Genomic DNA, 55,084 nt, shown 5'->3' on the forward strand with positions numbered 1-55,084 from the left:
CCGGCGTCGTGCTGGAGAGCCGGTCTCAGGCGGCCTTGGGAGCGGAGGTGTCCTCGGGGAGGCTCTCCTTGGCGATGCCGACCAGCGCCTTGAAGGCGGCCGGCTCGTTGACGGCCAGCTCGGCCAGCATGCGGCGGTCGACCTCCACCTCGGCGGCCTTCAGGCCCTGGATGAAGCGGTTGTAGGTCAGGCCCTCGGCGCGCGCGGCGGCGTTGATGCGCTGGATCCACAGGCGGCGGAAGTCGCCCTTCTTCTTGCGCCGGTGGTCGTAGCTGTAGACCAGCGAGTGGGTGACCTGCTCCTTGGCCTTCCGGTACAGGCGGGAGCGCTGCCCCCGGTAGCCGGACGCGCGGTCCAGGGTGGTCCGACGCTTCTTGTGGGCGTTGACTGCCCGCTTCACACGTGCCACGTGCGTACTCCTTCTGCTCTGGCGCGGCCCTCACCTGGGGGCGGCGCGGCGTGTTCGGGGCCGGTCCCGTGCGGGGACCGGGAGGTCGATGGGTGCGGTGGGCTTGAGCCCTACTTGGCCAGCATCTTCTTGATGACCTTGGCCTGACCGCCGGTGACGATCTGGTCCGAGGCCAGCCGGCGGGTCAGCCGGGAGGACTTGTGCTCCAGGTAGTGGCGGCGGTTGGCCTGCTGGCGCTTGACCTTGCCGGAACCGGTGAGCTTGAAGCGCTTCTTGGCACCGGAGTGGGACTTGTGCTTCGGCATGGGGGCCGTTCTCCTTACGTTTCATCCCGGATCCCGCGTGGGGCACGCGGGGCCGGGAGGGCGTGCACCGCCCCGAGGGGACGGTGCCTGTCTCAGGCAGCGGAAGCCGGATCTGCGAGGGCGACGTCGAGGACGAGGCGCCTTCTCGACCCGGTCCGCAGGGTCATCCAACCCGGGGCGGACCCGGGCGGGGCGGCTACGACCGGGGGCCGGGCTTCGGCGCCCGCGGCTTGGGAGCCGCCTGGGGCTTCGGCGCGGCCTGCGGCTTCGGAGCCGACGCGGGCTTCGCGGCCGCCTGGGGCTTGGGAGCCGCCTGCGGCTTCGGGGCCGACGCGGGCTTCGACTCGGCCTGCGGCTTCGGGGCCGGGGCCTCCTGGGCCTGCGATGCCGAGCCGCCCTGCGCCTGCTGGCGCAGCTGCTCCGGCATGGCCGCGGCCACCGAGTTGGACACCGGCTGCGCGGTGCGGGTGTCCACCCGCTCGCGCTGACGGCGGCTGCCGCCCTGCTGCTTGGCCTGGCGCTGCTGCTCGCGGCGCGCCTCGGCCTTGTTGCGCAGCGGGCCGATGACCATGACCATGTTCCGCCCGTCCTGGCGCGGATTGGACTCGACGCTGCCGACCTCGGCCAGGTCCGTCGCCAGCCGCTCCAGCAGGCGCACTCCCATCTCGGGGCGCTGCTGCTCGCGGCCGCGGAACTGGATCATGGCCTTGACCTTGTCTCCCGCGGTGAGGAAGCGCTTGGCGTGCCCGACCTTGGTCTCGTAGTCGTGGTCGTCGATCTTCAGCCGGAACCGCACTTCCTTCAGGACCGTGTTGGTCTGGTTCTTGCGGGACTCGCGGGCCTTGACGGCGGCCTCGTACTTGTACTTGCCGAAGTCCATCAGCTTGCACACCGGCGGACGGGCGTTCGGCGCCACCTCGACCAGATCAAGATCCGATTCCCGCGCCAGACGCAGTGCGTCCTCTACGCGGACGATCCCGACCTGCTCGCCGCTGGGGCCGACCAGTCGGACTTCCGGTACGCGGATGCGGTCATTGATGCGTGGATCGCTAATGTGGTGCTCCTGTCGGCTCTGCGGGTCTGTTCCCGCACGGTTCGCGGATCGCCCCGACGGGATGCGAAGAAGCCCCCGCGGGACGGTTCCAGCGGGGGCTTCGAGACCCGTGCCCGCACACGACGCGCATCCTCAGGATGCGGACGGCATGATGGCGCACGAGCGCTGACCCGGCGACCGCTGCGGTCGACGCGGGTGGGAGATCGAGATCCCCGCTTGGAAACTCCTGACACTCTACACCATGGCCGCCCCGTTGTCTGCCCTGCGCCGGTCTCGCCCCGAGGCGGCGCGACGGCCCCCGATGTGCGACAGTGGGGGCCATGACTGAGACACCCCGCCCCTCCTCCGCCGCGCAGGATCCCGCCGACGCCCAGCCCGATCCCGGCGTGCACCGCTTCCCCGGCGGCACGGATGCCGCCGCGGCCCCCGAGGCCGCCCCGGAGCCCAGCGCCGAGCAGATCCAGGCCGTGAACGCGCAGATGCGCGACATCGCCGAGGTCCCCGCCGTGGAGGTCATCACCACCACCGCGGTGCACCTGATGAGCGCGGCCGCCGTGAAATGCGGCCTGGCCGAGGGGCCCGACGCCGCGGAGCTGAAGGATCTGGACGAGGCCCGCAAGCTCATCATCGCCCTGGCCGGGCTGGTCACCTCCGCGGCCCCGGAGATCGGCTCCCAGCACGCCGGGCCCCTGCGCGACGGCCTGCGCTCCCTGCAGCTGGCCTTCCGCGAGGCCTCCTTCGCCCCGGACGCCCCGGGCAAGGGCCCCGGAGAGAACCTGACCGGCCCGGTCTTCTAGCCCGCCGGGCGCGGCTCCCGGTCCTCGACCGGGCGCACCCGGATCTCCAGGGAGTCGATCCGCTCGGCGAGCAGCGGGTCCGCGGCCACGGCCGCCCGGAAGGTCTCCGACGCAGCGTCCAGGCCCGCCCGGTCCAGGCCGGGGACCAGCAGCAGCTCGACGCTGAGCTCCGGGCCGGGCCCGCCGCCGGGCAGCAACCGACCCTCGGCGTCGCGGGCCGCCACCCCGGCCCCGGGGGCCATCTGCGCGCCTCGGGCCTGCGGGATCCCCGCGGCCGCGCGCTGCAGGGCGGCCAGCACCTGGGGATCCGAGTAGGACGGCAGCCAGGGCTCGCCCTTGGCCAGGGCCCACACCCCCGGACGCCGCAGGACGAAGACCAGATCGGTGCCCGGATTCAGGACCAGCAGCTGGTTGCCGTCCTCCACCGCGGCCAGCGCCGTGCGCCGGGCCTCGGCGGCCACCGGCCGGGCCTGCGGATGCCAGGAGGTCAGCGCGTCCACGCTGGTGAACACGGGCAGGGCCCGCCGCCCGTCCGGGGCGCTGATGGAGACCAGGGCCATCTCCGACTCCTTGTCCGAGACCAGCCCGTCCTCGGTCACGTGGGCCTGGGACAGCTCGGCGAGAACCGGGGCGAACAGGCGCGTGCCGCGCAGCGCCTCCAGCACCGACTCCTCGGGGATCTCGGCCCGGGCGAAGGCCTCCAGGGCCTCGGCCACGGGGGCGGGGGTCAGACCGTCGTCCTGCGGATACGCGTGGGTGTGGGAGGTCCCCTCCCCCAGGTTGCGGCCCTTCCACGGCTGCCCGCCGGTGTCCGTCTCCCGGCCGGCGCTGCGCAGCTGCGCCTGGATGTGAGCCGGCAATTCCCGCGGGCTCATGCCTCGGGCCGCCCCGCCGCGTCCAGGGCTTCGGCCAGGGTGAAGCGCCCGGCGTACAGGGCCTTGCCGACGATCGCGCCCTCGACCCCGTGCGGGACCATGGCCCGCAGCGCCTCCAGGTCCGCAAGCCCCGAGATGCCGCCGGAGGCGACGACCGGCCGATCCGTGCGCCGGGCGACCTCGGCCAGCAGCTCGGTGTTGGGCCCGCGCAGCGTGCCGTCCTTCGTCACGTCGGTGACGACGTAGCGGGCGCAGCCGTCGGCGTTGAGCCGGTCCAACACCTCCCACAGGTCCCCGCCCTCCTCGGTCCAGCCGCGGGCCGCCAGGGTCGTGCCGCGCACGTCCAGCCCGACGGCGATGCGCTCCCCGTGCTCTGCGATGACCCGGCGCGTCCACTCCGGGTCCTCCAGGGCGGCGGTGCCGAGGTTGATCCGGGCGGGCTCCAGGCTCAGGGCCCGGCGCAGCGAGGCATCATCCCGGATCCCTCCGGACAGCTCGATCTTCAGCCGCACCCGCTCGGCGACCCGGCGCAGCACCTCGGTGTTCTCCCCACGCCCGAAGGCCGCGTCCAGATCAACCAGGTGCACCCATTCGGCACCGGCCTCCTGCCAGGCCAGGGCCGCCTCGACGGGGTCGCCGTAGCCGGTCTCGGTGCCGGCTTCGCCCTGGACCAGGCGCACGGCCTGGCCCCCGGCGACGTCCACGGCGGGCAGCAGCTGCAGGCGGGGGGTGCTCATCGGGATGGTGCTCCTGTTCGTTGCGGATGGTGCGCGCGGGCGCGGGCGGGATGGCCGCGCCCGGCGCTCAGTCGAGGGTGACGACGTAGAGGCCGTAGGCGAAGAAGGCCGCGCCAAGGATCCACAGCACGACCTGGGCGATGAGCGGCAGCTTCTGCCGGCGGAAGGAGATGCCGCCGCCGACGAGGAAGGCCCCGAAGATCATCAGCAGCAGACCGGAGGTCAGGGGACTCATGCGCGCTCGCCCTCCTCGGCGTCGACGGCGGGCGCGGTCTCCTGCGCCCGGGCGGAGTCTGGGAAGTCCTCCTCGGACTCGGGGCCGCGCGGGGCCATCCGGCCGGTGCGCAGCAGGGTGTCCAGCCAGTTGCGCAGCAGCCGCAGCCCGGCGTCCGCGGACTTCTCCGGGTGAAACTGGGTGGCGCTCAGCGGCCCGTTCTCCACGGCGGCGATGAACGGCACCCCCTGCTCGGCCCAGGTGACCTGCGGGGGCCGGATGTGCTGGCTGGTCTGGGTGAACTCCCAGCGCTGCACCGCGTAGGAGTGCACGAAGTAGAACCGCTCCCGCTCGATCCCGGCGAACAGCCGGCTGCCCTCCGGCGGGCGCACGGTGTTCCAGCCCATGTGCGGGACCACGTCTCCGGGCAGCTTCTCCACGGTCCCGGGCCACTCCCCCAGTCCCTCGGTGTGCTCCCCGTGCTCGGTGCCGGCTTCGAAGAAGACCTGCAGCCCCACGCAGATGCCCAGCACGGGCCGGCCGCCGGCCACCCGGCGTCCGATCAGCCGCGGGGCATCCACGGCGCGCAGGCCGTCCATGACGGCGCCGAAGGCCCCGACGCCGGGGACCACGAGGCCGTCGGCCTCCAGCACGTCCTGCGGGCGCCGGGAGAGCACGACGTCGGCCCCGGCGGTCTCCAGGGCGCGCACGGCCGAGCGGACGTTGCCGGCCCCGTAGTCCAGGACGGTGACGGTGGGCTTCACGGGCTGCGATCCAGTGGTGCTCACAGCGCCCCCTTGGTCGAGGGGATGGCCTCCGGGACGCGGGGATCCGGCTCGACGGCCTCGCGCAGGGCCCGCGCCAGGGCCTTGAACTGGGCCTCGGCGATGTGGTGGGGGTCCCGGCCGCGCAGCAGGTCCACGTGCAGGCAGATCCCGGCGTGGTAGGCGATGGCCTCGAGCACGTGGCGGACCATGGAGCCGGTGAAGTGCCCGCCGATCAGGTGGTGGGCGAAGGCCTCGGACTCCCCCTCGTGCACCAGGTAGGGCCGCCCCGAGATGTCCACGACGGCCCGGGCCAGGGCCTCGTCCAGGGGCACGGTGGCCTGGCCGAAGCGGCGGATGCCGCGCTTGTCGCCCAGGGCCTCGCGCAGGGCCTCGCCCAGCACGATCGCGGTGTCCTCGACGGTGTGGTGCACGTCGATCTCGGTGTCTCCGCTGGCCTCGACCTCCAGGTCGATCAGCGAGTGCTTGGACAGGGCGGTGAGCATGTGGTCGTAGAAGGGCACGGTGGTGCTGATCCGGGAGACGCCGGTGCCGTCCAGGTTCAGGCTGAGCCGGACCGTGGACTCACTGGTGGCGCGGGTCAGGGAGGCCGTGCGGCCGCCCGCCCGGGCGGGCTGGGCGTCAGGGGTCTGCATTCGATGCTCCGTAGCGGTGTCGGCGGTGGGTCGGCGCGCCCCGCGGGGCCCGTGAGATCCGGGCGCCCGGGGCGGGGGTGGTCTCAGCGGCGGTCGGGCAGGTGCCGTTCCAGGCTGTCCAGGAAGGCGGTGGTCTCCTCCTCGGTGCCGGCGGTGACCCGCAGGTGCCCGGGGATCCCGACGTCGCGGATCAGCACGCCGTCGCCCAGCAGGTCCTCCCACAGGCCCTGGGCATCGGACAGGCCCCCGAAGAAGACGAAGTTGGAGTCCGAGGCGGCCGGCTCCAGACCCAGCTGCTCCAGACGGGTCACGATCCGGTCCCGCTGTTCGCGGATGCGTCCGACCTGCCCCAGCAGCTGGTCCCGGTGGCGCAGCGCCGTCAGGGCGACGGCCTGGGTCACCGCGGAGAGGTGGTAGGGCAGGCGCACCAGCATGACGGCCTCGACCACGGCCGGATCCGCGGCGAAGTAGCCGACCCGGGCCCCCGCCAGGGCGAAGGCCTTGCTCATGGTGCGGCTGACGACCAGGCGGGGCCTCCCGGGCAGCAGGGACAGCGCGGTGGTGTCCGGATCGCGGGCGAATTCCGCGTAGGCCTCATCCACCACGAGCATCCCGCCCAGCTCCTCGACGGCCTCGTAGGCGGCCAGGATGGTCTCCGGGGAGAGTGCCGTGCCGGTGGGGTTGTTGGGTGAGCACAGGATCGTGACGGTCGGCCGGTGCTGGCGGATCTGGCGCGCGGCATCCTCCGGGGAGAGGGTGAAGTCCGCGGCCCGCCGCCCGGCGATGTACTCGGTGTTGGTGCCGGAGGCCAGGAGCGGGTACATGGAGTAGGTGGGCGCGAAGCTCAGCACGTTGCGGCCGGGCCCGCCGAAGGTCTGCAGCAGCTGCTGGAGGATCTCGTTGGAGCCGTTGGCGGCCCAGACCTGGCGTTCGGTGATGCCGTGGCCGAGGTAGTCCGCCAGCTCGCGGCGCAGCTGCGGGAAGTCCCGGTCCGGGTATCTGTTCAGCGCGGCCGCGGCCTCGGCGGCCGCACTGCCGATCGCCCGGATCAGCTCCTCGGGCAGCGGATGGGTGTTCTCGTTGACGTTCAGGGCGTAGGGCACCTGGATCATCGGGGCGCCGTAGGCCCTGTGGCCGCGCAGGTCATCTCGCAGCGGCAGGGAATCCAGGATGGCGGCTTCCGCATCGGGGCTGGCTGCATCACTCACGGTGCCATCCTAGTGGAGTCCCCGTTCGCGTGAACCCGGAACCCTGCGGTCTCACGGCGCGGCGGTCTCCGGCTGCGGCACCACCAGGCGCTGGCCGGGCCGCACGGCGCTGTCCTGCAGGTCGTTCAGGTCCACGATCCGCTCCACCGCGGCCCGCGGGTCGGACTCCGGATCCGCCTCCTGTGCGAGGCTCCAGAGGGTGTCCCCGGCGGAGACCACCACGACGCGGGTCTGCGCCCCGCTCGGCGCGGCGTCGCCGGCCTGGGCCTGCGGGCTCAGCACCAGCAGCAGGGCCCCGGCCAGCACCGCGACGGCCCCGAGCAGCACCGGCAGGCCGATGAGCAGGAGGCGTCCGCGCCGGGTGAGCCGCAGCGTCGGGCGGGCCGCGCGCTCCGGACGGCGGCGCAGCAGCCGGGTGCGGCGCGCGGCCGGACGGGCGCAGGCGGGGCGGGTGCAGGCGGGTGCGCCTGCCGGATGGGCACCCCGGCGCGGCCCGGTGCGGAACCCGATGCGGAACGGGCGGGGTGCGGTGAGCGCGATGCTCATGGCGGCCTCCTAGCGGTGATTGACGCTCGATCGCCTTCGAAGACGTGTTCGAGTTCGTACATCTGTTCTACCAGTGCGATCGAAGACTGTCGAGGGACTAGAACATGTGTTTGATCCGACACGCGGTCTCGCCTACGCTGATGGGAGCAGTCCACACCCCCGGACTGACAGATCGAACACCTCCAGGAAGGACCCGACGGTGGCCCGAGAGCACGGAGCAGCCCCCCACGGAGCCGAGGCCTCCGCCCGCAAGCCCCTCACCGCGCGCCAGCGCACCATCCTGGAGGCCATCTCCGCCTCGATCAGCGCGCACGGCTACCCGCCGTCGATGCGCGAGATCGGCGACGTCGTCGGGCTGTCCAGCCTCTCCAGCGTCACCCACCAGCTCTCCCGGCTCGAGGCCCTGGGCTACATCCGCCGCGATCCGAAGCGGCCGCGGGCCATCGAGGTGCTGGCCGAACCCCGCCGCACCGACATCCGCCCCTCCGGGCAGGGCCCCGCGCAGGAGGAGCAGTCGGACCCCGCCCCGAGCGCGCAGCCGACGGCCGAGGCCGCAGCCGACGTGGTCCCGCTGTTCCCCACCGCCGCGCCGGAGGCCGAGGAGGAGCAGGGGCAGAACATCAGCGTGCCGCTGGTGGGGCGCATCGCCGCCGGTGTGCCGATCACGGCCGAGCAGCACGTGGAGGACACGATCTCCCTGCCCCGACAGCTGGTGGGCCAGGGCGAGCTGTTCATGCTCGAGGTGCGCGGGGATTCGATGGTCGAGGCCGCGATCTGCGATGGCGACTGGGTCGTGGTGCGCCAGCAGAACACCGCCCAGAACGGGGACATCGTCGCCGCCCTGCTCGATGACGAGGCCACCGTGAAGACCTTCCGACAGCGCGACGGGCACACCTGGCTGCTGCCGCAGAACCGCCAGTACGAGCCGATCCTCGGCGATCACGCCAGCATCATGGGCAAGGTCGTCTCGGTGCTGCGCGCCGTCTGAGTCCGGGCTTTGAGGCCCTCGCCTCAGCCCGCGTGCAGCCGCCGCAGCGCCCCCGTGACCACGGGCAGGCGGTCCGTGGTCCACAGCGGCGGCAGGGCCGCCCGCAGGAACCCGCCGTACCGGGCGGTGGCCAGCCGGGAATCCAGCACAGCCACGACCCCGCGGTCCTCGCGGGAGCGGATCAGGCGCCCGGCCCCCTGGGCCAGCCGGATCGCCGCGTGGTAGGCGGAGACCGCCATGAAGCCGTTGCCCCCGCGCCGGCCCACCGCCCGGGCCCGGGCGGTGGCCAGCGGATCATCCGGGCGCGGGAACGGGATCCGATCGATGAGCACCAGGCGGCAGGAGGGCCCCGGCACGTCCACGCCCTGCCACAGGCTCATGGTTCCGAACAGGCACGTGTCCTCCTCGGCCGTGAACCGCTCGACGAGACCGCGCAGCGAGGACTCCCCCTGCACCAGCACCGGCAGGTCGGAGTGCTCGCGCACGTACTCGGCGGCCTGCTGCGCGCCGCGACGCGAGGAGAACAATCCCAGCGCCCCGCCGCCGGAGGCCTCCACCAGCTGCAGGATCCGCTCCAGCTGCTCCTCCGAGACCCCGCGCCCCGGCTTGGGCAGGTCCCGGGCCACGTAGAGCATCCCCTGCTTCGGGTAGTCGAAGGGCGAGCCGACGTCCAGCCCCTCCCACGCCGGGGCCTTCTCCCCCTGCAGCCCGAGGGAGCCGGCGACCTGATCGAAGGAGTCGCCGATGGCCAGGGTCGCCGAGGTCAGCACCACCGTGCGGTCCTGGAACAGCCCCTCGCGCAGCCGCCCGGCCACGGACAGCGGGGCCACATGCAGCGTGGCCGGGTCCGTGTCCGCGGCGCTGACATAGCCGCGTCCCGGCTCCCAGCCGCCGGCCCGGGAGATCCACACGACCTCGAAGCGCCCGTCCGCGCTGAGCATCCGCTCGGCCAGCTCCAGGACCTCGGTGAGCTTGGCGCGGGCGGTCTGGCGCCCGGCGTCGGAGTCCTTCGCGTCGGCCTTGGTGTCGGACAGCGCGGCCCGGGCGGCGTCGCGCACCTGCTCCATGGCCCGGGCGATCCCCGGCTCCAGCCCCTGCGGCATGAGCTCGGCGGGCCGGCCGGAGCAGGCCTGCTCCAGGGCCTCGGCCGCGGAGCTCAGCGGCTCCGAGGCCGCCTGGGTGTTCGTGCGCACCGCCCGGGCCGCGGAGCGGACCATCAGCGGGGACAGGGCGCCGGTCACCGCGCCGGTCACGCGGTCCACCAGCTCGTGGGCCTCGTCGACCACCACGACGTCGTGCTCGGGCAGCACCCCGATCCCCTCGAAGGCGCTGATCGCCAGCAGCGCGTGGTTGGTGATCACGACGTCGGCCTCCCCCGCCCGCTGCCGGGCCCGCTCGGAGAAGCACTCCTCCACCAGGGGGCAGCGGCGCCCCAGGCACTCCGAGGCCGTGACCGAGACCTGCCGCCAGGCCCGGTCCGAGACGCCCGGGCGCAGGTCATCCCGGTCCCCGGTGTCCGTGGAGTCCGCCCAGGCGCGCAGGCGCACCACCTCCTCGGCCAGCGAGTCCGGGGCGGGACGGGGATGCCCACTGGCGGCCTGCCCCTGGCTGTTGAGGTTGAACAGCGCGTCCGGGTCCTCATCCTCCGGGTAGCCGCCCTCCAGCTTGTGCAGGCACACGTAGTTGCTGCGCCCCTTCAGCAGGGCGACCTCCACCTCGCCCTCGAGGCGATCCTCGAGGGTCTCCAGCAGCCGGGGCACGTCCCGGCCGACGATCTGCGCCTGCAGGGCCAGGGTCGCGGTCGCGACGACGACGGGCTTGTCCGCGCCCAGGGCGTGCTGGATGGCCGGGACCAGGTAGGCCAGGGACTTGCCGGTACCGGTGCCGGCCTGCACCAGCAGGTGCCGCCCCGTCTGCAGGGCCTGGGCCACGTGCGCTGCCATGATCCGCTGCCCGTCGCGGCGCTGCCCGCCGGTGCGCTCGATCGCCGTGTCCAGCAGCGCCAGGGCGTCTTTGGCCCCGGGCAGGGTCTCCGGCTCCGCACCGGTCGGGGCGTGCACGTCCTCGGCGGCCTCCGCGGGTGCCGAGCCTCGCGTGGGGTCCGGGTTGGTGCTGCTCACGGGGCGGTCACGGCGTAGGGCTGCAGCTCCGGGGCGGTCTCCTCCCGCACCAGCACGCTCATCCGGGTCCCGTCCTCCTCGAACGCGGTGGACAGGATCTCCGCGTCCCACTCGTGCAGCCGGGAGACCACCTCCCCGTGGGTGTAGGGCACCAGGATCTCCATGCGCACGCTGGGCCGAGGGATGGTCCGGGAGATCAGCTCCTTCAGCTCCGGGATCCCTTCCCCGGTCTTCGCGGAGACGATCGCATGGTGGGGTTCGCGCAGCCGGATGCGATCCAGAACGAAGGGGTCCGCGGCGTCGGCCTTGTTCAGCACGATGATCTCCGGGACGTCCTGCGCGTCCACCTCGGCCAGGACCTCGCGCACCGCGCGGATCTGGCCCTCCGGGTCCGGGTGGGAGGCGTCCACCACGTGCAGGATCACGTCCGCGTCGGCCACCTCCTCGAGGGTGGAGCGGAAGGCCTCGACCAGCTGGGTGGGCAGGTTGCGCACGAAGCCGACGGTGTCCGAGAGGGTGTAGCCGATGCCGTCCGGGGTCTCGGCCCGGCGCACCGTGGGGTCCAGGGTCGCGAACAGGGCGTTCTCCACCAGCACCCCGGCGTCGGTGAGCCGGTTGAGCAGGGAGGACTTGCCGGCGTTGGTGTACCCGGCGATGGCCACGGAGGGGATGTGGTTGCGACGCCGGTTGGCCCGCTTGGTCTCCCGGGCCGGCTTCATCGCGGCGATCTCCCGACGCAGCTTGGCCATCCGCTGGCGGATGCGGCGCCGGTCCAGCTCGATCTTCGTCTCACCGGGACCGCGCGAACCGATCCCCTCGCCGCCGGCCGCCCGACCGCCGGCCTGGCGGGACATGGACTCGCCCCAGCCGCGCAGGCGCGGCAGCAGGTACTCCAGCTGCGCCAGCTCCACCTGGGCCTTGCCCTCCCGGGACTTGGCGTGCTGGGCGAAGATGTCCAGGATCAGCGCGGTGCGGTCGATGACCTTGACCTTGACGATGTCCTCCAGCCCACGCCGCTGGGACGGGGCCAGCTCCGAGTCGATGACGACGGTGTCCGCGCCCGTCTCGGCCACGATCTCCTTGAGCTCCTGGGCCTTGCCGGAGCCGAGGAACGTGCCGGGGTCCGGCTTCAGCCGCCGCTGCACCAGCCCGTCCAGGACATCGGAGCCGGCGGTCTCCGCCAGGGCCGCGAGCTCGCGCAGGGAGTTCTCGGCGTCCTCCAGGGTGCCCTCGGACCAGATCCCGGCCAGCACCACGCGCTCCAGGCGCAGCTGCCGGTACTCGACCTCGGTGACGTCCTCCAGCTCGGTGGACAGCCCGGCCACGCGCCGCAGGGCGCGGCGCTCCTCGAGGTCCTGCTGCTCGCCGTCGTGCTCGGTGTGCTGGGTGGTCTCCGCCAGCTCCGGGGCACGGCGGTCCAGGATGGAGGCCTGGTGCTCCTCCTCCGGGGAGAAGCGGCCGAGGACCCGGTCCACGGTCGCGCGCAGCTGGGCGTCGCTGGGCTGGCGGGGCTGCTCGGTGCGCTCGTCGGTGTGCTCGGGGGCGGCGTCGTCGGCGGTGCGGGGGTGATGCTGGGGCAAGGGTGCCTTTCCGTGCGGGGGCGCGGCCGGTGCTGACTCCCTCGGATCGGGCGCGCGGACCGCTCAATGCGTCCTGCCAGTCTACCGGGCGGCCCCCGCGCCGCACCCGGGGCGGGCCTGTGCTGTGGACGAACACGCGACGCCGCGCCCCAGCGCCGGGTCCCGGGGAGCCGGCGCCGCGAGCGCGGACGCCGAGGAGGCGGGTGAGGCGGGCCGATACGATGGGGGATCATGGTCGAGCACTACTTCTCCGCGCACGAGGACGAGCCCTTCGTCGAGCAGCCCCTGCGGGTGCGACTGGCCGGGGCCGAGCGGGATCTGGTGAGCGCCCCCGGCATCTTCAGCCCGAAGGCCCTGGACAAGGGCACCGCGGTGCTGCTGGACGAGGTCCCCGCCCTGCCCCGGTCCGGGTCCCGCTTCCTCGACGTCGGCTGCGGGTGGGGGCCGATCGCGCTGAGCATGGGCCTGCAGCGGCCCGACGCCGAGGTGATGGCCGTGGACGTGAACCGGCGCAGCCTGGAGCTGACCCGCCGCAACGCCGCGCGCCTGGGGCTGACCGGCATCCGCCCGGTGATCCCGGAGGAGGTGGATCCGCGGCTGCGCTTCGACGCGATCTGGTCCAACCCGCCGATCCGGGTGGGCAAGCAGGTGCTGCACGAGCTGCTGCTGACCTGGCTGGTGCGCCTGGCCCCGGCCGGGCAGGCGCACCTGGTGGTGCAGAAGAACCTGGGCGCGGACTCCCTGCAGCGCTGGCTGGATCAGACCCTGCGGGAGCGGGAGCCCGGCGCCTTCGCGGTCGACCGGGCCGCCACCGCCAAGGGCTTCCGGATCCTGCGGGTCACCCGCGCCGCCTGATCCCCGCGGCGACCTGCCCGGGTCCCGCGGCTCAGCCCAGGCGCACGGTGCCCACGAGCTCGGCCGGCCCGGAGAGGATCACGTGCTCCAGCTCGTCCGGGCCGAGCACGAAGGTCACGCCCAGCTCCCCGCCGGGCACGCCGACCCGCCACTCATCCGGGGCGTCCTCCCCGCCCCAGAAGCGGGTCGCCGCCGCGGCAGCGCACGCGCCGGTCCCGCAGGACAGGGTCTCGCCCACCCCGCGTTCGCTGACGCGCAGCACCAGCGCTCCCGTGCCGTCGTCCTCCTCCTCGGCGTCCCGGGGCACCACGAATTCGACGTTGGTGCCGGCACTGGGCCGGGGGTCCACGGTCGGTGCGGTGCCCAGGTCCAGCCGGGCCAGCTTGGCCTCATCGGCCAGGGCGACGACGGTGTGCGGGTTGCCCATGGTGATGGACAGGCCCGGGCGGGCGGTGCGCAGGCCGCGGGCCGAGACGGTGCAGTCGGCCCCGTGCTCCCGGGCCTGCTCCCCGTCGATGAAGCCCCAGGGGCCCATGTCCACGGCGAAGCCGCCGGGAACCCGGGCGACGGTCTTGACCCCGCCGCGGGTCCCGATGCGCACGGTCTCCCCCTCCGGCAGCTCGATCAGCCCGGCGTGGATGAGGTGGTGGGCGAACACGCGCACCCCGTTGCCGCACATCTCGGACAGGGAGCCGTCCGCGTTGCGGTAGTCCATGAACCACTCCGGGGCGTCCTCCCCGTTCGCGGCGAGGGCCCGCCCGGCCTCCAGGTGCTGGCTGCGGATCGCGCGGATCAGCCCGTCCGCGCCGATCCCCCGGTGCCGGTCGCACACGGCGGCCACCAGGTCCCCCTCCAGCTCGAGGCTTCCCTCGGGATCGGTGAGCAGGAGGAAGTCGTTGCCGGTGCCGTGGCCCTTGCTCAGGGTCACTCCGGCCAGTTCGCCCCAGCGGGAGGCGTCGGTCTGCGCGGTGGTGCTCTCGGTCGTCACCCGGCCAGTCTATCGGGCGGGTCGGACGACCGAAGGGCCGGCTCAGCGAGGACCGGTCTGGCCGGCGAATCCGGCCGCGCTCCCGGTCCTGCCCGCGCGGTCAGGTCAGCCCTCGGCTCCCCCGTCGTTCGCGGTCTCCGGCGTGCGCCCCTGCTCGATCAGGGTCAGCGCCCGGTCCAGCTGCTGGCGCGGGGAGAGGGTGAATCCGATCCAGGTAACGCGCGGGTCCGCCCGGAACCAGGTGACCTGGCGGCGGGCGAAGCGGCGGGTGGCGATGATCGTCTCCTGCACGGCCTCCTCCTCGGAGGTCTCCCCGTCCACGACGCGCAGGAATTGCGCGTAGCCCAGGGCGTGGGAGGCGGTGCGCCCCTCGCGCAGCCCCCGCTCGGCCAGGTCCCGCACCTCCTGCAGGAGACCGGCCTCGACCATCCGGTGCACCCGCACGGCCAGGCGGTCGTGCAGCAGGTCCCGGGGCCCGTTCAGCCCGATCTGCAGGGCCGGCTCCCGGTGTTCGCGCCGCGGCATGTAGGAGGAGAAGGGGCGCCCGGTCAGCTCGTGGACCTCCAGGGCGCGCACCAGGCGCCGGTCGTCCAGGCCGCGCCGCGCGGAGACCGGGTCCACGGCCTCCAGCCGAGCGGCCAGCGCCCCGCGCCCCTCGGTCTCCAGGAGCTCCTGCCAGCGCTGACGCACCTGCGCATCGGTGGGCGGGAACTCCAGCACGTCCAGGGCCGCGCGCGCATACAGTCCGGACCCGCCGACGAGGATCGGGGTGCGCCCGCGCCCCCGGATCTCGGCGAAGCGCTCGCGGGCCTCGCGCTGGTAGCGGGCCACGGAGGCCTCCTCGCGCACGTCCAGCACGTCTAGGAGGTGATGGGGCACGCCGTCGCGCTCGGCGGGCGTGAGCTTGGCCGTGCCGATGTCCATCCCGCGGTACAGCTGCATCGAGTCCGCGTTGACCACCTCGCCGTCCACCTCGCGGGCCAGGGCGACGCCGAGGTCTGACTTCCCCGTGCCGGTGGGCCCGAGGACGGCGATGATCGGGAGGGTCATCGGCGCGGCGGCAGGGCCGGCATCCCGAGCATCGTGGCGCCCGGGGCGCCACCCGACGGGGCGCCGGTGCCGCAGGAATCGGCCTGGGCGCGATCCCAAGCGTCCCCGGCGCGGGAGCGGCGCACCGCGTAGTCCTCCGCCGGGGAATCGGCGAGCAGGTGGAAGGGTGCGGCGTCGGTGATCCGCACGGTCGCGAAGTCCCCCGGACGCGGGACGGGGGCGCCGTCGGGCACGCTGAAGTGCACGAGCCGCTGATCCGGAGTGCGCCCGGAGAGCCGGTGGGTCTGCTCGGCCTTGCGTCCGGTCTGCGCGGAGACCAGCAGCTCCACCCGCTTCCCGACCTGCTCGGCGTTCAGCTGCGCGCTGATGCGATCCTGCAGGGCCACCAGCCGCTCGTACCGCTCCTGCACGACCTCCTGGGGCACCTGGTTCTGCATCCGACCCGCCGGGGTGCCGGGGCGGATGGAGTACTGGAAGGTGAAGGCCGAGGAGAACCGGGACTCCTCGACCACGCGCAGGGTCTCCTGGAAGTCCTCCTCCGTCTCCCCGGGGAAGCCCACGATGATGTCCGTGGTGATGGCGGCGTGCGGGATGCGCTTGCGCACCTTCTCCAGGATGCCGAGGAACCGCTTGGACCGGTAGGAGCGGCGCATGGCCTTGAGCACCCGGTCGGAGCCGGACTGCAGGGGCATGTGCAGGACGGGCATGACGGTGGGGGTCTCGGCCATCGCGTCGATGACGTCGTCGGTGAAGGCCGCCGGGTGGGGGCTGGTGAAGCGGATGCGCTCCAGGCCCTCGATCTGCCCGCAGGCGCGCAGCAGCTTGGAGAAGGCCTGCCGGTCACCGAAGCCGACGCCGTAGGAGTTCACGTTCTGCCCGAGCAGGGTGACCTCCACGGCGCCGTCGTCCACCAGGGCCTGGACCTCGGCGAGGATGTCCCCGGGCCGGCGGTCCTTCTCCTTGCCGCGCAGGGAGGGCACGATGCAGAAGGTGCAGGTGTTGTTGCAGCCCACGGAGATGGACACCCACCCGGAGTGCACGTTCTCCCGCTTGGTCGGCAGGGTGGAGGGGAAGACCTCCAGGGATTCCAGCAGCTCGGTGGCGGCCTCGCGGTTGTGCCGGGAGCGCTCCAGCAGCCGCGGCAGGGAGCCGATGTTGTGGGTGCCGAACACGACGTCGACCCAGGGGGCCTTCTCCACGATGGTGTTCTGGTCCTTCTGGGCCAAGCACCCGCCGACGGCGATCTGCATGCCCTCGTGGGCGCGCTTGACGGGGGCGAGCTGACCGAGGTGGCCGTAGAGCTTGTTGTCCGCGTTCTCCCGCACCGCGCAGGTGTTGAAGACCACCAGGTCAGGGGTCCCCTCACCCGTGTGCGGGACGTACCCGGAGGCCTCCAGCAGCCCGGAGATCCGCTCGGAGTCGTGAACGTTCATCTGGCAGCCGAAGGTGCGCACCTCGTAGCTGTGGGACCGCCCCGTCCGCTCCTCGATGCCGGGCGGGCAGGGCTGGACGTCGAGGGCCTCGGGCAGGGTCGACGGCAGGGTCTGGGTCTGGGTCGCGCTCGCATTCACTGTGCCAGGGTACAAGACCGCCGCGGGCGCCGGGACGTGCCGGATCAAGTCCACCGGCCCGGGTCAGGCCAGCCCCGGTGGCTCCTCCAGACCCGTCTCCCCGTGCTCGGCCATGACCGTGCGCACGATCTCGAAGGCCGCGCCGGGGGCGTAGCCTCGGCGGGCCAGCATCGCGACCAGCCGACGCAGGGCCTTCTCCCGCTGGGCCGGGTCGTCCAGGTCCCGCTCGGGGCGCAGCCGACGGCGCACCAGCGCGCGGGCGTCCTCGCGCTCCTCCTCCTCGGTGCGCTGGGTCAGGGCCCGCTCGGCGGTCTCCGGGTCTATGCCCTTCTGCGCGAGCTCCCGGCGCAGGGCCGGGCGGGCGAGCTTCCTGCTGGCGGAGCGGCTGCGCACGTACATCGCGGCGTATTCGGCGTCGTCGATCAGACCGAGATCCTCGTAGCGGTCCAGGATGCGGGTGGCCGTCTCCTCGGAGATCTCCTTCTCCGCGAGCTTCTGCGCCAGCTGGGCGCGGGAGCGGGCGGCGGCGGTGAGCTGGCGCAGCAGGATCTCCTTGGCCCGGGCGTATTCCGCCTCCTCCGGGGTGCGCGGGGCCGATCCCTCGGCTGGAGGCCGCCCCGCGTCCCTCCGCCCGTCCCCGGTGTTCGGCCCTGAGGACGGCGTCGAGGAGACCGGGGCTGCTGCGGGAGCGCCCAGGCTGCGTCCGGTGCGCCGACGGCCGACGCCGCGGCCCGTGACGGGTCCGCGACGTCGGCCGTGCGGGCTGGAATCGCTCATCAGAAGTTCTCGGGCAGGGCGTCCAGCGGGTCATCACCCAGCTCGTCGATCCCCGCGCCGACGCCCGCGGGAGCCTCCTGGGACTCCTCGCCCTCCTCGGCGTCGATGATCCCGGCCTTGATCAGCGTCTTGTGCTGGATCTCCTCGGCCAGCTCGGGGTTGTCCTTGAGGAAGCGGCGGGCGTTCTCCTTGCCCTGGCCCAGCTGGTCCCCCTCGTAGGTGAACCAGGCGCCGGACTTCTTGACGATCCCGGACTCCACGGCCATGTCGATGATGCCGCCCTCCACGGAGATGCCCTCCCCGTAGAGGATGTCGAACTCGGCCTGCTTGAACGGCGGGGCCATCTTGTTCTTCACGATCTTGGCCTTGGTCCGCGAGCCGATGGGGTTGGCCCCGTCCTTCAGGGTCTCGATGCGACGGATGTCGATGCGCACCGAGGCGTAGAACTTCAGCGCCTTGCCGCCGGTGGTGGTCTCCGGGGAGCCGAAGAACACGCCGATCTTCTCGCGCAGCTGGTTGATGAAGATCGCGGTGGTGCCGGTCTGGGACAGGCGCCCGGTGATCTTGCGCAGCGCCTGGGACATCAGGCGGGCCTGCAGACCCACGTGGGAGTCGCCCATCTCGCCCTCGATCTCCGCGCGCGGGGTCAGGGCGGCCACGGAGTCCACGACGATGATGTCGATGGAGCCGGAGCCCACGAGCATGTCCATGATCTCCAGGGCCTGCTCGCCGGTGTCCGGCTGGGAGACCAGCAGGGCATCCGTGTCCACGCCGAGCTTCTCCGCGTAGACCGGGTCCAGGGCGTGCTCCGCATCGATGAACGCAGCGATCCCCCCGTTCTTCTGGGCGTTGGCCACCGCGTGCAGGGCGACCGTGGTCTTACCGGAGGACTCCGGGCCGTAGATCTCCACGACGCGCCCGCGCGGCAGGCCGCCGATGCCCAGGGCGACGTCCAGGGACAGGGCGCCGGTGGAGACGGTCTCCGTCTTCACGGCTTCCCGGTCCCCCAGGCGCATGACGGAGCCCTTGCCGTAGTTCTTGTCGATCTGGGCGAGCACGGACTCCAGGGCCTTCTCCCGGTCCGAGCCGGTGGCCCGGGACACCGGGGCGTTGTTGCGTGCTTTGGCAGCCATGGTCTCCTCGATTCTGATCGCCGCGCCGGTTCCGGTGCGACGGTGGTTGGTCCTGCGGTTCGATCCTCACGGTAACGGCCCCGACTGACAGATCGAAGGGGGGCTCGCCCGCTCTGTGGATAACGGGAGCCCGGGTCCGGGTCCCGGTGGGCCGGGGACGCGCCGGGCGGTGACCGCGCCTCCTCTGCAGCCAGTGTAACGCAGTCCGAACAGATCTTCGAACACCCCTTCGAACGCGCTTCGGCGCTCGAACACCGGCCGCCGGCGCCCCGCGAGATGCCGGGCTTCGCCTCAGCGGGGCTCGCCCGGATCCGCCCCGAGCCAGCGGTCCTCGGGCAGGTCGTGCTGGCGGCACACGGCCTGCCAGACGGCCAGGGGCTTCATCCCCGCGGCCAGGGCCTCCTCGGCGGTGCGGTTCCCGGCGGCGTCGAGCACCGTCTGGGCGGCGACGACGCGCGCGTAACCGCGGCCGAACTCCTCCTCCATGGAGCGCCAGAACTCCGAGAGCTTCATCCCTCCTCCTTCCTGAGATCGCGCCCGCGCGGTGCCCGCCGAGCTGGGCCCGCTGTCCGGTGCCCGTCCGCGCGAGAACCCCGCATCCGCACCCCGAAGGTGGGGTGCGGACGCGGGGTCCTCAGGCTGCGGGCCGGGCCGGCGGGCTGCCGCCTCCCGCCGGTGCTCGGCGCGGGCCTCGGCAGGGTGCGGCGGATCAGTGCGCGATTGGACGCGGACGCGGCGCGCCCGGCAGATCCTTGGTGCCGGTGGCCCCGGCGCCGTACTCGCGGCGGAACTCCTCGTCGAACTCGGTGGGCACGGTGTCCGGGATGCGCAGGCCCTCGCCGGCGGCGACCCGGTCGGCCACCTCGCGCAGCATCTGGGACAGGGGGATGTCCAGGGCGCTGCAGATCGAGGCGAGCAGCTCGGACGAGGCCTCCTTCTGGCCGCGCTCGACCTCGCTGAGGTAGCCGAGGGACACGCGGGCGCTGTGGGAGACCTCGCGCAGGGTGCGGTTCTGGCGCTGGCGGACGTCGCGCAGCACCTCGCCAATCTCGTGGCGCAGGACGATCATCTTGGGCTCCTGGTGGGCGGGGGTAGCGGTCTCGGGGCGGCTGACGTCCTTCCAGCGGACGACGCCGTTGACGGACACGGGCTGCTTGGTCATGGTCTTGCCTATCTCCCTACTCGAAGCGAACGACGGTCCGACCGGGTCCTCCGGGTGGTTCCTCGGGGCTCCGCCTGCGGCGGGTGCCCACGCAGTGGCCGGTCCTGCCGGTCCGTCATCACCCACTACAACCGCCTCACCTGTGCGTTCATTCCCCCCGCGCCGGGCAGGGACCTGGGAGTAACCTGGCAGATCGGTGAACAACAGGTCACCGTTCGGTCACCGTCCGCGGCTCAGCTGCTCCACCAGGGTCTCCAGGGCCCGCCGGGCGCTCTCGGTCCGGATGCGCTCACGATCCCCGGTCAGGTGCAGCTCGAGGACCGTCTCGGCCTCCGCCGGGCCCGCGATCCCCAGGTACACCGTGCCGACGGGCTTGCCGTCGTGCGGCTCCGGCCCGGCCGCTCCGGTGGCGGAGATCCCCCAGTCCGCGGCGCAGGCCCGGCGGGCGCCGCGGGCCATCGCCCGGGCGACGTCGGGATCCACCGTGCCGCGCGAGGCGATCAGCTCCGGGTCCACCCCCAGCAGCGCCTCCTTGACCTCGGCGGCGTAGGAGACGACGCCGCCGCGCAGCACCGCGGAGGCCCCCGGCACCTCGGCCAGGCTCGCGCTGATCAGCCCGGCGGTCAGGGATTCGGCCGTGGCCACGCTATGGCCCCGCTCGCGCAGCAGCCGCACGGCCTGCTCCTGGGTGCGGCCCGGCCCGGGCTGGCCCGCGTGCGGGCTCATCGGGCCGCACCCCCGGAGGACAGGGCGCGGCGGCGCAGGCGCGCGGCCTGGACCACGTAGTCCAGCCCCGTCACCACGGTGACCACCAGGGCCGCGCCCATCACGATCCACCCGGGCACCAGCCAGCCGGTGCCCAGGGCGCCCAGCGGAAGGATGAGCAGGACCAGGGCGATGGTCTGCAGCACCGTCTTGAGCTTGCCGCCCTTCGACGCCGGCATGACCCCGTAGCGCAGGACCGCGAAGCGCATCAGGGTGATCCCCCATTCGCGCACGAGGATCACGATCGTGACCCACCACCACAGCTCCCCCAGCAGCGAGAGCACCACGAAGGCCGAGCCCGTCAGCAGCTTGTCCGCGATCGGGTCCGCGATCTTGCCGTAGTCGGTGATCAGGTTGCGGGAGCGGGCCAGGTCCCCGTCCAGCTTGTCCGTGTACATCGCGACGCCGAACACGACGACGGCGGCCCAGCGCATCCCCAGGGCGTCCGCGCCCCACGGGCCGCCGGCCCACAGGAACCAGATGAAGAAGGGAACCAGGAGGATGCGCACGGTCGTCAGCGCATTCGGCAGGTTCCAGTTGGACGGCTTCGGCTCGCCGGTCGGCGCGGTGCTCATCGGTGTCCCTTCCCTCTTCCTGTGCCGCGGGGCCCGGCGGCCCCGCGGCGATCAGCGCCCGGTCAGCTGCCAGGCATCCTCGGAGTCCGCGGACTCGGCGTCGTCCTGCCAGTCCCGGGCGGGTTCCTGCTGCGATTCTCCCACGAGGTCCGCGGGCGCGGACGCGGCAGGGGCGGCCGGGGGCTCCTGGCCCTGGATGCGGGCCAGGGCGGCCGGCAGGTCATCCGGGGCCACGAGCACGTCCCGGGCCTTGGATCCCTCCGAGGGCCCGACGATCTCCCGGGACTCCAGCAGGTCCATCAGCCGCCCGGCCTTCGCGAAGCCCACCCGCAGCTTGCGCTGCAGCATCGAGGTGGAGCCGAACTGGGTGTTGATGACCAGCTCCGCGGCCTGCAGCAGCACGTCCAGGTCGTCCCCGATGTCCTCGTCGATGGTCTTCTTCGGGGCCTCCTGGGTGACGTCGGGCCGGTAGTTGACCGGCATCTGCGTCTTGACGTGGGCGACGACGTCGTGGATCTCGGATTCGGAGACCCACGCGCCCTGCACGCGCATCGGCTTGGAGGCGCCCATCGGCAGGAACAGCGCATCGCCCTGCCCGATCAGCGTCTCAGCACCCGTCTGATCCAGGACCACCCGGGAGTCGGTCGCGGAGGAGGTCGCGAAGGCCATGCGGGAGGGCACGTTGGCCTTGATCAACCCGGTGACCACGTCCACGGAGGGCCGCTGGGTGGCCAGCACCAGGTGGATCCCGGCCGCACGGGCCAGCTGGGTGATGCGCACGATCGCGTCCTCCACGTCCCGCGGGGCGACCATCATCAGGTCCGCCAGCTCATCCACGATGACCAGCAGGTACGGGTAGGGCCGGATGGTGCGCTTGGAGCCGGGCTCGGGCTGCACACGGCCTTCGCGCACCGCGCGGTTGAAGTCGTCGATGTGCTTGAACCCGAAGTGGGAGAGGTCGTCGTAGCGGGCGTCCATCTCCTTGACCACCCACTGCAGGGCCTCGGAGGCCTTCTTCGGGTTGGTGATGATCGGGGTGATCAGGTGCGGCACGCCCTCGTAGGCGGTCAGCTCCACGCGCTTGGGGTCCACCATGATCAGGCGGACCTCGTCCGGGGTCGCACGCATGAGGATCGAGGTGATCATGGAGTTGACGAAGGAGGACTTGCCCGCCCCGGTGGCCCCGGCCACCAGCATGTGCGGCATCTTGGCGAGGTTGGCAACGACGTAGCCGCCCTCCACGTCCTTGCCCACGCCCATGACCATCGGGTGCGGGGAGGCGTGGGCCTTCCCGGAGCGCAGCACATCGCCCAGGGCCACGGTCTCCCGGTCCGTATTGGGGATCTCGATGCCGATCGCGGACTTGCCCGGGATCGGAGAGAGGATGCGCACGTCCGCGCTGGCCACCGCGTAGGCGATGTTCTTGGACAGGCGGGTGACCTGCTCGACCTTCGTGCCCGGGCCCAGCTCGATCTCGTAGCGGGTGACCGTGGGGCCGCGGGAGAAGCCGGTGACCTCCGCGTCGACGCTGAACTGCTCGAGCACGTCGGTCAGGGAGGCCACGACGGCGTCGTTGACCTCGGAGCGCTCCTTGGCCGGGGGTCCCTGCACGAGCAGGGACTGGCGGGGCAGGACGTAATCGGTGGTGGCCAGCGCGGTCTCCCGGGCGGCCCCGCGCTGGGGGTGGGCCCGCGGGATCTGCTCCCCCGCGGCGGCCTCGGTCCCCGCGCCGAGGTCCGCGGGCTCGGCGGGTTCGGCGCGCTCGATGAGCGGGGAGACGTCCTGGGCGGGGTGCTCCGGGTGTTCGGCCGGGGCCTCCGGGGTCGCGGCTCCGGCGGGGGCCGCGGCCGCCCCGGCTGCCGGGGCGGCGTCGCCCGCGGAGGCCGAGACACCCCGGCGGGCCCCGCGCTGCGCGGCGCGGTGCGAGGAGCCTCGGGCCGGGGCGGTGTGGGCCTGATCGTCCTCCAGCACCTGGGTGGCGTCGGGGTCCACGGCCCCGGCGTCCTCGGCGTCGGGGGCGCCCGCGTCCCGATCCCGCAGCACCCGGGTGGCCTCCTCCTGCTCGCCGAAGGGGTCGCGCAGGATCGGCCCGGTCTCGGCGGTCTCGATGGGCTGCTCCTGGGCGGCGCGGGCGCGGTTGAACTTGCCGAGGTCGAACAGCTCGGACTTCTTCCGCTTCCGGCGCGAACCCTGCGGCTGCGTCGAATCGGCCTCCGGGGAGGCTCCGGTCTCCTCCCGGTCCACCACCGCCCGGGTGTAGGGCTCATCCGCCTCGTAGGAGTCCAGGGCCGGGGTCGGGCGGGAGCGGTCCCTGCCCTTCTTCCGGCGGCCCCGGCGCGTGCTCGGGGCGTCCTCGACGTAGGGGCCGTCCAGATAGGAGCGGTCGTGCTCGTCGGCCCCGGGGCGCTCGGGCCGCTCCCCGAGCAGCCGGGTCAGGCCGGCGCGCAGCCGCGGGATGATCTGGCGCACGGGGGTCGCGGTGATGATCAGCAGGGAGATGATCAGCAGCAGCACGTGCAGGGTCCACGCCCCGGGCACGGTGAGCAGCTTGGCCACGGTGCCCCCGGCCAGCAGGCCCACGACGCCGCCGGCCTCGCGGATCGCCAGCAGCCCGTCGTGGGTGGTCGGCGAGCCCGCGGCGAGGTCGAAGACCGCGGAGCCGGAGATCATCATCAGCAGCAGCCCGACGGCGATGCGGTTGTTGGCGCGCATCTCGGTGGGGTGGCGGAAGGCGCGCAGGCTGAATCCGCCCAGCAGGACGGGGGCGAGCAGGGCCATCAGCCCGAAGGTCCCGGCGACCACGGCGTGCCAGGCCCCGGCCGGCCAGGCGATGGCCTGGGAGGAGGCCCCGGCGAGGTTCCACCACTCGACGGCGGCGGTGATCAGGGCCAGCAGCAGCATCAGCAGGGCGCCGCCGTCGCGCCGGTCCTGCGGGTCCAGCTCGGTGCGCAGGGTGCCCATGCGCCGCACGGCCCCGCCGACGAGGTGGGCCAGGCCCAGCCAGGCGGCGCTGAGCGCCCGCACCAGGGGGTTGGGGCGGGGGCCGGTCTGCTGGGGTGCGCGGGAGCCGGAGCGGCCGCGGCCGGTCTTCGTCGCGGAGGTCTTCGCGGAGCGGGAGGATCCCTTGGAGCCGGAGGTCGCGGAGGGGGAAGTTCGAGGCGCCATATCCTCCAAGGGTAGTTCATGCGCGCGGGACCCGGACCCGCGCACCCCCGTCTCAGGGGATGCGCGGGTCCGGGTCCCGCATCACGACCGCGGGTCCGCACCGTTGGGCGCGGGCCCGGGGGCTTCCTACTTGTCCTTGCCGGCCTCCACGACCACCGGGATGATCATGGGCTTGCGGCGCAGCTTCCGGGCGATCCACTGTCCCATGGTCCGGCGCACCACCTGCTGCAGCTGGTGGTTGCTCGGCGCTTTGCCGCCCTCCTTGAGGGCCTCCTCCAGGGCGGAGGAGATCTTGGGGGTGATGGACTTGAACACGGAGTCGTCCTCCGCGACGCCGCGGGCGTGGATGTCCGGGCCGGCCACCACGCGCTTGGACCGGCGGTCCACCACGGTGATGATCGAGACGAAGCCCTCCTCGCCGAGGGTGCGGCGGTCCTTGAGGTCCTGGTCGGTGATCTCGCCGACGGACTTGCCGTCCACGTACACGTAGCCGCACTCCACGGCCCCGACGATCTTGGCCCGGTGGTCCTTCATGTCCACGACGATCCCGGACTCCCCGAGCAGCACGTTCTCCTCCGGCACGCCGGTCTGCACCGCGAGCTTGCCGTTGGCGATCAGGTGGCGGACCTCGCCGTGCACCGGCATGACGTACTCGGGCTCGAGGATGTTGTAGCAGTACAGCAGCTCCCCGGCGGCGGCGTGCCCGGAGACGTGCACCTTGGCGTTGCCCTTGTGGATCACGTTGGCGCCGAGCTTGAGCAGGCCGTTGATGATCCGGAAGACGCTGTTCTCGTTGCCGGGGATCAGCGAGGAGGCCAGGATGATGGTGTCCCCCTCCTCGATCTGCACCCGGTGGTCCCCTGAGGCCATGCGGGACAGGGCCGCCATCGGCTCTCCCTGGGACCCGGTGCACATGAGCACAACCTCGTCGTCGCGGTACCGCTCGACGTCCTTGAGATCGATCAGCGTGTTCTTGGGCACCTGCAGATAGCCCAGCTTCTCCGCGATGGTCATGTTGCGCACCATCGAGCGGCCCACCAGGGCCACCTTGCGCCCGTGCTCGGCGGCGGCGTCGATGACCTGCTGCACGCGGTGCACGTGCGAGGAGAACGAGGCGACGATGATCCGCTTGGGCGCGTCCCGGAAGATCGAGGAGAGCACCCCGCCGATGTTCTTCTCCGTGGGGGTGAAGCCGGGGACCTCGGCGTTGGTGGAATCCGGCAGGAACAGGTCCACGCCCTCCTCGCCCAGGCGGGAGAAGTGGCGCAGGTCCGTGATCCGCCCGTCCAGGGGCAGCTGGTCCATCTTGAAGTCGCCGGTGTGCAGCACGGTGCCGGCCGTGGTGCGGATGAACACCGCGAGCGCATCCGGGATGGAGTGGTTCACGGCCACGAACTCGCACTCGAAGGGCTTGAGGTCCTCCACGTCCCCGGCGACCACCGCGAGGGACTTGGCCTTGATGCGGTGCTCCTGCAGCTTGGCCTCGACCAGGGCGAGGGTCAGCTGCGAGCCGATGATGGGGATGTCCGGGCGGCGCTTGAGCAGATACGGCACGGCGCCGATGTGGTCCTCGTGCCCGTGGGTCAGGACCATGGCGACGACGTCGTCCAGGCGGTCCAGGATGTGGCTGAGGTCCGGGAGGATCAGGTCCACGCCGGGCTGGGTCTCCTCGGGGAAGAGCACCCCGCAGTCCACGATCAGCAGCTTGCCGTTGAGCTCGTAGACGGTCATGTTGCGCCCGACCTCGCCGAGCCCGCCCAGCGGCATCACGCGCAGGGTGTCTCGGCCGAGCTTGGGCGGCTTGGGGAGGTCGTACTGGATCTGGGTCATGGGACCCCTTTCGTTCGGTTGCGGGGCGGCCGACGCCGTGGCGGCTCGGCGGCCCGGGGATGTCATCGACGCCGGGTCGATGGATGGTCTGTCCGGTCTGCGCCTCAGCGCAGGGTGTCTGCGGCCGGGGAGTCGGCCAGGTCCGCGCGCATGCGGGCGACCTCCTCCTCGGTGGGGCCCACGTGCGGCAGGCGCACGGCGTCGGAGGCGAGCCGGCCCTGCCAGGCCAGGATGGTCTTGGCGGCCACGGCCCCGGGCACCCGGGTCATGGTCGCGGTGACCACGGGGTGCAGCTGTCGGTGCACGCGCTGGGCGGTGGCCAGATCCCCGGCGACGATCGCGTCGATCAGCGCGCGGAAGGCCTCCGGGACCACGTGGGTGGTGACCCCGACGAGCCCGACGGCGCCCAGCGCCATCCAGGGCAGGGTCAGCCCGTCGTCCCCGGAGTAGTACTGCAGGTCCGTGGTGGCCATGACCTCGGTGGCCGCGGCGAAGTCCGCCTTGGCGTCCTTCACGGCCACGATGTTGGGGTGCTCGGCCAGCGCCCGGTAGGTGTCCGGGGCGATGGGGATGCCGGCGCGCCCGGGGATGTCGTAGAGCATCACGGGGGTGTGCACGGCGTCGGCCACGGTGGAGAAGTGCGCCCGCAGCCCGGCCTGGGTGGGCTTGTTGTAGTAGGGGGTGACCACCAGCAGCCCGTCCACCCCGACGCCCTCGGCCAGCTCGGCCAGGTGCAGGGTGTGCGCGGTGTCGTTGGAGCCGACGCCGGCGACGACGCTGGCCCGATCCCCCACGGCCTCCTTGACGATGCGGAAGACGCGGGCGTTCTCCTCATCGGTCATGGTGGAGTACTCGCCGGTGGTCCCGCACACGACCAGGCCGTCGTTGCCGCGGTCCACCAGCTCCGCCGCGAGCGCGGCGGTGGCCTGCTCGTCCACGGAGCCGTCCGCGGCGAACGGGGTGACCATGGCCGTCAGGAGGCGGCCGAAGACGGGCTGGGGCTCGGGGGAGGACTCCACCGGTGACGCAGACATGCTCCCACGGTACCGCACCGGGGCTATCCTTCGCCGTCGGCCAGGTGGTGGGCGGGGCGTCCCCGGTCCAGGGCGACAGCGTCGCGCATGGCCCGGCGGGCGCGCTTGCGGTCCCCGGCGGCGTCGTAGGCCAGGGCCAGGCGGAACCAGGCCCTCCAGTCCTCCGGCTCCCGCTCGACCTCGGCGCGGCGGGCGGGGAAGGCGGCGTCGGCGGCCTCCCGGTCGATCCGCCCGGAGGCGGTGCGCGGCGGCTGATCGGGCAGCCCGCCCTCCCTCCCGAGGCGCTGCCCCAGACGCTGCACGCGCACCCCGAACAGCACCTCGCGCACCAGGGCCCACGCGCCGAGTGCGGGCAGCAGGATCATGCCGACGCCGAGCAGGATCCCGGGGATCCCGCCGTCCCCGCGCAGCAGCAGCACCCCGCGCTGGGCGGTGACCCCCAGGTACAGGACCAGCAGGGCGACGGTGATCGCGGCGAAGGTGCGGCCCTTGCCGGTGGAGTCCACGAGGACGAAGACCCCGCACAGGACGAGGACCACGGTGATGCCCAGGCGGGTGGCGGCGGGCAGGGGCAGCAGCCAGACGGTGCCCAGCAGCAGCAGGCAGGCCAGGGCCGTGAAGGCGCGCAGGGATCTCACGAGGGGGTGCCCGCCCGGCTCAGTCCAGGTCCAGGAAGCCGTCGAGCCCGTGGGTCAGGCCCGGAACCTCGCGGACCTTCCGGATACCCAGGAGCACCCCGGGCATGAAGGAGGCCCGGTCGAAGGAGTCGTGGCGGATCGTGAGCTGCTGGCCGGGATCCCCCAGGAGGATCTCCTCGTGGGCGACGAGTCCGCGCAGGCGCACCGCGTGCACGTGGATGCCGTCCACCACGGCCCCGCGCGCCCCGTCGGGATCGCTGGCGGTGGCGTCGGGCACGGGGCCGAGGCCTGCCTGCTCGCGGGCGGCGGCGATGGCCTCGGCGGTGTGCCGGGCGGTGCCGGAGGGCGCGTCGAGCTTATCCGGGTGGTGCAGCTCCACGACCTCGGCGGAGTCGAAGTAGCGGGCGGCGACCGCGGCGAAGCGCTCGGCCAGCACCGCCCCGATCGCGAAGTTCGGCGCCACCAGCACCCCGAGCTCGGGGTGGGCGACCAGGCGCTCGCGCAGCGCGGAGAGCTTGGCCGCATCCCACCCGGTGGTGCCGACCACCGCGTGCATGCCGTGGTCCACGGCGAAGGCGACGTTGTCCTCGGTGGCCTGCGGGACGGTGAGGTCCACGACGACCTCGGGGGCGGCCTCAATCAGCTCCTCGAGGGAGTCCCCCGAGCCGAGGGCGGCTACCAGCTGCAGGTCCGGGGCCTGCTCGATGACGGTGACGGCCTGGGAGCCCATGCGTCCGGCCGCGCCCAGCACGGCCACGGTGATTCGCTCAGTCATGTCCGCCAGCCTATCGTGCCGCCGCGCCCCCGCAGCGGGCGCGGGCCGGGCTCGGCGCTGCAGCGCTTCCGTCAGGGGCCGGCGCGTCACGGTGGCGCGGCTGCCCGCGCGGGGCGGACCCGGCGACTACGATGGTCACGATCGCTTTCACCCCTCCCCCAGTCAGGACGTCCTTCCCCGATGCACAACCCGAACCCCTTCTCCACCCCGGTGCCGCCGCAGGCAGGAGATCCCCGGTTCGTGCTGCGCGGCCTGGATGGCCTGCGGGCCCTGGCGGTGATCGGCGTCGTCGTGTTCCACCTGTGGCCCCAGGCGCTGCCCGGCGGGCTGATCGGGGTGGACCTGTTCTTCGTGATCTCCGGGTACCTCATCACCGCGCTGCTGCTGCGCGAGGCCGCCTACACCCGGAAGATGCATCTGCCGCAGTTCTGGATGCGCCGGCTGCGCCGGCTGGTCCCGGCGATGGTGCTGTGCGTGCTGGTGTGCTCCTGCCTGGCCTGGCTGGTGGGCGGGGACGCCGCGGTGCAGCTGCGCCGCCAGGTGCTCGGCGCCCTGACGTACACCGCCAACTGGACCAACATCGCCGCGGGCAACGGCTACTTCCGGGACACCAACCCCGAGGTGTTCACCAACTTCTGGTCCCTGGGCGTGGAGGAGCAGTTCTACCTGGCCTGGCCGGTGCTGCTGGTGCTGACCTGCCTGCTGGCGGACACCTGGCGGCGTCGGCGCCTGGTGCCCGCGGCGCTGGCCGCGGCCTCCCTGCTGGCGATGCTCGTGCTGTTCTGGGTCACCGGAAGCGCCGACCGGGTGTACTACGGCCTGGACACCCACGCCTTCGGACTGATGCTCGGGGCGTGCCTGGCCCTGCTGATCCCCTGGTCCATGTACCCGCCGAAGCCCGGCTACCGGATCCCCCGGCTGGACGCGGCCTACTCCCCCGGACGCAACGCCGCGCGGATCCTGGTGGGCTGGGCGAGCCTGGCCCTGCTGCCGGTCGCGGCGCGCCTGCTCAGTGAGGAGCACCCCGGGGTGCTGTTCCCGTGGGGCCTGCTGAGCGCGTCCCTGCTGGGGCTGGGGCTGATCCAGGCGCTGCTGCCGGATGTGCGGGGGCTGGGTGCGGAGTGGCTGCGGCGGCTGCTGAGCCTGCCGCCGCTGGTGTGGATCGGGCGGCGCTCCTACGGGCTGTACCTGTGGCACTGGCCGCTGATGGTCCTGGCCCACTACGCCGCCCCGCAGGCCTCCGCCACCGCGCGCGGGATCGTCGTGCTGGTGCTGACCACGGCGGTGGCCGCGGCCTCCTACCGCTTCCTGGAGAACCCCGTGCGCCGCCGCGGCTTCCTCGGGGCCTCCCGGGACCTGCTGGCGAATCTGGGCTTCCCGGGTCGACGCCGCTGGGCCACCGCCGCCGCCCTGGGGGCTGCGGGTCTGCTGGTGGCCGGCACCGCGGTGGCCTGCGTCCAGGCCCCCGAGCAGACCGAGGCCGAGCGGGTGGTGGCCGAGGGCGAGCAGCAGCTGAGCATCCAGCCCTCCCCCAGCGCCTCGGCCTCGCCGTCGGCGTCGGCATCGGCTTCCGCCTCAGCAGGTGGGAAGGAGGAGAAGGACGGCGCGTACCACCCGGCCCCGGGCGGGCAGGACGTAACGATGATCGGGGACTCGGTGACCCTGGCCTCCGCCCAGGCCCTGCAGGAGAAGCTGCCCGGAATCGCCATCGACGCGAAGGTCTCCCGCACCATCGACGCCGGGATCCAGCTGCTGCGCGAGGAGCAGAAGTCCGGGCAGCTGCGCCGGATCGTGGTGATCTCCCTGTCCACCAACTCCGCGATCACCCCGGATGACATCCAGCAGCTCACCGACATCGCCGAGGCCGGGCAGGTCCGCCAGATCGTGCTGGTCACCGGCCAGGCCCCGGAGAACCTCACCTGGGTGGATCAGTCCAACGACGTGGAGCGCGAGGCCGCCGCGAAGCAGCCGCGCATCGAGGTGGCGGACTGGGCGAAGGCCTCCGACGGCAAACCCGAGCTGCTGGTCTCCGACGGGGTGCACCCGCAGCCGGAGGGCCAGCGGCTCTACGCCCAGACCATCGCGGATGCGGTCAAGACGGCGCAGACGGACCTGCAGCGGGAGACCGGCGGGTCTTAGGCGCCGGAGGGCATCACCAGGGTGGTCACGGTCGGGCGCTCCGCCAGGTCCGCGGCGAGGGCCTGCACCTGCTCGGCGGTCACCGCGCGCAGCTCGTCCAGCAGCTCGTCCAGGGGCAGGAACCGGCCGGTGTCCAGTTCGGAGCGGCCCAGCCGGAACATGCGCGAGGCCACGTCCTCGCTGCCCAGCACCGTGGACCCGCCCAGCTGCCCGGCGACCTTCGCCAGCTCGGCCTCGCCGATGCCGTGCTCGGCCAGCCGCTCCAGCTCCGCGCGCATCAGGGCGCGCACCTGCTCCGCCTTGGCCGGGGCGCACCCGGCGTACAGGCCGAAGTACCCGGCGTCGGAGAAGGAGCCCGCGTAGGAGAACGTGGAGTAGGCTAGGCCCCGGCGCTCCCGGATCTCCTGGAACAGCCGGGAGGACATGCCCCCGCCCAGGGCGGCGTTGAGCACGGACATCGCGAAGCGCTGCTCATGCCCTGCGATCAGCCCGGTGGAGCCCACCAGCACGTGCGCCTGCTCGACGTCGCGGCGCACGGTCTCGGTGCCCAGCAGCGGGGATAGCGCGGCGGGGCGGCGCACCCGGCGCGCTGCCGGGAGGGCGGCGGCGTCGCTGAGGTCCCAGCCGGCCTCGGTCAGGGCCCGCTGCACCCAGCCGACGAACTCCCCGTGCTCCAGGTTCCCCGCCGCGGAGACGACCAGGCGATCCGGGGTGTAGTGGCGGCGGTAGTGCTCGGCCACGGCGTCCCGGGCCACCGCCCGGATCTCCTCCGGGGTGCCGCCGATGGGCCGGCCCAGGGGGTGCTCGCCCATGACCTGCCCGGTGAACCGCTCGAAGGCCACATCCATCGGGTCGTCCTGGTCCATGGCCAGCTCCTCCAGGATCACCCCGCGCTCCTGCTCCATCTCCCGCGGATCCAGGACGGCGGCGGCCGTCATGTCCGCGATGACCTCCGCGGCCATCGGCGCGTCCTCCCCGAGCACGTGGGCGTAGTAGCAGGTGTGCTCCTTGGCCGTCAGGGCGTTGGACTCCCCGCCCACCGCGTCGAAGGCCTGCGCGATGTCCAGGGCGGAGCGGGTGCGGGTGCCCTTGAACAGCAGGTGCTCCAGGAAGTGCGTGGAGCCGAGCATCCCGGGGCGCTCGTCCCGGGAGCCGACGCCCACCCAGTAGCCCACCGCCACGCTGCGCTGACCGGGCATCCGCTCGGTGATCACCCGGACCCCGCCGGGCAGCACGGAGCGGCGGACCTCGTTGCCGCCCTGTCCGGCCCAGACGAGGCGGCCGGTGCGGTGCGCGCGCTCCTGGGTCAGCGAGGCGGCGTCAAGGGGCAGATCGAAGGGCACGGGTGGGAATCCTCTCGGTGGTGGGGCGGGGATGGTGCGGGGTGCGGGCGTGCAACGGCCCCGGGCCGCGGCGCTGGGCTCAGCGCGCGGACCGGGGCCGGTGCCGGCGGGCGGGCGAGCTACTGCTCGTCCCCCTCCTGCTCGTCCTCATCCAGGACGACCGGGGCCAGGGAGAGCTTGCCGCGGTCGTCGACCTTGGTGATCTCCACCTGGACCTTCTGGCCCACGGAGACGACGTCCTCGACGTCGTTCACGCGCTGGCCGTCGTTGAGCTTGCGCAGCTCGGAGATGTGCAGCAGGCCGTCCTTGCCGGGGGTCAGGGACACGAAGGCGCCGAAGGTCGTGGTCTTGACCACGGTGCCCAGGTACCGCTCCCCCACCTCGGGGACCTGCGGGTTGGCGATCGCGTTGATCGCGGAGCGGGCGGCGTCGGCCGAGGGGCCGTCCACGGCGCCGATGTAGATCGTGCCGTCGTCCTCCACGGTGATGTCCGCGCCGGTGTCCTCCTGGATCTGGTTGATCATCTTGCCCTTGGGCCCGATGACCTCGCCGATCTTGGACACGGGGATGTGCACGGTGATGATGCGCGGGGCGAACTCGCTCATCTCATCCGGCTCGGAGATCGCCGCGGTCAGCACGTCCAGGATGTGCAGGCGCGCCTCGCGGGCCTGCTTCAGGGCCGCACCCAGCACGGAGGCGGGGATCCCGTCCAGCTTGGTGTCCAGCTGGATCGCGGTCACGAAGTCCTTGGTGCCGGCGACCTTGAAGTCCATGTCGCCCAGGGCGTCCTCCGCGCCGAGGATGTCGGTCAGCGCCGCGTAGCGGGTCTGGCCCTCGACCTCGTCGGAGACCAGGCCCATGGCGATGCCGGCCACCGGGGCGCGCAGCGGCACACCGGCGTTGAGCAGGGACAGGGTCGAGGCGCACACCGAGCCCATGGAGGTGGAGCCGTTGGAGCCCAGCGCCTCGGAGACCTGGCGGATCGCGTAGGGGAACTCCTCGCGGGAGGGCAGCACCGGGGTGATGGCCCGCTCCGCCAGGGCGCCGTGGCCGATCTCGCGCCGCTTCGGGGAGCCCACGCGGCCGGTCTCGCCGGTGGAGTACGGCGGGAAGTTGTAGTGGTGGATGTAGCGCTTGACCTTGACCGGGGACAGGGAGTCGATGGTCTGCTCGAGCTTGAGCATGTTCAGCGTGGTCACACCCATGATCTGGGTCTCCCCGCGCTCGAAGATCGCGGAGCCGTGCACGCGCGGCAGGACCTCGACCTCGGCGGTGAGCTGGCGGATGTCGGTCAGCCCGCGCCCGTCGATGCGGACCTGGTCGGTGAGGATGCGCTGGCGCACGATCTTCTTGGTCAGGGCGTTGAAGGCGCCGTTGACCTCATCCAGGCGCTCCTCGTACTCCTTGCCCTCACCGGCCAGCTCCTCCTGGATCCGCTGCTGCAGATCCGCGGAGGCCTGCTCGCGCTCCTGCTTGCCGGCGATCGAGTAGACCTCGCGGATCTGCTCGGTGTAGGACTCCACGGCCGCGGCGATGTCGTCGCCGTACCCGCCGAAGCGGGGCAGGTCCATCGCGGGCTTGCCGGCGCGGGAGGCCAGGTCCGCCTGGGCCTCGCACAGGGCCTTGATGAAGGGCTTGGCGGCCTCCAGGCCCTCGGCGACGATCTCCTCGGTGGGCGCCTGGGCGCCGTCCTGGATGAGGTTCCAGGACTCGTCGGTGGCCTCGGCCTCGACCATCATGATCGCGACGTCCTGGGTGCCGTCGGCCTTGGTGACGATGCGCCCGGCCACGGCCATGTCGAACACGGCGTCGGCCAGCTGGGAGTGCTTGGGGAACGCGACCCACTGGCCGTCGATCAGGGCGATGCGCACCCCGCCGACCGGGCCCTGGAAGGGCACGCCGGACAGCGTGGTGGACATGGACGCGGCGTTGATGGCCACGGTGTTGTAGATCTCGTCCGGGTCGATGCTCAGGACGGTCACGACCACCTGGACCTCGTTGCGGATGCCCTTGCCGAAGGCCGGGCGCAGCGGGCGGTCGATCAGGCGGCAGGCGAGGATCGCGTCGGTGGACGGGCGGCCCTCGCGGCGGAAGAAGGAGCCGGGGATGCGCCCGGCGGCGTACATGCGCTCCTCGACGTCCACCGTCAGCGGGAAGAAGTCGAAGCCCTCACGCGGGTGCTTGCCCACGGAGGTGGCGGAGAGCATGGTGGTGTCGTCGTCGATGGACACCAGGGTGGAGCCGGCGGCCTGCTGGGCCAGCCGGCCGGTCTCGAAGCGCACGGTGCGCTGGCCGAACCTGCCGTTGTCGATGACGGCTTCTGCGAACTGGATCTCGGGACCCTCCATGGGTCACCTTCCTTTCCTTCGATGGATGATGCTCGCGCGGGCGAGGCCCATCGTCGGGTGCGGGGGAGCTTCCAAGCCTTCGATCGAGGCCCACGGACGGTGCGCCGCCTCATCCGCGTGGATGAGGGGCGGGTGTCCGGAGGCCACTACCGAGGACTTGCGACGGCTCGCGCCCGCACCCCGATGGGGCGCGCGGTGCGCGGTTCCCGGGCCCGCGGCCCGGGGGTCGGATGCGCTCACGGGACGCGCCGTGCGGCGCGTCCCGTGAGGACTCCTGCGCCGAGAGGTCCGGGTGGACTAGCGGCGGATGCCCAGACGCTGGATGAGCGTGCGGTAGCGCTCGACGTCGATCCGACGCAGGTAGCCGAGCAGGTTGCGGCGGCGACCGACGAGGATCATCAGACCACGACGGGAGTGGTGGTCGTGCTTGTGGGACTTGAGGTGCTCGGTCAGATCGGTGATCCGACGGGTCAGGACGGCGACCTGGACCTCGGGCGAACCGGTGTCGCCCTCGTGGGTCGCGTACTCCTTGATGATCTCCTGCTTGACGGCGGGATCCAGTGACATGGGATTGCTCCTCGAGCGTTGTGCCGCGAACGTCCCGATACGGCGTGTTCGCCGCCGGGTACCCCGCCCGTCGCCGCGCGCCGGACGCACCGGCGAGGCTGGGGACGGGGCGCCTGGCAACCGCGGACTGCAGCCAGACGTCCTTTCCACCTTACCGGATGCGCGGTGCCGGGGGAAGGGGCGGCCCCGGTGCGTCGAGCCGTCATCCCCGTGGGGAATGGGCCGCGCCCGGGCCGCGTCCGTGACGGCTCGGCGTTGCGCACCTGGCGCGTGAGAGCATGGGCGCCATGATCGACTTCTCCCAGCCCGCCGACGTCGTGGCCCCGCAGCTGCTGGGCGCGGTGATCCGCCGGGGCCCGGTGGCCCTGCGTCTGACCGAGGTGGAGGCGTATCTGGGCACCGCGGATCCGGCGTCGCACGCGTACAAGGGGCCCTCCCCGCGGTGCCGCACGATGTTCGGCCCGCCCGCGCACCTGTACGTCTACGCCTCCTACGGCATCCACCGGGCCGGGAACCTGGTGTGCTCCCCGGAGGGCACCGCGGGCGGGGTGCTGATGCGCGCGGGCGAGGTCGTGGACGGCGTCGACGTCGTGCGCGCCCGCCGCGGGGAGAGGCCCGAGGACGCCGGACTGGCCCGCGGGCCCGGCAACGTCGGCGCCTGCCTGGGCCTGAGCCTGGAGGACGACGGCGCCGCGCTCTCCCTGGCCCCGGATGCCCGCTCCCCCGAGTTCGCGCTGCACGCCCCGACGCACCGGGTGGAGTGGGTGCGGGGTCGGCGCATCGGCATCACCAAGAACGCCGAGGCCCCGCTGCGCTTCTGGATCCCCGGGGACCCGACGGTCACCAGCCCCCGCACCCGCCGCACGGCCGTTTCCTGACCCCGCCCACTCCCTTCCCCGTGCGCCCCCAAACCCGCGACGAGTCATCACTGTCGACCGAAAATCGCGGATTTCCTGGTCGAAAGTGATGACTCGGCGCTGGGATCAGACGCGAGGGGGTGAGGTGAGGGCGGGTCAGCTGGGCTGCTCGGCGCGGTAGCGCTGCACCGCGCGGGCCAGGCGGGTCACGCCCTCGACGATGTCCTCCTCCGGGTTGGTCACGAAGGAGATGCGCATGGTGTTGCGGATCGAGGTGTCCACGTGGAAGGAGCTGCCCGGCACGAAGCCCACGCCCTCGGCCATCGCGTAGGGCAACAGCGCGTCGGTGTCCCAGCCCTCGGGCAGCTCGGCCCACAGGAACATCCCGCCGATCGGGTGGGTCACGTGGGTCCCCTCCGGCAGGGCCAGCGGCAGCTCCCGGACCATCGCGTCCCGGCGGGCCCGGTAGGTCTCCAGCTTCTCCGTCGGATCCATGTGGGTCTCGGGGTGGGTCAGGTAGTGCACGGCGGCCAGCTGGTCCACGGTCGAGCTATGCAGGTCGATCGCCTGCTTGGCCACGACCATCGCGTCCCGGATCCCTGCCGGCACCCGCGCCCACCCCAGCCGGATGCCGGGGGCCACGGACTTGGAGAAGGTCTGCAGCAGCGCCGTCTGCGCGGCCATGCCCTCGAAGGAGGCGATGGTCGGGATCGGCTCGCCGTCGTAGCGCAGCGCGGAGTACGGGTCGTCCTCCACCAGCATGACGCCGGTCTCCAGCAGCACGTCGGCGACGGCGCGGCGCCGGTCCTCGCTCATGGTGCGCCCGCTGGGGTTCTGGAAGCTGGGGATCAGGTACACCAGCTTCGGATCGTGCTCGGCGATCGCGGCGCGCAGGGCGGACGGGACGACGCCGTCGTCGTCGCACTCCACCGCGACGAACCGCGCCCCGGCCAGCCCGAAGGTCTGCAGCGCCGCCAGGTAGGTGGGGTCCTCCACGAGGATCACGTCCCCGGGATCGCACATGACCTGGCCCAGCAGGGTCAGGCCCTGCTGGGAGCCGGTGGTGATGATCAGGTCCCCCGGCCCCGTGGGCACGCCCTCGGCGGTCATCTTCCGGGCGATCGCCTCGCGCAGGTCCGGCTCGCCCTCCGAGGAGGAGTACTGCAGGGCCCGCTCCGGCTTCTCCAGGGCCGCGGTGTAGGCCGCGCGGATGGCCGGCAGGTCGAAGAACGCGGGATCCGGGATGCCGCCGGCGAAGGAGATGACCCCGGGGCGGCTCACCAGATCCAGCAATGCCCGGACCGGGGAGTCCTCGGTCTGGGCGAAGGCGCGGGACATGCGGGGACTGAACTCGGGATGCGGGGCGGTCATGATCCTGGAGTCCTCCTTCGAGGGCGACGGCGTGTGTGCCCTCCCACTGTAGCCCCGGCCGCAGCCGCCCATTCCCCCGGGGGATGCGCGGAGGCGGCGCCGCGCTCGCCGCCCCCCCAGGGGAGGACGGCGGCCGCGGCGCCGCCTCGGCGACGTCGAGCGGGCTGTGCCCTACTTGCCCTTCTTCGCCTGCTTCGCGGCGTGCTTGATGTTCTCGGTGACCAGCTCGAAGGAGCTCTTCTTCCGGGCCTTGCCCAGGGTCAGGGAGGCCAGGGCGACGGCGCCGGTGACGGCGTAGACGGAGGGCCAGGCGCCGATCTTCTTGGCCAGCGGGTGGGACAGGCCGAAGGCGGCGGTGTACGCGCCGGTCAGCAGCGCGGCCCGCCCGGCTCCGGCGTTGCGCTTCCAGCCGCGGAAGGCCGCCGCGCCGGCCACCGCCAGCACGGCCCCGCCCAGGGGGCGGTTGCCGGTGGCCCGGGCCACGGAGTAGCCGCCGATCAGTCCGGTGGCGGAGGTCAGGGTCGGGCCGAGGGTCTTGGTCAGAGCGGACATGGGTGTCTCCTGGGGGTCGGGCGAACGGTGCTCACCCTCCGGTATATCCCACCCGCGCCCCCTGCGGCCACCGACTGCGGCGAGCGCCACGCGCGCGAAGCGGCGGATGCGGGACAGGGCGGATGCGGGACAATGGGGAGCATGCAGAAGATGAACGTCGAATCCTTCAACCTGGACCACACCAAGGTGGCCGCCCCCTACGTGCGGATCGCGGACCGGAAGGAGCTGCCGGGAGGGGACGTGCTGATCAAGTACGACGTCCGCTTCACCCAGCCCAACCGGGACCACCTGGACATGAAGACGGTGCACTCCATCGAGCACCTGAGCGCCGAGCACATGCGCAACCACACGGACGCGCTGATCGACTTCTCCCCCATGGGCTGCCAGACCGGCTTCTACGCGCTGACCCTGGGCCTGGAGCCGGAGCGGTTCGCCCCGATCCTGGAGGCTACCTTCCGGGACATCCTGGCCGCCGACGAGGTTCCCGCGGCCAACGAGACCCAGTGCGGCTGGGGCGCGAACCACTCCCTGGCCGGGGCGCAGGAGGCCGTGCGCGGCTTCCTGGCCGCCCGGGACTCCTGGGACGAGGTCTACGCGTGAGCCAGCAGGAGCACACGCGGTCGACGGCAGCTGCCGACGTCGAACCGACGGCCCCCGCCGCCGATGCCGCGGCGCCTTCGCCGCTCGACCCGGAGACCGCGGCGGCCCTGCGCGGCGGCGCCGTCGTCCTGGTGGCGATGGATGAAGAGGAGGCGCCCTTCCTGGACCGCGGCACGGCCCTGGCCGAGCCGGTCCGGCTGGGCCACGCCCGCGCCACCGCCCTGCGCTGCGGTGCTCAGACGATTCTGCTGGTGCGCACCGGCATCGGGCTGGCCAACGCCGCGAGCGCGGCCGCCGCGGCCCTCCTGCTGGCCCGGCCCCGGGCCGTGGTCTCCGCGGGCTCGGCCGGGGGCCTGCACGCGGAGGTGGAGGTCGGCGACGTCGTGGTGGGCACCGATTACGCGTACACGGACGCGGATGCCACCGCCTTCGGCTACGTGCGCGGGCAGGTGCCCGGGATGCCGGCGAGCTACCCCGGGGACGAGGACCTGCTGGCCGCCGCCCGCGCCCTGCCCGCCCAGGAGGAGGGCGTCCGGCGCTTCGGGCCGATGCTGGCCGGCGGCTCCTTCGTGACCGCCGCGAACGTCGCCGACACCCGACAGGCCTTCCCGCGGGCGCTGAGCACGGACATGGAGACCACGGCGATCGCCCAGGTCGCCGCCGGGTACGGCGTGCCGTTCCTGTCCGTGCGCGGGATCTCGGATCTGTGCGGACCGGCCGCGGATCAGGACTTCCACCTGGCCGTGGAGATCGTCGCCGAGCGCTCCGCCCGCACCGTCCTGGCCCTGCTCGACGCCGCCTGAGCGGGCCTTGAGCCCCCGCACCACCGACCCGAGGCCTGGCGCGCCCCGCGCCCGACCACCGACCACCGCCGCCGCACCCCGCGGCGACCGGAGAGGAGAGAACACCATGAACCACCACGTCCTGCGCGACGGACACGAGATCCCCGCCATCGGCTACGGGACCTACCCCATGGACGACGCCGAGTCCGAGGCGAACGTCTCCGAGGCCATCCGGCGCGGTTACCGCCTGATCGACACGGCCGCCCAGTACAGCAACGAGGAGGGCGTGGGCCGCGGGATCCGCGCCGCCTCCCCCGACGTCGAGCGGGAGGAGCTGTTCGTGCAGACCAAGCTGGCCGGCAAGGACCACGGGTACGACAAGACCCTGGCCGCCTGCAAGGAGTCGCTGCGTCGGCTCGGCCTGGAGTACCTGGACCTGTACCTGATCCACTGGCCCAACCCGAGCGTGGACCTGTACGTGGAGTCCTGGAAGGCGATGATCGAGCTGCGCGAGCAGGGCCTGGTCCGCTCGATCGGGACCTCCAACTTCCTCCCGGAGCACCTGCAGCGCCTGGAGGAGGAGACCGGGGAGATGCCCGTGGTCAACCAGATCGAGGTGCAGGTGCAGTACCAGCAGGAGGCCCTGCGCGGCTTCCACGACGAGCACCGCATCATCACCCAGGCCTGGTCCCCGCTGGGGCGGATGAAGGCGCTGGCCGAGGACTCCGCCGTCGGGCAGATCGCCGATCAGATCGGGGCCACCCCCGCCCAGGTGGTGCTGCGCTGGCACGTGCAGAACCACATCATCCCGCTGCCCAAGAGCGCGAACCCGGAGCGGATGGAGCAGAACCTCAACGTGTTCGACTGGGAGCTGTCCGAGGAGGACATGCAGAAGCTGCACCTGGCGCACACCGGCATCGGGCTGAAGGGCTACGACCCCCGCACCCACGAGGAGTTCTGAGACACCTCCTCTCTTCCCTACTGCGCCGAGTCATCGCTTTCGACGAGAATCCGCGCGATTTTCTGTTGGAAGTGATGACTCGGCGCAGGGGGCGAGCGCGGGTAGGGGTGGGGGCTAGGGCAGGTTGAGGGCGCAGCGGGCGTCGGCCACGTCCTGGTGCATCTGCTCGATCAGGGCCTCCATGCCCCGGTAGGCCACCATGGGCCGCAGGTGCGCCACGAACTCCAGGCGCACGTGCTGCCCGTATAGGTCGAAGTCCTCCACCCGCTCCTTCGGCCGGTCCATGACGTGGGCCTCCACCTGCCGGGACACACCCTCGAAGGTCGGATTGGAGCCCACCGAGATCGCCACCGGCCAGCGGGTGCCGGCCTCATCGAACAGCCACCCGGCGTACACCCCGTCCGCCGGGACCAGCCCGTCCGAATCCGGGGCCATGTTGGCGGTGGGGAAGCCCAGCTCGCGTCCGCGGGCCGCCCCGTGCACCACCTCCCCGCTCATCCGGTGGTGCCGACCCAGCAGCCGCGCGGCCTCCTCGACGTCGCCGGCGGCCAGCAGCTCCCGGATCCAGGTGGAGGAGAAGCGACGGGATTCCTCCCCGCCCTCGCCGTCGGCGGCGAGATCCTCCACCACGACGACGTCGAAGCCGTACCGGCGGCCCAGCTCCCGCATGGTCTCCAGATCCCCGGCGTTGTCTCGGCCGAAGCGCACGTCCGCGCCGATCACCACGGCCTTCGCGCCCAGGGCATCCACGAAGGTCTCCCGGATGAAGTCCTCGGGCGTGGTCCGGGCGAACTCCAGGGAGTAGGGCAGCAGCAGCAGGGCGTCCAGCCCGGTGTCGGCCATCAGCAGCCGGCAGTCGTCCCACCCCATGATCGGGTGGTGCGGCCGGTCGGGGCGGTGCACCTGGGCCGGGTGCGGATCGAAGGTGACCGCCACCGAGCGGGCCCGCCGGGCGCGGGCCTGATCCACCACCTGCGAGAGCACGCGCACGTGCCCGCGGTGCACGCCGTCGAAGTTGCCGATGGTGACCACGCTGGGACCGAAGTCCTCGGGCACCTGCCCGAGGCTGGTGAAGCACTGCACGCCCGCGGCCCCTAGCGCTTGCCCGCGGTCTCGGAGCCCGCCGGGCGCACCCCGTGGGGGCCGGCGGCCATCTCGCGACGGATGCGGTTGGCCTTGGTGATCCACGCGTACCAGACGAGCAGGCACGGCGGGATGACCAGGTCCAGGATCATCAGCACGATCGAGGACCAGTGCGGCAGCCCGAAGAAGGCCCAGGCCAGCACGCGCCCGATCCCGCCGAGGAACACGGTGCAGCACACGAAGCTGAGGGTGTTGGCCCACTGGAACTTGATCGCGATGCCGACGAACGCCGCACCGACCCCGCACAGCACGGCGGCCAGCCCGCCGTATGCGGAGGCGATGGTGGTGCCGGGTTCGGGGTTCCCGCCCGGCAGGGAGCCGGCCCCGGCCAGGACCTGCCACACCCCGTAGGCGATGATCAGGACGCCGTACACGGCGATGGCCAGGCGGAACAGGGACCAGTCGTGCGGGCTGCCGTCCTCCTTGGAGGCCGGGGAGGACCCGGAGGGGGCGGAGCCGGCCGCGCCCCGGCGGGCCTTGACGGAGGTCTTGGCACCAGCCGGGGCCGACGCCGCGGCCGCGGACCGGCTCGACGTCGCGGCCGCGCCGTCGGCACCGCGGGACCCGGGCTGAGTCATTGCACCACCCTGTGCTGCGGTGCCGCGCTCGGCGGCGGCCTCCCGGGAGGTGGCCTGCCGGGAGGGGCTGCGCGGGGCCGAGCCGGGGGCCCGGCCGGCGCCGGCCTCCCGGGCGGAGGCCGCGGCGGCGTCGCCGCGGGTCCCCTCCCCGGACCCGGCGGTCCAGGGTTCGCGGGCGGCGGGCTCCCCCGCGGCGGAGCGGGAGGACTCGGGACGGGGCTCAGTGCTCATGATCGGTGCCTTTCTGCTGCGGGGCCGCGCTCCGCGCGGTGATGTCTCCAGGGTACGCACCGCCGGCCGCGGTGCGCGCCAGCACATGCTCGCCGGGTCGGGTCCGCGTCGGCGGAGCGACCCCGGCGGATCAGGTTAGCCGAGTCAGCCTCGGCGGGTGGAGGGCCGGTTCCGGCGCAGCCACAGCAGGCCGATCACCGGCAGCACCAGCGGGACGTAGCCGTAGCCGGAGCCGAAGTGGGACCACACCGAGGCCTTGGGGAACAGCTCCGGGGCGGCCAGGGACAGGACCCCGACGGCGAGCACACCGGCCAGCTCGATGCCCACCGTCCACACCGACACCCAGTAGGCCCGCAGCGAGGTCTTCGCCAGGGCGATGGTCGCGACCACGTAGATCGCGGCGGCCACCCCGGAGAGGATGAAGGAGACCGGGGCCTCGTCGAAGCGGAAGATCAGCTGGATCAGCGCCCGGCAGCCTGCGGCCAAGGAGAACAGGGCGTAGACCGCCACGAGCAGCCGACCGGGACCGGAGGACTTGGCGGCCGGGCCGGGCGGTGGGGACGGGGCCGTCGAGGCGGCGTCGTGCTGCCGGCCGGGCTGCTCGGGGGTGGTGCTCATGGGCGTGGGTGGCCTTTCCTTCCGGGCCCGTGGGCCCGTGCGACGTCGATGGGTGGGGCGGCGGTGCCTCGGCAGGGGTGCCGGAGTCGCGGCTGGATGCCGCGGCCTCCCGGGGTGTGGTCTCGGCGGGTCCGCCGCCGCTGCGCATCAGGCTGGTCATCCGCGGATCGAGCGACCATGGATCCGATTCCGGCGGTAGGCTGACCTCATCCACTCGGATGGCGACAGGACACCAATATGGTACGCGCTCCCCCGACCGGCAGATCCAGCGGTGCGCAGAACCTCATGCACGCCGTCATGCACGGCGCGACGACGCCGCTCCCGCCTCCGGCTGCGTGACCGGGAACCGCAGCCGCTGGAGCCCCCCCACTCCGAGAGGGACCCCCATCATGATCCTCGCCGCCACCTCCTCCCCCTATCAGTCCGGGCCCCGTGTCCTGGTGGTCCTCTGCCTCTTCGCCATCCCGTTCATCATCGGGACATCCAACCTCGTCGTGGCCATCTGGGCGCTCGCGCAGCTGAAGGGCACGCAGCGGCGCATCACCGAGCTCGAGACGCAGCAGGGCCTCGACGGGCAGCGCGCCACCGGTCGGAACGGGCAGAACGGGCAGGTGCAGTGATGCTCCTCGTCCTCCTGGTCCTCGGCCTCCCCATCCAGGTCCTCACCGCTGTCCTGATGATCAACGTCATCCTCGGCCTGCGCCGGGCCCGGACGCGCGTCTACGAGCTGGAGCTCCAGCGGCGGCCGCGTGACCGGCGCTGAGGCGGCCTGAGATCGTCTGCGCCGCAGCCCAGGGCTGGCCGACGACGCCGTCTCCGGGGACGGTCGGCTCACCGGGGCGCGTGCTGGGTGGTGCAGCCTCGCCCCGTGGACGCCCTGCTCCCGCACGGCCGCAGGCGCGGGCGCGCAGAAGCCTGGAGGCGTTGGGGTCAGTAGTAGTACCAGAGCATGTTCATCCGCTGCACCATGACCGCGATGATCGGTCCGGCCACCGCGAGCATCAGGGTGGACCAGCGGGTCCGCTCGGCCAGGGACCAGATGAAGGTGCCCGCGGGGATGATCATCGCGGTCAGCAGGTAGCCGTAGTACTCCCAGGCGTCCCCGGCGGGCCCGTCCGTGGCGATCTGCATGATGATCGAGCCGACCAGGTACACGATGAGGAACAGCTCCAGCACCAGCACCGACCCCTGGGAGAAGTCATCCGGGGCCTTGCCCCGCAGAAACTGCACGAGGCAGATCAGCCCGGAGATCCCGCCGAGGACCACGCTGATCCAGAACCACAGGTCGTATCCGGCGATCACGCGGCCCCCTCCCCCGCGGCGGCCGATGCGCCGGCGTCGGGCCCGGTTTCGGGCCCGTCGAAGCGCTGCCCGGAGGCGAAGACCAGGTGGGGCACCGCGACCTCCCGGCCGCGGCAGCGCTGGTCCTGCAGCAGGGCCACGAGGGTGCCGTCCGGGGCGAAGCCCGCGCTCAGCGCGGCGGCCGGAACGATCCCCTCCCCCGCGCCCGTGCTGACCCGCTCGGACTCCGCGGGGGCGGGCGCCTGGCCCTCGGGGCGGGTCCCGCTGGGGGTGATCCATCGCCCGTTGGAGACGTCGGTGGCTTCGGCGCCGGTGAGCCGGCGCTCGCGGAACAGCCGCCGGGCGGCCTCCTGCAGCGGCAGCAGGGGCAGCCCCTGCCCGGTCTCGCGCCGCGCGGAGAGCTCCTCCAGGGTCGCCACATCCGCCAGCCCCACCTGCCCGATGCGGGTGCGGCGCAGCGCGGTCAGGTGCCCGCCAACCCCCAGGGCCGCGCCGAGGTCCCGGGCCAGGGCCCGGATGTAGGTCCCGGAGGAGCAGGACACGCTCACGCACAGATCCAGCACCGGGACGCCGTTCGCGGCCGTGGTGCGCACGCGCTCGTGCACCGTGAACTCGTCGATCCTCACGGGTCGAGCGCGCAGCGCCACCTGCTCCCCGGAGCGCACCCGGGCGTAGGAGCGCTTCCCGTCCACCTTGATCGCAGACACCGCGGAAGGCACCTGCTCGATGTCCCCGGTCAGCCCGGCCACGGCGGCGTCCACCGCGGCGTCTCCCAGGGCCTCCACGGCCCCGGCGGGGGCGGTCGCGGTGGTCTCGCCCTCGGCGTCGTCGGTCACGGTGGAGGAACCCAGCCGGATCACGGCGTCGTAGCTCTTGGTCTCCCCGGTGATCCAGGTCAGCAGCTTGGTGGCCTGGTTGATCCCGAGGATCAACACGCCGGTGGCCATGGGGTCCAGGGTGCCGGCGTGACCCACCCGGCGGGTCCCGGCCAGGCGGCGGGTGCGCGCGACGACGTCGTGGCTGGTCAGCCCGGCGGGCTTGTCCACCACGAGCAGCCCGGAGGGGCCGGTGCTGTCTTTGCTGCCGCGTGCCACCTAGTCGGCGTCCTCCGCGGAGTCCTCATCCCGGCGGACCTGCGGAGTCCCGGAGTCCGGCTCGGCCGCGGCCTCGTCGTCGAAGTCCTCCTCGACGGGGTCGTAGCCGTCGAGGATCTGCTCGGTCTCGTCGTGCTCCTGGTCCTCGCGGTCCTTCTTGTACGGGTCCGCCTCCCCGGCGTACTGGGCGCCGATGGAGGAGGCGGCGACCTCGGCGTCGCGCTCGCGGGCGGTGCGCAGGATCTGCTCGAGGTGGCTGGCGTTCTCCGGGACCTCGTCGGGCACGAAGGTCAGGGTGGGGGTCAGCCGGGCGGTGATGTTCCTGCCGACCTCGGAGCGCAGGATGCCCTTGGCCGATTCGAGGGCGGCGCGGGTGCCGGCCTTCTCCTCGTCGGTGCCGTAGACCGTGTAGTAGACGGTGGCGTGCTGGAGGTCGTTGGTCACGCGGGCGTCGGTGACGGTCACGAAGCCCAGGCGTGGGTCCTTGACCCGTCGCTCCAGGGCGCGGGCCACGATGACCTTGATCCGGTCGGCCAGGCGGGCGGCGCGGGCGGCATCAGCCATGGGACTTCTCCTTGCACACGACGACGGCACACCGTGCGGTGCGCCCCTGTCAGTTTAGTGGATCCGCGACCCTCCCGAAGGACGACGAGCCGCCGTCGGGCGGATCCCACAGCTGGGAATCCGCGCCGACGGCGGCTCGCTCAGTGGCACCGACCTGCGGCCGGCACGGGGCCCGGGGTCAGTCGCGGGGCTTCTCGCGCATCTCCCAGGTCTCGATGACGTCGCCCTCCTTGATGTCGTTGAAGGAGCCGAGCCCGATGCCGCACTCGTAGCCCTCGCGCACCTCGGTGGCGTCATCCTTGAAGCGGCGCAGGGACTCGATGGTCAGGTTGTCCCCGACCACGTTCCCGTCCCGGACCAGGCGGGCCTTCGCGTTGCGGCGGATCACGCCGTCGCGCACGATCGACCCGGCGATGTTGCCCCACTTGGAGGAGCGGAAAACCTCGCGGATCTCCGCGGAGCCCAGGGCCACCTCCTCGTACTCGGGCTTGAGCATGCCCTTCAGGGCCTGCTCGACCTCCTCGATCGCCTGGTAGATGACCGAGTAGAACTTCATCTCCACGCCCTCGCGGTCCGCGAGCTCCTGCACGCGCTCCGCCGGACGGACGTTGAACCCGATGATGATCGCGTTGTCCACGGTCGCCAGGTTGACGTCGTTCTGGGTGATCGCGCCGACGCCGCGGTGGATCACGCGCAGCTGGACCTCGTCCCCGTCGCCGACCTCGATCTTGTACAGGGCGTCCTCCAGGGCCTCCACGGCACCGGAGACGTCGCCCTTGATGATCAGGTTCAGGGTGTCCATCTTGCCCTCGGAGACGGCTTCGTCGAAGTTCTCCAGGGTGACGCGCTTGCGGCGCTTGGCCAGCTGGGCGTTGCGGTCCGCGGCCTCGCGCTTCTCCGCGATCTGGCGGGCGGTGCGCTCCTCCCCGGTGGACAGGAAAGTGTCCCCCGCCCGCGGCACGGTGTTCAGACCGAGCACCTGCACGGGCCGGGACGGGCCGGCCTCCTCCACGGAGGCGCCGGTCTCGTCGAACATCGCCCGCACGCGGCCGTGGGCCACACCGGCGACGATCGCGTCCCCGACGTGCAGGGTCCCGGACTGGACCAGGACGGTGGAGACCGCGCCGCGGCCCTTGTCCAGGTTGGCCTCGATGGCCACGCCGCGAGCTTCCTTGTCCGGGTTCGCCTTCAGATCCAGCGCGCCGTCGGCGGTCAGGGTGATCGCCTCCAGCAGCTCGTCGATGTGCTGGCCCTGGCGGGCGGAGATGTCCACGAACATGGTGTCCCCGCCGTACTCCTCGGGCACCAGACCGTACTCGGTGAGCTGACCGCGGATCTTCTCCGGGTTCGCGCCCTCCTTGTCGATCTTGTTCACCGCGACCACGATCGGCACGTCCGCCGCCTGGGCGTGGTTCAGCGCCTCGACGGTCTGCGGCATGACGCCGTCGTCCGCGGCGACCACCAGCACGGCGATGTCGGTGACCTTGGCACCGCGGGCGCGCATGGCGGTGAACGCCTCGTGACCCGGGGTGTCGATGAAGGTCAGCTTCCGGTCCTCGCCGTCCACCTGGGTGGTGATCTGGTAGGCGCCGATGTGCTGGGTGATGCCGCCGGCCTCGCCCTCGATGACGTTGGTGTGCCGGATGGCGTCCAGCAGGCGGGTCTTGCCGTGGTCCACGTGGCCCATGACGGTGACCACCGGGGGCCGGGCCTGCAGCTGCTCCTCGGTCTCGGCTTCGCGCTCGCCCTCCAGGTCGATGTCGAAGGACTCGAACAGCTCGCGCTCCTCGTCCTCCGGGGAGACGACCTCGACCTTGTAGCCCAGCTCCTCGCCGAGGACCTTGAAGGTGTCCTCATCCAGGGACTGGGTCTGGGTGACCATCTCGCCCATGTGCACGAGCACGGTCACCAGCGAGGCCGGGTTGGCGTTGATCTTCTCCGCGAAGTCCATGACGGAGGCGCCGCGGCGCAGCCGGATGGTCTGGCCGTTGCCCCGGGGGACGACGACGCCGCCCACCGTGGGCGCCTGCATCTGCTCCAGCTCGTGGCGCTTGGCCTGCTTGGACTTGCGCTGCTTGCGGCGGGAGTGCCCGCGCCCGAAGGCGCCCTGGGCGTTGCCCCGGCCGCCGCGACCGGCCCCACCGCGGGCGGGACCGCCGCCGGGGCCGCCCCGGCGCGGGCCGTGGTTGGAGCCCGGCGCACCGGCGCGCGGACCCACCCCGGCCGGCATCTTGGCCGGCATCATGTTGGGGCTGGGGCGGTTGCCGCCGCCGGGACGCGGGGCGGCCGGACGGGGACCGCCCTGACCGGCGCCCTGAGCCGGACGCGGACCGCCCGGGCGGGGACCGCCCTGGCCCGGACGGGGTCCGCCGGGGCGCGGGCCGCCCTGGCCGGCGCCCTGGCCCGGACGCGGGGCACCGGGACGGGGACCGCCGCGGCGCTCACCCTGACCGGCGCCGCGACCCGCACCGGAGCCGCGCATGCCCTGCTGGGAGGCGAAGGGGTTGTTGCCCGGACGCGGGGCCCCCGGCTTGGGGGCGGAGCCGCGCGAGGCGGACGGGCGCGGACCGGGGGTCGGTGCCTCGGAGCCCTTCATGCCCTGCTGGGTGGAGAAGGGGTTGTTGCCGGGCTTGGGCCCGGGCTTCTGCCCCGGCTTGGGGGCGTTGGACGGCTTGGCCGCGGGACGCGCCGGAGCGGACGGGGCCGACTCGGAGGCGCCCTGCTCGGTCTTGGCCTGCGGGGCGGGCTGGGCAGGGGCCTGCTGGCCGGCGGGCTTGCCCATCTGCGCGGGGCTGGGCGCGGTCTTCCCGGCCGTCTTGGGGGTGGCGGCGGGGCGGTTGCCCGCGCCGGAGGGCTTCGGGGCGGAGCCCTTGGCCGCGGAGTCCTTGGCGGGCTCCTGCTTCTTCACGCGGTCCGCGAAGGCGGCGCGCAGCTTCTTCTCCACGGGGGGCTCCACCGTGGAGGAGGCGCCTCGGACGTATTCGCCGAGTTCCTGCAGTTTGGCAACGGCCTCTTTCGAGGGGATGCCGAGCTCTTTGGCGAGCTCGTGGACGCGGGGCTTGGCCACATTACTCCTGTCTCGGTCCGAGCCGAAACAGGCTCGGGCCGGTCAAATCCGTATAAGGGTCTCGCGGTGCGCGGGCATCGCGAGCACGCCGTGGGCAGAGCACACTGAAGCACTCATCGCGCGGCACTCATCGGGTTTCCATCGGTCTTCTGACTCGCTTTCCATGGGGCGGCGCCGGCAGGCGCCTCCCGTCGACATCGGCGGTGGGGTGAGCTCTCCCGCTGCCGTGCGGCCGCGCTGACCTCACCAGGAGGTGAGCAGCGGCGCGGGATCGACGGCGCGGCGGAACGCTCGGGCGAAGGACCTCGTCCTCTCCGCGCGCTCCAGGCACTCCCGTCGGGGGTGCAGCCACGCTCCGCGGCCGGGGGCGGACCGGGTGGGGTCCGCGACGACCTGGGGCACGGCGGCGTCGGCGGGATGGGAGAGCACCACACGGACCAGTGCGGTGCGGTCCTCGATCCGGCGGCATCCGATGCACGTGCGCTGACCGGCGGGGGAGGACACAGCGGTTCGACCCCTTTCGGTGCTCGGCGGGCGCGCGCGGATGCGACGGTTCGACGACCGCAGACCAGTCTAGCCCCTGCCCGGCGCGGAACCCAAGACCGAGAGGCAGGACACAGATCGTGTGAGGCGCGGTGCGACCGCGGCCTCAGCCGCGGGGGGACGCGGAGCGATCCGCGCCGGAGCCTGCGGCCTTGGACTGGGCGACGATGTCGATGCGCCACCCGGTCAGCTTCGCGGCCAGCCGGGCGTTCTGCCCCTCCTTGCCGATGGCCAGGGACAGCTGGTCATCCGGCACGATCGCGCGGGCCTGGAAGCGCCCCGCGGGGTCCGTCTCCACCCGGGAGACCTTGGCCGGGCTCAGCGCGCCGGCGATGAACTGGGCCGGGTCCTCGGACCAGGTGACGATGTCGATCTTCTCGTCGTTCAGCTCGGAGGTCACCGCCCGGACTCGGGAGCCCATCTCCCCGATGCACGCGCCCTTGGCGTTGATGCCGGGTCGGGTCGCGTGCACCGCGATCTTGGTGCGGTGCCCGGCCTCGCGGGCCACGGACTTGATCTCCACCTCGCCCTGGGCGATCTCCGGGACCTCGTGCTCGAATAGGCGGCGCACCAGATCCGGGTGGGTGCGGGACAGGGTGATGGACGGGCCCTTGAAGCCGCGGCGGGCCTCGACCACGTAGGCGCGCAGCCGGGTCCCGTGCGGGTACTTCTCCCGCGGGGACTGCTCGTGCTCGGGCAGCACGGCCTCCACGGTGCCCAGGTCCACGTGGACCATGCCCCCGCGACCGCCCTGCTGGACCTGCCCCGAGACCAGCTGGCCCTCGCGGTTGCGGAAGTCCCCGAGCACCTGCTCGTCCTCGGCCTCGCGCAGGCGCTGGAAGATCACCTGGCGGGCGGTGGCCGCGGCGATGCGCCCGAAGTTCTTCGGGGTGTCGTCGAACTCGCCGATGCGCTGGCCGTCCTCGTCCACCTCGGGGGCCCAGATGCTCACCCGGCCGGTGGTGCGGTCCACGTGCGCGCGGGCCCCGCGGATGGCGCCGGGGTTCTTCTCGTAGGCCAGCAGCAGCGCGGATTCGATCATGGAGATCAGGGTCTCCACGGGGATCTCGCGCTCCTTCTCCAGGAGGCGAAGGTTGCTCATATCGATATCCACGGTCGAACCTCTCTCGCTGCTGCTCGTCTCCCACGGGCGGGACCCCGCTGATGCTGATCGCGCGGGCCGGTCGCCTCCGCGATCGGGAGGCGACCGGCCCGCGGTCCGGGGCCAGTCTACTCGGCGTCCGCCGGACCGGAGAACTCCACCTCCACCTGGGCCTTGCGCACCGACGCCGGGTCCAGGGCTTCCTGCTCGTGATAGGACTCCGGCTGGCCCTTGCGGGTGTTCTTCCGACGCCGGATCAGGGCGCGCACCCCGTCGGCGCCCTCCTCCACGGCATCCAGGCGGGCCAGGAACGCCTCCCCCTCCTGCGGGGTGATCCGCAGCAGGCGCCCGCGGGCCCGCTTCCAGTGGCGGGTCTGCATGAGCTTCCGGGTGGCCCCCGGGGAGGTGACCTCCAGCAGGTAGGCGGTCTCCGGCTCCTCGGGATCCGCGTCCAGCGCGGCAGAGACCGCCTGGGAGACCTCCCCCAGGGTGTCCAGGGACACGGAGCCCTCGGCGTCCTCGGGCAGATCGACGACGACGGCGAGGGTCTGGCCGTTGCCGGCCCCGCGGGCGGTGACCTCCTCCAGTACGAGGTCGAAGGAGGCCAGCACCGGGCGGATCAGCTGCTCGATCCGCTCCAGGTCCACGGTCTCGGCCAGCCCTCGGCGCGGGTGGGCCTGCTCGGAGTAGTCGGCGTGGGCCTTCTGCCGGGCCAGCTTCCGCCGGGATCGGGACGTGGAGGACTTCTTGGCGTGGTCCTTGGACATGGGCTCTCCTTCGGCACGCCCCGGCCGGTGCGGTGAGGGCGGGCGATGCTCGGTGCCGGGCGGGGCGGCGTCGCGCCTTTCCGATCCGGACGGTCTGCGCTGATCTGGTCTGGTCTGGTCTCGGGTGCTTCGGGATCCAGGCTATCGCGGGCCGGGCCGGGACCTCGTGGGATGATGGGCAGGTCCCTGCCCCGCCGCCGAAACGAACCTGCGAGGTCCCCCGCCCATGCGCGCCACCGTGCCGAAGACCCTCACCCTCGTGCTCATCCTGCTCCTGGCCGGGGGCGGGCTGCTGTGGTGGCGTGTGCAGGACAACCGCCCCGCGCGCGACGCCCAGCGCCAGGCCGCCGCGGATCTGAAGAGCCTGCAGGCCCAGGTGCGCGCCTCCTCCGCGGAGGCCTCCCGGAAGGATCCGATGCTCGCGGACCTGGACGAGCAGCTGAAGGCCCTGGATGCGGGCGTCGTCGAGCAGGCCGCGGGCACGCAGCCTCAAGCGACCCCGGATCTGACGGGCCTGGCCGCCTCCTACGACGACTCCGCGGCCCGCCTGCTTAAGCTGTCCCGCAGCGAGCACGTGGACGCACAGGGCGCCGCGAGCCTCACCTCGATGGCGGTCGCCCACTGGCTCACCGCCCGCCAGCTGACCGGGCGCCTGGTGCAGGTGGGTCAGCCGGGCTCCGCGGAGTCCCGGGCCCTCGCCGAGCTGACGGGCGTGCCCGCCGTCGGCCCGCTGACGGAGGACGGCACCTGCCCCGCCGGCGACCGGGACGCGAAGGCGCCGGCCGCCCGGCTGGCGGCCGGGTGGGAGGAGGCCGTGTGGTCCGAGCAGGTCCTGCGGGCACGGGCCGGGATCACCGGGGCCTCGGAGCGGGCCGTGGAGCGGGCCGACGCCGCCCAGACCGGACACGAGGCGCAGCTGACCCAGCTGCGCGAGTCCTTCGGATCCGACTGCGGGACCCTGCCCGCCCCGCAGGCCGGCTACCGGGTGGCCGAATCCGAGCCCGGCGCCTTCGTGACCGCCCAGAGCCGGGAGCTGGCCGGGATCGGCTACGCGATGCTGCGGGAGCAGCTGGAGGCGGACGCGGATCGCGACGCCGCCTGGACCCGGTTCGCCGTGCGCACGCTGGCGGTGGAGACCGCCCTGCAGGCCTCGGCGGACCTGGACATCCCGGCCCTGCCCGGCACCGCCGGCTAGGCGGAGATCTCCCGGATCACGTCCCAGCCGGTCTTCAGGATCAGCACCGTCACCACCGCGAGGAACACCGCCCGCACGAAGCCGCTGCCGCGGGCCACTGCGCTGCGCGCCCCGAGCAGCCCGCCGAGCATGTTGCCCGCCCCCAGCAGCAGGCCCAGGCCCCACAGGATGGAGCCGTGCAGGGCGAAGAAGCAGATGGCCCCCAGGTTGGTGGCCAGGTTGGTGACCTTCGCCCGGGCGCTGGCCCGCAGGAAGTCGAAGCCGAGCAGGGTGACCATCGCGATGATGAGGAAGGAGCCCGTGCCCGGGCCCAGCAGCCCGTCGTAGGCGCCGAGCACCAGGCCGATGCCCACGGAGATCCACGCCTGTGCCGCCGCGGACCGCTCGGGGCGGGACACCCGCCCGGCCTGCGGGCGGGCCACCGTGAAGATCAGCACCCCCACCAGGGCGGCCAGGATGACCGGCTTGAACACGGCCGTGGGAAGGGCAGCGGCCAGGGAGGCCCCGCCGAAGCTTCCCGCGAAGGCCACGGCGGCCATCGGCAGGGCGGGGCGGATCCGGGCGGGGGTGCGCCGATGGAAGGTCACCGTGGACACGGCGGTCCCGCACACCGAACCGCACTTGTTCACCGCGAGCGCCTGGACCGGGGTGATGCCGGGCAGCATCAGGACCAGCGGTAGCTGGATCAGCCCTCCCCCGCCGACGACGGCGTCGATCCAGCCCGCCGCGAAGCCGCCGAGCAGCAGCAGCGCCACCAGCCAGGGCTCCACCCCGGTCTCGGGCCACCACAGGCCCGGCGGCCAGGCCGCCAGCGCGCCGAGACCGGGCAGCGCCCCCGCGGTCAGCGGGAGTCCCAGTGCCGACGACGCGCTCACGGTCCCGGCCTTTCCGCTCAGTCCCCGCGCACCTCGAGGGCCACGGTGCGCGCCGCGTCCTCGAGGTCGATGTCCCGGGTGGCGCCGGTGCGGCGATCCTTCAGCTCCAGCTTCCCGTCCTTGAATCCGCGTCCGATGACGAGGATGGTGGGCACGCCGAGCAGCTCGGCGTCGCCGAACTTGACCCCGGGCGAGACCTTGGGGCGGTCGTCGAACAGCACGGTGAGCCCCTGCTCCTCCAGCTCCTCGACGACCTGCTCGGCCCCGGCGAGGATCTCCTCGCCCTTGCCGGCCACGACCACGTGCACGTCCGCGGGGGCGAGGTTCCGGGGCCAGATCAGGCCCTTCTCGTCGTGGTTGGCTTCGGCGATCGCGGCCAGCGCGCGGGTGACCCCGACGCCGTAGGAGCCCATGGTCACCGTGACGAGCTTGCCGTTCGAGTCCAGGACCTTCAGCCCCAGGGCCTCGGCGTACTTGCGGCCCAGCTGGAAGATGTGGCCCATCTCGATGCCGCGCGCGGTGGACAGCGGCCCGGAGCCGTCCGGGGCGGGGTCCCCTTCGCGGACCTCGCAGGCCTCCACGACGCCGTCGGGGGTGAAGTCCCGGCCGACCACGAGGTCGAAGACGTGCTGGCCGGGCAGGTTGGCCCCGGTGATCCACGCGGAGCCCTCCACGACCCGCGGGTCCACGAAGTACGGGATGCCGGTCTCGGAGTCCTCCCCGAGCACCGCGGCGTCGGGGGCCAGGCCCGGGCCGATGTAGCCCTTGACCAGCTGGGGGTAGGCGCGCAGCTGCTCGTCCCCGGCCTGCTCGACCTCCACCTCGCCGCCGACCCCCAGGGCCGAGACGAGGGAGACCTCCAGGCGCTTCATATCCACGGCGCGGTCCCCGGGCACGCCGACGGCGACCACCCGGCGCTGCCCGTCCGGCAGGGTCACCACGACCAGCAGGTTCTTCAGGGTGTCCGCGGCACTCCAGCTGCCCTCGGCCTTCGGGTGCAGGGCGTTGGCCTGGTCCACCAGCGTCTGGATGGTCGGGGAGTCCGGGGTGTGCTCCACGTGCGCGGCCGGGGTGCCGGAGGCATCCACCGGTTCGGGGGCCACGGTGGTCACGGCCTCCACGTTGGCCGCATAGCCGCCGGGCGAGCGCACGAAGGTGTCCTCCCCGATCTCGGTGGGGTGCAGGAACTCCTCGGAACGGGAGCCGCCCATCGGCCCGGACTGGGCGCGCACGATGACGATCTCCAGGCCCAGGCGCTCGAAGATCCGCTGGTAGGCGCGCCGGTGGGCGTCGTAGGCGGCGTCCAGGCCGGCGTCGTCGACGTCGAAGGAGTAGGAGTCCTTCATGATGAACTCGCGCCCGCGCAGCAGCCCGGCGCGCGGACGGGCCTCGTCGCGGTACTTGGTCTGGATCTGGTACAGCATGACCGGCAGGTCCTTGTACGAGGAGTACAGGTCCTTGACCAGGAGGGTGAACATCTCTTCGTGGGTGGGGGCCAGCAGGTAGTCCGCTCCCTTGCGGTCCTGCAGCCGGAACAGGTTCTCCCCGTACTCCTCCCAGCGCCCGGAGGCCTCGTAGGGCTCGCGGGGCAGCAGGGCCGGGAAGTGGACCTCCTGGGAGCCGATCGCGTCCATCTCCTCGCGCACCACGGCCTCGACCTTCGCCAGGACCTTCAGTCCCAGCGGCAGCCAGGAGTAGATGCCGGGGGCGGCGCGGCGGATGTAGCCGGCGCGCACGAGGAGGCGGTGGTTGGCCGCCTCGGCGTCGACGGGGTCTTCGCGCAGGGTGCGCAGGAACAGGGAGGAGAGACGCAGGGCCAAGGATGGTGTCCGTTTCTGGGCGGTCAGGGGTTCATCGGGCGTGTCCAGTCTACGGCGGGGCGCGGTGCGGCCTCAGAGCAGGACGGTCGCGAAG

55 protein-coding genes (1 of these 55 cut by a window edge) are annotated in these 55,084 nt (G+C 72.8%); 11 read left to right on the forward strand and 44 right to left on the reverse strand.

All coding sequences use genetic code 11. The features are described from left to right. Window positions 1-25 precede the first annotated feature (25 nt). The 3 genes from rplT to infC form a co-directional block, all read right to left on the reverse strand. The gene (gene rplT, locus KKR01S_RS02430; RefSeq protein ID WP_058730796.1) at window positions 26-409 is read right to left on the reverse strand and encodes a 50S ribosomal protein L20; all 384 of its coding nucleotides are present in this window, start codon (window positions 407-409) and stop codon (window positions 26-28) included. A 110-nt stretch (window positions 410-519) separates the two neighbouring features. Further along, entirely contained in the window at window positions 520-714 is a 195-nt protein-coding gene (gene rpmI, locus KKR01S_RS02435) for a 50S ribosomal protein L35 (protein ID WP_058730797.1), read from the reverse strand. Window positions 715-910: 196 nt separating this feature from the next. After that, window positions 911-1,768, reverse strand: a complete 858-nt coding sequence (infC, locus tag KKR01S_RS02440) for a translation initiation factor IF-3 (protein ID WP_058730798.1) — start codon at window positions 1,766-1,768, stop codon at window positions 911-913. Window positions 1,769-2,088: 320 nt separating this feature from the next. Between infC and KKR01S_RS02445 the strand changes: the two genes are divergently transcribed. Further along, on the forward strand, window positions 2,089-2,565 hold the full coding sequence (locus KKR01S_RS02445; RefSeq protein ID WP_099049706.1) for a DUF1844 domain-containing protein: 477 nt from the start codon (window positions 2,089-2,091) through the stop codon (window positions 2,563-2,565). Here KKR01S_RS02445 and KKR01S_RS02450 read toward each other — a convergent pair. The 7 genes from KKR01S_RS02450 to KKR01S_RS02475 all read right to left on the reverse strand — a co-directional run bounded on the left by KKR01S_RS02450 (window position 2,562) and on the right by KKR01S_RS02475 (window position 7,565). Then, window positions 2,562-3,440, reverse strand: coding sequence for an SseB family protein (locus tag KKR01S_RS02450; protein ID WP_058730800.1), 879 nt, complete (start codon window positions 3,438-3,440; stop codon window positions 2,562-2,564). The genes KKR01S_RS02445 and KKR01S_RS02450 overlap by 4 nt on opposite strands. Further along, window positions 3,437-4,177 (reverse strand): bifunctional 1-(5-phosphoribosyl)-5-((5-phosphoribosylamino)methylideneamino)imidazole-4-carboxamide isomerase/phosphoribosylanthranilate isomerase PriA, encoded by a 741-nt coding sequence (gene priA / locus KKR01S_RS02455; protein ID WP_058730801.1) that lies wholly within the window; start codon window positions 4,175-4,177, stop codon window positions 3,437-3,439. Before priA ends, KKR01S_RS02450 begins: the two co-directional genes overlap by 4 nt. Window positions 4,178-4,244: 67 nt before the next feature. Next, complete coding sequence (locus KKR01S_RS10910; RefSeq protein WP_165590107.1) at window positions 4,245-4,412, reverse strand: CG2302 family histidine operon protein; 168 nt, start codon at window positions 4,410-4,412, stop codon at window positions 4,245-4,247. Then, on the reverse strand, window positions 4,409-5,179 hold the full coding sequence (hisH, locus tag KKR01S_RS02460; RefSeq protein WP_081101498.1) for an imidazole glycerol phosphate synthase subunit HisH: 771 nt from the start codon (window positions 5,177-5,179) through the stop codon (window positions 4,409-4,411). Before hisH ends, KKR01S_RS10910 begins: the two co-directional genes overlap by 4 nt. Beyond that, the gene (gene hisB, locus KKR01S_RS02465; protein WP_058730802.1) at window positions 5,176-5,811 is read right to left on the reverse strand and encodes an imidazoleglycerol-phosphate dehydratase HisB; all 636 of its coding nucleotides are present in this window, start codon (window positions 5,809-5,811) and stop codon (window positions 5,176-5,178) included. The genes hisH and hisB overlap by 4 nt, the downstream gene beginning before the upstream one ends. Before the next feature lie 83 nt (window positions 5,812-5,894). Further along, window positions 5,895-7,019, reverse strand: coding sequence for a histidinol-phosphate transaminase (locus KKR01S_RS02470; RefSeq protein WP_081101499.1), 1,125 nt, complete (start codon window positions 7,017-7,019; stop codon window positions 5,895-5,897). Window positions 7,020-7,070: 51 nt separating this feature from the next. Beyond that, window positions 7,071-7,565: a LysM peptidoglycan-binding domain-containing protein gene (locus KKR01S_RS02475; protein WP_058730803.1), complete on the reverse strand. Its 495-nt coding sequence runs from the start codon at window positions 7,563-7,565 to the stop codon at window positions 7,071-7,073. A 199-nt stretch (window positions 7,566-7,764) separates the two neighbouring features. Here KKR01S_RS02475 and lexA point away from each other — a divergent pair, with 199 nt between their 5' ends. Beyond that, window positions 7,765-8,553, forward strand: coding sequence for a transcriptional repressor LexA (gene lexA / locus KKR01S_RS02480; RefSeq protein WP_058730804.1), 789 nt, complete (start codon window positions 7,765-7,767; stop codon window positions 8,551-8,553). A gap of 23 nt (window positions 8,554-8,576) precedes the next feature. Here the strand turns inward: lexA and KKR01S_RS02485 are convergent, their stop codons facing one another. Together KKR01S_RS02485 and hflX are read right to left on the reverse strand one after the other, a co-directional pair. Beyond that, window positions 8,577-10,673, reverse strand: a complete 2,097-nt coding sequence (locus KKR01S_RS02485) for an ATP-dependent DNA helicase (RefSeq protein ID WP_058730805.1) — start codon at window positions 10,671-10,673, stop codon at window positions 8,577-8,579. Continuing rightward, on the reverse strand, window positions 10,670-12,253 hold the full coding sequence (gene hflX, locus KKR01S_RS02490) for a GTPase HflX (RefSeq protein WP_061225230.1): 1,584 nt from the start codon (window positions 12,251-12,253) through the stop codon (window positions 10,670-10,672). Before hflX ends, KKR01S_RS02485 begins: the two co-directional genes overlap by 4 nt. Before the next feature lie 231 nt (window positions 12,254-12,484). Here hflX and KKR01S_RS02495 point away from each other — a divergent pair, with 231 nt between their 5' ends. After that, a complete protein-coding gene (locus tag KKR01S_RS02495; protein WP_058730807.1) occupies window positions 12,485-13,108 on the forward strand; it encodes a class I SAM-dependent methyltransferase in 624 nt (207 codons plus the stop codon). Between the two features lie 31 nt (window positions 13,109-13,139). Here KKR01S_RS02495 and dapF read toward each other — a convergent pair whose 3' ends face one another. The 14 genes from dapF to dapB form a co-directional block, all read right to left on the reverse strand. Beyond that, the gene (gene dapF / locus KKR01S_RS02500) at window positions 13,140-14,096 is read right to left on the reverse strand and encodes a diaminopimelate epimerase (protein WP_061225231.1); all 957 of its coding nucleotides are present in this window, start codon (window positions 14,094-14,096) and stop codon (window positions 13,140-13,142) included. Window positions 14,097-14,201: 105 nt separating this feature from the next. Further along, window positions 14,202-15,146, reverse strand: a complete 945-nt coding sequence (miaA, locus tag KKR01S_RS02505; RefSeq protein WP_058730809.1) for a tRNA (adenosine(37)-N6)-dimethylallyltransferase MiaA — start codon at window positions 15,144-15,146, stop codon at window positions 14,202-14,204. After that, window positions 15,143-16,636 carry a tRNA (N6-isopentenyl adenosine(37)-C2)-methylthiotransferase MiaB gene (gene miaB, locus KKR01S_RS02510; RefSeq protein ID WP_058730816.1) on the reverse strand — a complete coding sequence of 498 codons (1,494 nt, stop codon included), beginning with the start codon at window positions 16,634-16,636 and terminating at the stop codon, window positions 15,143-15,145. Before miaB ends, miaA begins: the two co-directional genes overlap by 4 nt. A 144-nt stretch (window positions 16,637-16,780) precedes the next feature. Continuing rightward, a complete protein-coding gene (locus tag KKR01S_RS02515) occupies window positions 16,781-17,494 on the reverse strand; it encodes a regulatory protein RecX (RefSeq protein ID WP_081046234.1) in 714 nt (237 codons plus the stop codon). After that, window positions 17,494-18,627, reverse strand: coding sequence for a recombinase RecA (gene recA, locus KKR01S_RS02520; protein ID WP_061225232.1), 1,134 nt, complete (start codon window positions 18,625-18,627; stop codon window positions 17,494-17,496). Before recA ends, KKR01S_RS02515 begins: the two co-directional genes overlap by 1 nt. Window positions 18,628-18,918: 291 nt before the next feature. After that, window positions 18,919-19,140, reverse strand: coding sequence for a DUF3046 domain-containing protein (locus tag KKR01S_RS02525; protein ID WP_061225233.1), 222 nt, complete (start codon window positions 19,138-19,140; stop codon window positions 18,919-18,921). Window positions 19,141-19,336: 196 nt separating this feature from the next. Further along, entirely contained in the window at window positions 19,337-19,789 is a 453-nt protein-coding gene (locus KKR01S_RS02530) for a helix-turn-helix domain-containing protein (protein WP_081046235.1), read from the reverse strand. 219 nt (window positions 19,790-20,008) lie between these two features. After that, window positions 20,009-20,515, reverse strand: a complete 507-nt coding sequence (locus KKR01S_RS02535) for a CinA family protein (RefSeq protein ID WP_061225234.1) — start codon at window positions 20,513-20,515, stop codon at window positions 20,009-20,011. After that, complete coding sequence (locus KKR01S_RS02540; RefSeq protein ID WP_058730813.1) at window positions 20,512-21,129, reverse strand: CDP-alcohol phosphatidyltransferase family protein; 618 nt, start codon at window positions 21,127-21,129, stop codon at window positions 20,512-20,514. The genes KKR01S_RS02535 and KKR01S_RS02540 overlap by 4 nt, the downstream gene beginning before the upstream one ends. Window positions 21,130-21,180: 51 nt before the next feature. Next, entirely contained in the window at window positions 21,181-24,294 is a 3,114-nt protein-coding gene (locus KKR01S_RS02545; protein ID WP_061225235.1) for an FtsK/SpoIIIE family DNA translocase, read from the reverse strand. 126 nt (window positions 24,295-24,420) lie between these two features. Next, on the reverse strand, window positions 24,421-26,124 hold the full coding sequence (locus KKR01S_RS02550) for a ribonuclease J (protein ID WP_058743681.1): 1,704 nt from the start codon (window positions 26,122-26,124) through the stop codon (window positions 24,421-24,423). 104 nt (window positions 26,125-26,228) lie between these two features. Further along, window positions 26,229-27,158, reverse strand: a complete 930-nt coding sequence (gene dapA, locus KKR01S_RS02555) for a 4-hydroxy-tetrahydrodipicolinate synthase (RefSeq protein ID WP_058731837.1) — start codon at window positions 27,156-27,158, stop codon at window positions 26,229-26,231. A 23-nt stretch (window positions 27,159-27,181) separates the two neighbouring features. Continuing rightward, a complete protein-coding gene (locus tag KKR01S_RS02560) occupies window positions 27,182-27,796 on the reverse strand; it encodes a tetratricopeptide repeat protein (RefSeq protein ID WP_061225236.1) in 615 nt (204 codons plus the stop codon). A 19-nt stretch (window positions 27,797-27,815) separates the two neighbouring features. Then, the gene (gene dapB, locus KKR01S_RS02565; RefSeq protein WP_061225237.1) at window positions 27,816-28,571 is read right to left on the reverse strand and encodes a 4-hydroxy-tetrahydrodipicolinate reductase; all 756 of its coding nucleotides are present in this window, start codon (window positions 28,569-28,571) and stop codon (window positions 27,816-27,818) included. Window positions 28,572-28,751: 180 nt separating this feature from the next. On the opposite strand from dapB, the gene KKR01S_RS02570 reads away from it, so the two are divergent. Then, a complete protein-coding gene (locus KKR01S_RS02570; RefSeq protein WP_058731619.1) occupies window positions 28,752-30,710 on the forward strand; it encodes an acyltransferase family protein in 1,959 nt (652 codons plus the stop codon). On the opposite strand, the gene KKR01S_RS02575 is transcribed toward KKR01S_RS02570, so the two are convergent. The 3 genes from KKR01S_RS02575 to rpsO form a co-directional block, all read right to left on the reverse strand. Continuing rightward, window positions 30,707-32,053: a M16 family metallopeptidase gene (locus KKR01S_RS02575; RefSeq protein ID WP_061225238.1), complete on the reverse strand. Its 1,347-nt coding sequence runs from the start codon at window positions 32,051-32,053 to the stop codon at window positions 30,707-30,709. The genes KKR01S_RS02570 and KKR01S_RS02575 overlap by 4 nt on opposite strands. 119 nt (window positions 32,054-32,172) lie before the next feature. Then, window positions 32,173-34,401, reverse strand: coding sequence for a polyribonucleotide nucleotidyltransferase (locus KKR01S_RS02580; RefSeq protein ID WP_061225239.1), 2,229 nt, complete (start codon window positions 34,399-34,401; stop codon window positions 32,173-32,175). A gap of 297 nt (window positions 34,402-34,698) precedes the next feature. Beyond that, window positions 34,699-34,968: a 30S ribosomal protein S15 gene (gene rpsO, locus KKR01S_RS02585; RefSeq protein WP_058730223.1), complete on the reverse strand. Its 270-nt coding sequence runs from the start codon at window positions 34,966-34,968 to the stop codon at window positions 34,699-34,701. Window positions 34,969-35,255: 287 nt separating this feature from the next. Here rpsO and KKR01S_RS02590 point away from each other — a divergent pair, with 287 nt between their 5' ends. Further along, window positions 35,256-35,846 (forward strand): DNA-3-methyladenine glycosylase, encoded by a 591-nt coding sequence (locus KKR01S_RS02590; RefSeq protein WP_081101516.1) that lies wholly within the window; start codon window positions 35,256-35,258, stop codon window positions 35,844-35,846. A 135-nt stretch (window positions 35,847-35,981) separates the two neighbouring features. On the opposite strand, the gene KKR01S_RS02595 is transcribed toward KKR01S_RS02590, so the two are convergent. Together KKR01S_RS02595 and KKR01S_RS02600 are read right to left on the reverse strand one after the other, a co-directional pair. Beyond that, on the reverse strand, window positions 35,982-37,196 hold the full coding sequence (locus tag KKR01S_RS02595; RefSeq protein ID WP_061225241.1) for an aminotransferase-like domain-containing protein: 1,215 nt from the start codon (window positions 37,194-37,196) through the stop codon (window positions 35,982-35,984). 171 nt (window positions 37,197-37,367) lie between these two features. After that, window positions 37,368-37,748, reverse strand: coding sequence for a hypothetical protein (locus KKR01S_RS02600; protein WP_224799882.1), 381 nt, complete (start codon window positions 37,746-37,748; stop codon window positions 37,368-37,370). Between the two features lie 141 nt (window positions 37,749-37,889). Here KKR01S_RS02600 and KKR01S_RS02605 point away from each other — a divergent pair, with 141 nt between their 5' ends. From KKR01S_RS02605 to KKR01S_RS02615, 3 genes are all read left to right on the forward strand, one after another. After that, a complete protein-coding gene (locus KKR01S_RS02605; RefSeq protein WP_058730232.1) occupies window positions 37,890-38,348 on the forward strand; it encodes an S-ribosylhomocysteine lyase in 459 nt (152 codons plus the stop codon). Next, window positions 38,345-39,151, forward strand: a complete 807-nt coding sequence (mtnN, locus tag KKR01S_RS02610) for a 5'-methylthioadenosine/S-adenosylhomocysteine nucleosidase (RefSeq protein WP_242650424.1) — start codon at window positions 38,345-38,347, stop codon at window positions 39,149-39,151. The genes KKR01S_RS02605 and mtnN overlap by 4 nt, the downstream gene beginning before the upstream one ends. 106 nt (window positions 39,152-39,257) lie before the next feature. Beyond that, window positions 39,258-40,091: an aldo/keto reductase gene (locus KKR01S_RS02615; RefSeq protein WP_058730226.1), complete on the forward strand. Its 834-nt coding sequence runs from the start codon at window positions 39,258-39,260 to the stop codon at window positions 40,089-40,091. A gap of 114 nt (window positions 40,092-40,205) precedes the next feature. Here the strand turns inward: KKR01S_RS02615 and KKR01S_RS02620 are convergent, their stop codons facing one another. The 3 genes from KKR01S_RS02620 to KKR01S_RS02630 form a co-directional block, all read right to left on the reverse strand. After that, window positions 40,206-41,174 (reverse strand): bifunctional riboflavin kinase/FAD synthetase, encoded by a 969-nt coding sequence (locus KKR01S_RS02620; RefSeq protein WP_058730227.1) that lies wholly within the window; start codon window positions 41,172-41,174, stop codon window positions 40,206-40,208. An 11-nt stretch (window positions 41,175-41,185) separates the two neighbouring features. After that, on the reverse strand, window positions 41,186-42,043 hold the full coding sequence (locus tag KKR01S_RS02625) for a DUF4345 domain-containing protein (RefSeq protein WP_058730228.1): 858 nt from the start codon (window positions 42,041-42,043) through the stop codon (window positions 41,186-41,188). 144 nt (window positions 42,044-42,187) lie between these two features. Next, entirely contained in the window at window positions 42,188-42,661 is a 474-nt protein-coding gene (locus KKR01S_RS02630) for a hypothetical protein (protein ID WP_232238422.1), read from the reverse strand. Window positions 42,662-43,050: 389 nt separating this feature from the next. Here KKR01S_RS02630 and KKR01S_RS02635 point away from each other — a divergent pair, with 389 nt between their 5' ends. Continuing rightward, window positions 43,051-43,281 carry a hypothetical protein gene (locus tag KKR01S_RS02635; protein ID WP_058730229.1) on the forward strand — a complete coding sequence of 77 codons (231 nt, stop codon included), beginning with the start codon at window positions 43,051-43,053 and terminating at the stop codon, window positions 43,279-43,281. After that, the gene (locus KKR01S_RS10915; RefSeq protein WP_165590122.1) at window positions 43,281-43,424 is read left to right on the forward strand and encodes a hypothetical protein; all 144 of its coding nucleotides are present in this window, start codon (window positions 43,281-43,283) and stop codon (window positions 43,422-43,424) included. Before KKR01S_RS02635 ends, KKR01S_RS10915 begins: the two co-directional genes overlap by 1 nt. 167 nt (window positions 43,425-43,591) lie before the next feature. Here KKR01S_RS10915 and KKR01S_RS02640 read toward each other — a convergent pair whose 3' ends face one another. The 7 genes from KKR01S_RS02640 to rimP form a co-directional block, all read right to left on the reverse strand. Continuing rightward, window positions 43,592-43,963, reverse strand: a complete 372-nt coding sequence (locus KKR01S_RS02640; protein WP_058730230.1) for a hypothetical protein — start codon at window positions 43,961-43,963, stop codon at window positions 43,592-43,594. Beyond that, on the reverse strand, window positions 43,960-45,057 hold the full coding sequence (truB, locus tag KKR01S_RS02645) for a tRNA pseudouridine(55) synthase TruB (protein ID WP_061225242.1): 1,098 nt from the start codon (window positions 45,055-45,057) through the stop codon (window positions 43,960-43,962). Before truB ends, KKR01S_RS02640 begins: the two co-directional genes overlap by 4 nt. Then, complete coding sequence (gene rbfA / locus KKR01S_RS02650) at window positions 45,058-45,621, reverse strand: 30S ribosome-binding factor RbfA (protein ID WP_081046357.1); 564 nt, start codon at window positions 45,619-45,621, stop codon at window positions 45,058-45,060. A 178-nt stretch (window positions 45,622-45,799) separates the two neighbouring features. Continuing rightward, window positions 45,800-48,688 carry a translation initiation factor IF-2 gene (gene infB / locus KKR01S_RS02655; RefSeq protein WP_061225243.1) on the reverse strand — a complete coding sequence of 963 codons (2,889 nt, stop codon included), beginning with the start codon at window positions 48,686-48,688 and terminating at the stop codon, window positions 45,800-45,802. A gap of 243 nt (window positions 48,689-48,931) precedes the next feature. After that, window positions 48,932-49,192 (reverse strand): YlxR family protein, encoded by a 261-nt coding sequence (locus KKR01S_RS02660; protein WP_055684411.1) that lies wholly within the window; start codon window positions 49,190-49,192, stop codon window positions 48,932-48,934. Between the two features lie 145 nt (window positions 49,193-49,337). After that, window positions 49,338-50,345, reverse strand: coding sequence for a transcription termination factor NusA (gene nusA / locus KKR01S_RS02665; protein ID WP_055684410.1), 1,008 nt, complete (start codon window positions 50,343-50,345; stop codon window positions 49,338-49,340). Window positions 50,346-50,461: 116 nt separating this feature from the next. Then, window positions 50,462-51,100, reverse strand: coding sequence for a ribosome maturation factor RimP (gene rimP, locus KKR01S_RS02670; RefSeq protein WP_055684409.1), 639 nt, complete (start codon window positions 51,098-51,100; stop codon window positions 50,462-50,464). A 226-nt stretch (window positions 51,101-51,326) separates the two neighbouring features. Between rimP and KKR01S_RS02675 the strand changes: the two genes are divergently transcribed. Further along, window positions 51,327-52,295: a hypothetical protein gene (locus tag KKR01S_RS02675; RefSeq protein ID WP_061225244.1), complete on the forward strand. Its 969-nt coding sequence runs from the start codon at window positions 51,327-51,329 to the stop codon at window positions 52,293-52,295. Here KKR01S_RS02675 and KKR01S_RS02680 read toward each other — a convergent pair. From KKR01S_RS02680 to KKR01S_RS02690, 3 genes are all read right to left on the reverse strand, one after another. Further along, complete coding sequence (locus tag KKR01S_RS02680) at window positions 52,292-53,086, reverse strand: sulfite exporter TauE/SafE family protein (RefSeq protein WP_058731585.1); 795 nt, start codon at window positions 53,084-53,086, stop codon at window positions 52,292-52,294. The two genes, KKR01S_RS02675 and KKR01S_RS02680, sit on opposite strands and share 4 nt — an antisense overlap. Window positions 53,087-53,187: 101 nt before the next feature. Further along, window positions 53,188-54,990 carry a proline--tRNA ligase gene (locus KKR01S_RS02685; protein WP_058731582.1) on the reverse strand — a complete coding sequence of 601 codons (1,803 nt, stop codon included), beginning with the start codon at window positions 54,988-54,990 and terminating at the stop codon, window positions 53,188-53,190. 72 nt (window positions 54,991-55,062) lie between these two features. After that, window positions 55,063-55,084, reverse strand: partial view of a GNAT family N-acetyltransferase gene (locus KKR01S_RS02690; RefSeq protein WP_061225245.1) — the end only. It continues 956 nt past the right edge of the window; the window shows 22 of its 978 coding nt (coding positions 957-978); the start codon falls outside the window, past its right edge; its stop codon occupies window positions 55,063-55,065.

Source organism: Rothia kristinae NBRC 15354 (assembly GCF_001570865.1).
GTDB classification, from domain to species: domain Bacteria; phylum Actinomycetota; class Actinomycetes; order Actinomycetales; family Micrococcaceae; genus Rothia; species Rothia kristinae.

Bases quoted from the DNA above. Each gene is read 5' to 3' on its own strand.
- rpmI (WP_058730797.1), bottom strand. From the start codon at position 714: ATGCCGAAGCACAAGTCCCACTCCGGTGCCAAGAAGCGCTTCAAGCTC.
- KKR01S_RS02445 (WP_099049706.1), top strand. From the start codon at position 2,089: ATGACTGAGACACCCCGCCCCTCCTCCGCCGCGCAGGATCCCGCCGAC.
- KKR01S_RS02450 (WP_058730800.1), bottom strand. From the start codon at position 3,440: ATGAGCCCGCGGGAATTGCCGGCTCACATCCAGGCGCAGCTGCGCAGC.
- priA (WP_058730801.1), bottom strand. From the start codon at position 4,177: ATGAGCACCCCCCGCCTGCAGCTGCTGCCCGCCGTGGACGTCGCCGGG.
- KKR01S_RS10910 (WP_165590107.1), bottom strand. From the start codon at position 4,412: ATGAGTCCCCTGACCTCCGGTCTGCTGCTGATGATCTTCGGGGCCTTC.
- hisB (WP_058730802.1), bottom strand. From the start codon at position 5,811: ATGCAGACCCCTGACGCCCAGCCCGCCCGGGCGGGCGGCCGCACGGCC.
- KKR01S_RS02475 (WP_058730803.1), bottom strand. From the start codon at position 7,565: ATGAGCATCGCGCTCACCGCACCCCGCCCGTTCCGCATCGGGTTCCGC.
- KKR01S_RS02495 (WP_058730807.1), top strand. From the start codon at position 12,485: ATGGTCGAGCACTACTTCTCCGCGCACGAGGACGAGCCCTTCGTCGAG.
- miaA (WP_058730809.1), bottom strand. From the start codon at position 15,146: ATGACCCTCCCGATCATCGCCGTCCTCGGGCCCACCGGCACGGGGAAG.
- KKR01S_RS02515 (WP_081046234.1), bottom strand. From the start codon at position 17,494: ATGAGCGATTCCAGCCCGCACGGCCGACGTCGCGGACCCGTCACGGGC.
- recA (WP_061225232.1), bottom strand. From the start codon at position 18,627: ATGGCTGCCAAAGCACGCAACAACGCCCCGGTGTCCCGGGCCACCGGC.
- KKR01S_RS02525 (WP_061225233.1), bottom strand. From the start codon at position 19,140: ATGAAGCTCTCGGAGTTCTGGCGCTCCATGGAGGAGGAGTTCGGCCGC.
- KKR01S_RS02530 (WP_081046235.1), bottom strand. From the start codon at position 19,789: ATGACCAAGCAGCCCGTGTCCGTCAACGGCGTCGTCCGCTGGAAGGAC.
- KKR01S_RS02535 (WP_061225234.1), bottom strand. From the start codon at position 20,515: ATGAGCCCGCACGCGGGCCAGCCCGGGCCGGGCCGCACCCAGGAGCAG.
- KKR01S_RS02540 (WP_058730813.1), bottom strand. From the start codon at position 21,129: ATGAGCACCGCGCCGACCGGCGAGCCGAAGCCGTCCAACTGGAACCTG.
- KKR01S_RS02545 (WP_061225235.1), bottom strand. From the start codon at position 24,294: ATGGCGCCTCGAACTTCCCCCTCCGCGACCTCCGGCTCCAAGGGATCC.
- KKR01S_RS02550 (WP_058743681.1), bottom strand. From the start codon at position 26,124: ATGACCCAGATCCAGTACGACCTCCCCAAGCCGCCCAAGCTCGGCCGA.
- dapA (WP_058731837.1), bottom strand. From the start codon at position 27,158: ATGTCTGCGTCACCGGTGGAGTCCTCCCCCGAGCCCCAGCCCGTCTTC.
- dapB (WP_061225237.1), bottom strand. From the start codon at position 28,571: ATGACTGAGCGAATCACCGTGGCCGTGCTGGGCGCGGCCGGACGCATG.
- KKR01S_RS02570 (WP_058731619.1), top strand. From the start codon at position 28,752: ATGCACAACCCGAACCCCTTCTCCACCCCGGTGCCGCCGCAGGCAGGA.
- KKR01S_RS02580 (WP_061225239.1), bottom strand. From the start codon at position 34,401: ATGGAGGGTCCCGAGATCCAGTTCGCAGAAGCCGTCATCGACAACGGC.
- rpsO (WP_058730223.1), bottom strand. From the start codon at position 34,968: ATGTCACTGGATCCCGCCGTCAAGCAGGAGATCATCAAGGAGTACGCG.
- KKR01S_RS02590 (WP_081101516.1), top strand. From the start codon at position 35,256: ATGATCGACTTCTCCCAGCCCGCCGACGTCGTGGCCCCGCAGCTGCTG.
- KKR01S_RS02595 (WP_061225241.1), bottom strand. From the start codon at position 37,196: ATGACCGCCCCGCATCCCGAGTTCAGTCCCCGCATGTCCCGCGCCTTC.
- KKR01S_RS02600 (WP_224799882.1), bottom strand. From the start codon at position 37,748: ATGTCCGCTCTGACCAAGACCCTCGGCCCGACCCTGACCTCCGCCACC.
- KKR01S_RS02605 (WP_058730232.1), top strand. From the start codon at position 37,890: ATGCAGAAGATGAACGTCGAATCCTTCAACCTGGACCACACCAAGGTG.
- KKR01S_RS02615 (WP_058730226.1), top strand. From the start codon at position 39,258: ATGAACCACCACGTCCTGCGCGACGGACACGAGATCCCCGCCATCGGC.
- KKR01S_RS02625 (WP_058730228.1), bottom strand. From the start codon at position 42,043: ATGAGCACTGAGCCCCGTCCCGAGTCCTCCCGCTCCGCCGCGGGGGAG.
- KKR01S_RS02630 (WP_232238422.1), bottom strand. From the start codon at position 42,661: ATGAGCACCACCCCCGAGCAGCCCGGCCGGCAGCACGACGCCGCCTCG.
- KKR01S_RS02635 (WP_058730229.1), top strand. From the start codon at position 43,051: ATGATCCTCGCCGCCACCTCCTCCCCCTATCAGTCCGGGCCCCGTGTC.
- KKR01S_RS10915 (WP_165590122.1), top strand. From the start codon at position 43,281: ATGCTCCTCGTCCTCCTGGTCCTCGGCCTCCCCATCCAGGTCCTCACC.
- rbfA (WP_081046357.1), bottom strand. From the start codon at position 45,621: ATGGCTGATGCCGCCCGCGCCGCCCGCCTGGCCGACCGGATCAAGGTC.
- rimP (WP_055684409.1), bottom strand. From the start codon at position 51,100: ATGTCCAAGGACCACGCCAAGAAGTCCTCCACGTCCCGATCCCGGCGG.
- KKR01S_RS02675 (WP_061225244.1), top strand. From the start codon at position 51,327: ATGCGCGCCACCGTGCCGAAGACCCTCACCCTCGTGCTCATCCTGCTC.